Origin of the sequence: Actinomadura sp. NPDC047616 (genome assembly GCF_040642915.1) — a bacterium.
GTDB classification, from domain to species: Bacteria; Actinomycetota; Actinomycetes; order Streptosporangiales; family Streptosporangiaceae; genus Spirillospora; species Spirillospora miaoliensis.
Genome location: NZ_JBEYTB010000007.1, coordinates 115,343 through 172,086, shown reverse-complemented (window position 1 = coordinate 172,086; position 56,744 = coordinate 115,343). Strand labels below are relative to the sequence as shown.

Sequence of the window (56,744 nt, the reverse complement as noted above, 5' to 3'; positions counted from 1 at the left end):
CGACGCGCTGGCCGTGGAGTTCGACGACGCCGTGCGGCGGCTGCGCGGCTGCGGCGCCGACGTCGTGGTCTTCACCGGATTCGACCCGCGCGACCACCGCGTCGGCTCCCGGCGGCTGCGCGGCAAGGCCGCCACGTTCAACATGCACCTGCGCGCCATCGCCGACCGGCGCGGCTGCGCCGTGGTGGACCTGTGGTCGCTCATGCCGGTCTTCGGGGACGCCCGCGCCTGGTACGAGGACCGCCTGCACCTGTCCCCCGAGGGGCACCGGCGCATGGCGCTGCGCGTCGCCGAGGTGATCGGCGTCCCCGTGCACGAGGACTGGCGCGAGCCGTGGCCCGCCGACGTCCCGCCCGTGGGCCGCCTCGACATGTACCGCGAGGACCTGCGCTGGGCCCGCACCTATCTGCTGCCGTGGATCGGCCGCCGCGCGACCGGCCGTTCCAGTGGCGACGGCCGCGCGCCCAAACGGCCCACGCCGCTGCCGCTGTGAGCCTTCCCCGCCGCGTGCGGCGGGAGCCCGGTCAGGTGCAGACCGGTCAGGTAAAGGCCGGTCAGATGGAGACCGGTCAGGTGGAGCCCGCCGCGGCGACGGGGGCGGCGGCCTGATCGGCGGCAGGGCCGGCGTCCTCGCCGCCCTCCGGGGCCTCGCTCTCCGGGGCCTCGCCCGCGCCGCCGGCCGGCTCCGGCGCGGCGGCGACCGCCTCGTCGACGGTGTCCACGATGGTCAGCCGTTGGTGCAGCCCGGTGATCTCCAGGGCCCGCCACACGATGGGCCGGGGGGCGACCAGCGCGAGGCTGCCCCCCGCCTCGGTGACCGATCGGTAGCAGTTGATGATCACCGAGAGGCCGTGCGAGTCCATGAACTCCAGCTCGGCCAGGTCCAGCACGACCCGGTCGCCGTGCTCGCGCCGCGCCAGGCGCAGCCGCAGGCGCAACTCCTCGGCGGTGGCGATGTCCAGCTCACCGCGCAGCCGTACGACGGTGAACCCGTCGTACGGACGGGAGGTCACTTCGAGTGGCTGCACGGGGGTCCCCCATTTCGGTAGACACGCCTCCGCCGGACCCGGCGGCGAAATTCGTTCATCCGTCAACTATTCCGGAGCGCACGGCGCCTGCCAACAAGGCGACGCGTCCATGGGGCGCCCCGACACCGTCCGTAACGGTGAGGCCCACGGATATGAGGGCCGATCCCCACACTATGTGCCATTGTCAAGGGCGCAAACGGCAGCCGCGCCGCCTTTCCTTCGGGCGTAGGGTGCTTGCCAGACGTGACGGACCAGTGTTCTCGCGGGGGACGTCCCCCGTGCCCCCGGTGGGATCTAAGGAGGAGCGTCCCAGGTGAGCGCGCCCCGGTTGCCCGACCATCTCGAGCTGCTGCTGACCGACGAACCCGTCCTGGACGTGTACGCCCACGGTCCCTGGCGGGTGCCGGACGGCCTGTACGAGGAGATGCGGGAACGCGCCGTCGCCTTCAACGCCGACGAACGCGCCGCGCTGCTCTCCCGGCAGCTCAGCGACTTCTACGGGCCGGGCACGTCGGCGGCCGGGGCCGAGCAGTGGTCGCTGCTGACGTTCCTGCTGGGGGCCTCGGCGGTACGGGGCGGCTCGCGCGGCGACGTCGAGTACGAGCTGCTGTCGGACTTCCTGGCCGCCCCCGAGCCCGCGGTGCGCGACCCGCTGGCGTGGTTCACCCAGGGCGGCCGGTGGCGTCCGCCCGGCCTGTGGCTGCCCGAGCCCGCGGGCGACGACCGCGAGCGTCGCGCCGTCATGTACGAGCTGGCGCGTGACTGCCTGGAGGTGTTCGCCGGGCTGGAACCCCTGGAGCCGCGCCGCCGCGCCCTGGCGGAGCTGTTCGAGCGGCACGCGGCCGACCCGGCGCTGCGCGAGCAGGACCTGACCGTCCCCCAGGACCGCCTGGAGGCCGCGTGGGCGGACGGCCTGCCCGACGACACCCTGGCCGTGCTGCCGGAGCTGTCCGGGCCCGTCGGCTACCTGGGCTGGGTGTGCGCGGGCCTGGACGCCGCGCACGCCCGGCTGGCCGCCCAGGCCGGCGACACCGAGCCCGCCGACGTCGCCGTCGCGCGGCTGCTGCTGGCGGCGGAGATGACGGCCGTGCCCGCCGAGATGGCCGTGGCACTGGGCACGGCGCGCTACGAGCATCTGCAGGACCGGCTGCGCGCCTCCCGCGGCGACTTCAACGTCGAGGCGTGGCAGCTGAACCTGCGCGCCTGGCTGGCCCGCGGGCTCGTCGCGGGCGAGGCCGACGCGTGCCGCGCCTGGCTCGACATGGCGGTCCGCCTCACCGGTGCCGTGCAGGGCCTGCCCGAGTCGGCCACCATGCCGCGCTGCCGCGTCCCGGTGCGCGCGTTCCAGCTGGACGTGCGGCGCCTGTTCGCGTCCCGCCGGGTCACCAACCACCTGGTGGGACGCCTGGCCCCGTCCGGCACCGTCGCGGCCGGACGGCAGGCCCCTGGCGAATCCGGCGCCGCCGAACCGGAGGTCGCCGAGCTCAAGGAGGCGCTGGTCGGGCAGCCCGAGCTGACCCGCGCGCTGCGCGAGGCCCTGGCCGCTCGGGCGGCGGGGGAGCGCCCGATCCGCCTGCTGGTGGCCGGCCCCGAGGGCACCGGCAAGGGCACCGCCGCGGAACTGCTGGAGAGCGTCCTGGCCGAGCGCGGCGCCATCCGTGAGGCGGCCTGGATCTCCGACCAGGTGTTCGCCGCGCTCACCGTCAGCGACGCGGTGCTGTGGCTGCAGGCCCGCGTCCGCGAGTGCCTGGAGGCGCGGCTGCTGCTGGTCGTCGACGACCTGGAACGGCTGGCCTCCTACGAGCGGTGCGGCGCCGCCGCCGTGGAGGAGCTGCGGCGGCTCATGGCCCGGTGGCCGGCGCTGGACGTCGTCGCGCTCTGCCGTCCCGGCGGCGACCGCCGCCTGTTCGACGCCAACCCCGCCCTCGTCCGCGCCTTCGAGGTCACCCGCACCCGCGACTTCCGCCAGGACGACTACACCGAGCTGTTCCGCCGCGCCGTCGCCCGCCGCGGCGCCGCGGTCACCCGCGAGATCGCCGCCCAGGCCGGCGCCCTGCTGGCCGCCACGCCGCCCCTGCTCAACCTGCGCGGCGCCCGCCTGGTCGAACACCTGGCCACCCAGGCCACCGCCAACGCCCGGGCCCGCCTGGCGGCCGCCTTCCAGGCCGTGCCTCCCCAGCGCACCGAGCCCACCCCGCCGCCCGCCACGCCCGCATCGGCAGGCGAAGCCGCCCCGGCCGAGGCCGCGGCGGCCTCCCAGGAGGTCCCACCCGCCGCGGAGGACGCCGAGCCGACGGACGCGACGCCCGCCGAGGCCGGGGCCGCCGCCGGAAGGGACGGCACGGCCGAGAGCGGTGACGGCACGCAGGCCGTCCGAGGCGGGCCGGTGCCCGTTCTGGAAGTCGTCGCGGCGGATCTGCCGCAGCGGCTCATCCCCGGCCGGGCCGCCGAGCGCGACCCCCACGCCGAACTGGCCGCGCTGGCGGGGATCGAGCCGGTCAAGCGGGAGGTCGCCGCGCTGGTCGCGGAGGCCAAGGCGGCGCGGCTGCGGCGCGAGGCGGGCATGGCGGTGGCGTCGCGGCCCCGGCATCTGGTGTTCGCGGGCAGTCCCGGCACCGGCAAGGGCAAGGTCGCCGGGATCCTGGGCCGGATCTTCGCCGAGGTGGGCGTGTTGTCGACCGGGCATCTGGTGGAGGTGGACCGGGCCGACCTGCTGGGCGAGTACACCAGCGAGAGCGCGCTGAAGATGCGGCGCGCCGTGGAACGCGCGCTGGGCGGTGTGCTGCTGGTGCGCGGCGCGCACGCGCTCGGGCAGGTCGAACCGCTGCGCGGCCGGGAACTGGTCGGCGCGCTGCTCACCGCCGTCCAGACGCACTCCGACGACCTGGTGGTGGTGCTCACCGGGCCGGAGGCCGAGCTGAACGGGCTGCTGCGCTCGCACGAGGATCTGGCGGCCTACTTCCCGAAGACCGTCCGCTTCCCGGACCTGACCGACGACGAGCTGGTGGAGGTGTTCGCCCGCAAGGCGGCCGAGTCGGGGTTCGCGCTGGCCGGCGGGGTGCTGGAGAAGGTGCGGGCGCTGGTGCAGGCGGCGCCGCGCGACCGCGGGCTGGTCAACGCCCGGCTGATGAACCACCTGCTCGACCGGGCCGTGGCCATGCAGGGCCGGCGCGTGCTGGAGGACGGCGTCGTCGACGAACACGAGTCGCTGGACGAGATCCTGCTCGCCGACGTCCCCGAGTCCCTGATGCCCGGCCGCGAGGCAGTGCTGGACGACCCGCTGGCCGAGATCGACCGGCTGGTGGGGCTGGCGGCCGTCAAGCAGGAGGTGGCGGCGCTGGTGGCCGAGGCGCGCGCCGAGCAGGTCCGCCGCGACGCGGGGGTGCCGATCGCCTTCCCGACCCGGCACATGGCGTTCACCGGCAATCCCGGCACCGCCAAGACCACCATCGCCCGGCTCATCGCGGCGGTGTACGCGCGGCTGGGCCTGCTGTCGTCGGGTCATCTGGTGGAGGCCACCCGCGCCGACCTGGTCGCCGAGTACATCGGGCAGACCGCGCACCGCGTGCGCACCGTGGTCGAACGCGCCCTGGGCGGCGTGCTGTTCATCGACGAGGCCTACACCCTGGCCGGAACCGGCGGCGACCAGCGCGACTTCGGGCACGAGGCCGTCGCCGAACTGCTGCGGCTGATGGAGGAGCACCGCTCGGACCTGGTCGTCATCGTCGCCGGATACGGCACCGAGATGGAACGGTTCCTGGCCTCCAACCCCGGCCTGGCCTCCCGGTTCCCCAAACGGCTGCACTTCCCCGACTACAGCGTCGACGAGCTGCTGGCCATCTTCGAGCTGATGGCGGACCAGGCGGGGTTCACCCTGGCCGACGGGGTGCTGGGGCAGGTGCGGGCCCGGCTGGCGGCCGAGCCGCGCGGTGCCTCGTTCGGCAACGCCCGCATGGTGCGCAACCTTCTCGACGCGGCCATCGCGCGGCAGGCCCAGCGCATCACCGCCGCCGCCGACGCCCGGCCCGGCATCAAGATGGACGACGCCGAGGTGCGCATGCTGCGTACCGAAGACCTGCCTCCCGGCCCGCAGGCGCCCGACCGCGGCGGCCACGGCCCCTACATCTAGCCCCGCGCGAAGCCCCCCGCCCCGCGCGGGGGGCATACCGGGGTTTCGTGGGCCAAAGGGCTGAGTCCGCTGATCCGCATGTCGGAGGGCGAGGTGACAACTGCGGGCCCACAATCATGCGGTGGATTGACGCGCGGAACATGCCGGGTTGTCTAAGGTCTACGGGTACGACGCAAAGGCCGACGGGGGCCGGACACGATTAGGAAGGGGACGCGCGTGGCACGCAGGCCCGCATCCTCCCAGGCGGGGCGCCCGTACGACCACGAGCAGGACCCGTACGGGGACGCCTACGGGGACCCCTACGGCAGAGACCCCTATGGCGGGGATGCTTACGGCGGGGACCCGTACGCGGGACGCCGTCGCCGCAGGCGGCGCTGGCCCCGCGTGCTGGCGGTGCTGCTGGCTCTACTGCTGGTGAGCGTCGTCGGCGGCTACTTCTACCTCGACTCGCGGCTCAAGCGGGAGACCGTGCTGGAGGACTACGCCGGACGTGTCGCCGACACCCCCGGCACCAACTGGCTCATCGTCGGCTCCGACAGCCGGGAAGGGCTGACGGGGGAGCAGAAGCGCCGGTTCGCCACCGGTGACGCGCAGGGCCGACGCACCGACTCGATGATGCTGCTGCACTACGGCGACGGCGGCACCACCCTCGTCAGCCTGCCGCGCGACTCCTACGTCGAGATCCCCGGCCACGGCCGCAACAAGCTCAACGCCGCGTTCGCGTTCGGCGGGCCCAAGCTGCTGGTGCGCACCGTCGAGCAGGCCACCGGCGTGCGCATCGACCACTACGCCGAGATCGGCTTCGGCGGTTTCGTGGGCGTGGTCGACGCGATCGGCGGCGTCGACATGTGCATCAAGGAGCCGATGCGCGACCGCAAGGCGGGCCTGAACCTGCAGCCGGGCTGCCAGACGCTCGACGGCGGCCAGGCGCTCGGCTACGTGCGCACCCGCGCCTCGGCCCGCGCCGACCTCGACCGCGTCGACCGCCAGCGGCAGTTCTTCGGCGCCCTGATGAAGAAGAGCGCCAGCCCGGGCGTGCTGCTCAACCCCTTCCGCAGCGTCCCGCTGGCCCTCAACGCCACCAGCAACTTCCTGGTGGACGACGACGACCACCTGCTCGACCTCGCCCGCATGATGTGGGCGATGCGCGGCGTCACCGGCGGCGACGGCGTCACCACCACCGTGCCGATCGGCGGCGCCGGTTCGGCCGCCGGAGTCGGCGCCTACATCACCTGGCACCGCACCAAGGCCGCGCAACTGTTCGACGCCCTGAAGCAGGACCGGCCCGTCCCCTCGGACGTCATCACCAAGTGAGATTCGTCACCGCGCCCGGACGGCGCGGACGGCACGGCGGCGCGGCCCGGGACGTTCCCGGGCCGCGCCGCCGCATTAGAGTCGTCCCATGTCCGATGCCACGCCCGGCGCCGCCGACCTGGAGCGGCTGCCGGCCAAGGAACTGCACGACAGGGCGATCGCACGCGCCAGGGAGCGGCGCGACGTCGGCTTCCTGTGGGAGCTGCTGCGCGCGATCCCGGCGGCCGCGGCGGCTCTCGGCGAGCAGGACCGCGCCACGTTCGACCTGCTCCACGGGTTGTCGCTGCTGGAGGAGTTCACCCACGCGGGCGAGGGCGAGATGGCCGAGGCGCTGCGTCCCCTCTACACCGAGTACCTGACGCGCCACGGCATGCCCGCCGACCGCGCTTGACGTTGTCTTTTCGCCCCCTTGGCACGCTCGGTGCCGCCACCGGGAATCACTGAGCGTGGAGCTTCTGCTACAGAAGGTGGGGGACGTGAACAAGAAGTGGTTCAAGATGGCGGGGCTCGCCTTCGTCATCTGGTACATCGTCAGCCGGCCGGAGGCGGCGGCCGGCCTGGTCAACCAGAGCCTGGGCGGCCTCGGCAGCGCCGCCGAGTCGTTCTCGACGTTCGTCAGCGCCATCCCCTGACCTGGGGCGGGGGCGGGACGCAACCCCGGGACGCCGGAAGGACACGTGATTCTTCCGTCGCGGGGGATCATCCGCTTCCCGTGCCGTCACAGTAAACTCGCGCTTTGCGGGCAGACGCAGACGGGCACAATTGGATCGGGTCATTGTGTCGCTGCGCTACTAGAGGGACGGCATCGGGATGTTGAAGAAGTATCTCCGCTACGGGGCCATCGCCTTCGTCATCTTCTACTTGCTCAGCTCGCCGCAGGACGCGGCAGGTGTCGTCAACAACGCGATCGCGCAGTTGGGGAACGCCGGTACCCAGCTCGGGTCGTTCGTGACCTCGATCAACCTGGGGCAGGGTTAGCGGACACGGGGCGGGCTCCACGCGGCGGTAGCCCGACGCGCCGCCAGGGGCCCCGCCCCGCGAGTGTTCCGTCCCACCCGTGACCGCCGGCAGGTCGCGGACGGGACGGAGGGGCATCTCCTAAGATCGGCCGCATGTCTGTCTACGAGGTGGAGATCGGCGGTCTGCGGGGAGGCTCCGCGGACCTCCGGCAGTACCGGGGCAAGGCCGTGCTCGTCGTCAACGTCGCCTCCAAGTGCGGCCTGACTCCCCAGTACGCCGGGCTGGAACGACTCCAGGAGCGGTACGCCGAACGCGGGTTCACCGTGCTCGGCGTGCCCTGCAACCAGTTCATGGGCCAGGAGCCGGGCACGCCGGAGGAGATCGCCGAGTTCTGCTCGACGACCTACGGCGTCACCTTCCCGCTCACCGAGAAGGTCGAGGTCAACGGCGAGGGACGGCACCCCCTCTACCGCGACCTCGTCGGCTTCGCCGACGCCGAGGGCTACACCGGCGACATCCGCTGGAACTTCGAGAAGTTCCTGCTCGCCCCGGACGGCACCGTCGTCGCGCGCTTCGCCCCCCAGACCGAGCCCGAGTCCGAGGAGATCACCGCCGCGATCGAGGCGAACCTCCCCGGCTGACCGGCAAGGCGCGGCCCGCCGGCCCCGGCGGCGCCGCCCACGGCGGCTCTCAGGTGACGGGAGCGTTCCCGGCGCCGGCGGTGTCCACCGTCGCCAGGCCGTGGACGGCCTGGGCGACGGCGGTGCGGACGATGGTCTCCGGGTCGGCGGCCTGCCGCTGCGCGGCTCTGGCGGCGGCGTCGACGATGCCCTGCACCAGTGCGGCGCGCAGCTGCGGGTCGGGGACGCCGCCGTCGGCGAGCGCGGTGACCAGCGGGCGCAGCAGCTGGGCGTGGCCGTCGCGGATGCGCTCGCGCGCGGGTTCGGCGAGCGCGTGCTCGGCCAGGGCGACGGCGGCGGCGTGGCGGCCGTCGGTCATCATCTCCAGCTGCGCCCGCACGTACGCCTCGACCTTGGCGACCAGGTCCGCCGGACCGGCCAGGGCCTGCTCGACCGCCGCGGCCCAGCGCGGCAGCTCGTCCTCGACGATCGCGGCGACCAGGTCGTCCCTGGACCGGAAGTACTCGTACAGGCTGGGCCGCGACAGCCCCACCCGCCGGGCCAGGGCGGCCAGCGACAGCCGTTCGGGCCCCTCCTCGGCCACCAGCGCGCGCCCGGCGTCCAGGAGCGTGCGCAGCTGACGCGCGCGGTGCTGGGCGACCGTGGGCTCGCTGATTCTCGGCACGCCTCATTCTACTTTCGCCGCCGTCACCGCCCGGCGGGAACGCAGCGGAGAACCCGGAGACAACCCGGAGAGAACCCGGAGAGAACGCGGAAAGAACCCGAGAAGAACCCGTGAAGAACGCTGCCGGGGAACGCCCGGGCGTGTCGGGTTTAACGGTCTTTGTGCAGGTAAGGGGACCGCCACTGGTCGACTGAGGAGGCCGAGCAATGATGTGGTACTGCCGATTCCGCTACCAGCCCGGCGTACGGGCTGAGGACGTCCGCCACCGCGTCCTGGAGCAGCACGACAAGGGCCTGACCCATCCGGAGAAGATTCGCGGCTGGTACAACCTGGCCGGCGGCGGCGCGGGCTTCATGCTCCTCGAGACGGAGAACCCGCAGGAGCTGACCGAGATGCTCGAACCGTACATGGACGTGGTCAACTGGGACGTGCACGCGGTGTACGAGCTGCCGTACGAGCAGATGATCGACCACTTCCGCCGGCAGCGCTGACCGCGCGGCGGATCGTCAGGGCCCCCGGTCCAGATCCCAGTCCAGCGTGGCCGGCAGGGCGCCCTCAAGGGTGAGCAGCCAGCGCTTGACCTCGATGCCGGAGCCGCCGCTGTAGCCGCCCAGGCCGTTGGCCGCGACTACGCGGTGACACGGCACGACGATCGGGATCGGGTTGCTGCCCATGACCTGCCCGATGGCCTGCGGGGGCACCCCGGTGCCGCTGCGCTCGCCGAGTTCGCCGTAGGTCACCAGCGAGCCGTACGGCACCGACTCGTACAGCGTGGCCAGCACCTGCCGCTGCAGCCGCGACGTCAGCCGCCAGTCGACCGGCAGGTCGAACGGTTCCGTCTTACCGGCGAAGTACGCGGCGAGCCGTTCCAGCGCCGGGGCGGTGCGGGCGGGGTCGTCCACCACGGGCAGGCCGACCGCGGCCGCGACACGGGCGCGCTCGGCGGGGGAGTCGTGCCAGCCCAGGCGCACGACTCCCTCCTCGGTCGCGCCGACGAGCAGCGTGCCGAGCACGGTCTCGACCGCGCCGAACGCCAGTGTCCGTGTCATCGGCCCTCCATCTCTCCGCTCACCGTGGCCCTACCGCCATGGACGAAAACCCGCACATCCCCATCGTCTCGCCTCTGCGCACCCCCTCGGGACGCGGGTCATGAGGTGGTCAGGAGGCGGTGGAGGCGGGCCGCTTCGCGGACCAGGCGGCTGCTGCCGCCGCGCGCGGCCACCTCCGCCAGGCCAGGGATGTCGGCCCTCGCGCCGATCGTCTCGGCCGTCTGCGTGGCGAGGGCGATCAGGTCGGGGAGGGCGACGGGCGCGCGCCGGCCCGGTGGCGGGAGAAGGCCGGGCAGGGCGGCGGTCAGGACGGCGAAGACGTCCTGGTGGGCGCCCGCCTGTGCGGCTTCGGCCAGCGACTCGGTGACGCGCTTGAGCTTGATGTGGCCGAGCCCTGCCAGGGTGCCGATCGCCTCGCCCATGGCGGCCGCGGGGAGCCGGCGCCGGCCGCACAGGGCGAGCAGGGCGTCCACCGCGCCGACACGTTCCTTGGGGAGCATGGACAGGCCCAGGGCCAGCGCGGACGCGGTGGCCGCTCCGGCCGGGCCGTCCGCCTCGGCCAGCGCCAGCAGCACCTCGCCCTGCCCCTCCCGTGACTCGGTCATGAGGACCAGGTAGGTGAGCAGATGCGCGGCGACCACTTCCCGGTGCGAGGGCAGCAGGGACGGCCACCAGGACAGCAACGCCACGTCGTAGACCGAGTCGACAGCCTCCTGGGGGGAGTGGCGCAGCAGGAGCCGGGCCACCGGGCCCTCGGCGTCCGGGGCCGACACGGTCGACAGCAGGAAGTCGGTCGTGGAACTCTGCGCACTCTCGAAGTACACCGCGCGGCCGGGGGCGTGGTGGACGGTGCAGGTCACGGACGGGTCGGGAAGGCCGCCGGCGATGCGGGACGCGGCGGCGCGTCCGGCCGGGGAGGTCAGGCGGCGGGCCCGGGAGACGACGTCCGCGTCGATCCGGCGGGGGAGCCTCAACAGGGCCTGGTCGAGGTCGATCGGTCCTGGCTCCAGGTCCTCCTTCTCAAGGCGTTCGAGACGCTCGACCAGCACCTCCGGGTCGATGCGGCCGGACGTCTCGGTGGGGGTCGCCAGCAGCAGCGGCACCCGCCCGATCGCCTCGGCCGTCTCCAGCGCGCGTCGCAGCAGGACGCGGTTCGCGGCGGGCCACCGGTCGATCGAGGCGCCGGACGCCCGATGGCCGCGGACCTTGTGGCGGGGCGGCACCAGCGGCCGGATGGCGGAGGAGATCCAGGTCACCGGGTGGCCGGTCCGAATGTTGTAGTGGAACTCCAGCCACGGCGCCACGCCGTAGGCCACCCGGCGCAGCGTGGTGCGGGCCCCCTCAGGATCGCGGTAGGCCAGGGCGACCACGCCCGCCAGGAACCGTTCGCCGTCGGCCATGTTCGCGTCGCCGCGCAGCCCCGTCCGCGCCGCCTCCTCCAGGTCGGCGAGGGACCCGATCGGCGGGGGCAGGGGACGCGCGGCGGGCGCCGGGGGAGCGAGCGGGATCGGGACGGACGGCTGCGGGTCGGGCGGCTCCACCGGCCCGACGGCCGCCGCGAGCAGGTCGCGGGCCTGGCCGTGCAGCGCGCCGGCCGCCTGCCGGACGGCCTCGCGCGCCTCGTCCCCGGCCCTGCCCGCATGCCTGGCCGCGATCTTGGCGGCGCGTTCCTGGAGGTCGAGGGCCTCCTGCCCGAACGCGACCGTGAGCGCGGTCAGCGCGGCGTCGACCCGGTCGCGGGGACGCGCGGTGCGGTCCAGCCAGGTCAGCGCGGCCCGGACCAGCTTCTTCTCCGGACGGAACAGCAGCGCCTCGGCGGCCTCGGTGAACGCGGCCTCCTCCAGCGCACCCGCCTCGTCGACGCGGCGCACCTGCTCCAGCGCCAGTTCGGCGACACGTGCGGGGGCGGCGGGCAGCAGCCGCAGGTAGTCGCGCAGCCGCGCCGTGCTCTCGGCGACGGTCGGCTCCAGCGCGTCGTGCAGCACGCCGTACCAGCGCAGATCCTGGACGGCGCCGCCGCGCAGGAGACGGCGCACGCATCCGTCGAGCAGGAGCGAACGGTCGACCTGCCCGGCGGCGGCCATGCGGACGAGGCTGTGGACCCAGCCGTCGACGCTCCAGCCGCCGGGGTCGAGCAGGCGGCCCGCCGCGTCCATCTCGAACAGCCCGGGCAGCAGAGCGCGGAAGAACGGGTCGCCGGGGTCGATCTCCCCCGGGAACGTCCACCTGATCCAGCCCGCCACGAAACCGTCGTCCAGCGGAGGCGGCTCGCCGGAGTCACGCGCGAGCCGCTCGGTGATCCGCCAGGCGACGCCCCTGTCGTTGTCGTTGAGGGGCAGCCGCGCGGCCATCCTGCGCGCCACCTCGGCGCGCCAGGCGGCGGGACGGTCGGCGACGACCTCGGCGACCAGGTCGACGACGGGCGCCGCGGAGGCGTAGAAGGAGAACGTCCGCAGGTCCGAGCGGCACAGCCAGGTCGCCACCGCCGCCGCGCCGCCGAGGCAGCCGGCGCCCGCGACCTTGAGGGCGTTCGCCCGGGCGGCGTCCGCGCCCCAGATGTTCCACCGCTCGCCCCGCATCTCCTTGAACAGGTCGGGCAGCCGCCTGCCGACCAGCCGCCGTTCGTCCTCGCGGAGCAGCGCGAGCTTGGCGGCCACGTTCGCCGGATTGCCCTCGCGGATCTGCGTGCTGACGATCCGCCACGTCCGGTCGGCCCTGGTCTCCCCGCTCATCGTCTCCCCGCTCATCGCGCGGCCTCCGCCCGACGGTCGCGGACCATCCGCGCGGCCAGCACGTGCTTGCAGGGACCGCGGCCGCCGCGATACTCCACCCACCACGGGCAGGTGCAGGAGGCCTCCTGGGTGTCGCCGGCGAACCGGACCCGGCGCTCCCCGCCGCCGGTGGTGACGACGGCGACGCCCGGTTCGGTGAAGCGCACGTGCCCGCCGTCCGCCAGAGCGCGCGCGTCGCGCAGCCGGGGGTTGAGGGCGGTGACGCGGTCGGGGGCGTACGGCAGTTCACGGTGGAAGAACGCCGCCTCGGCCGTGTCGTACCCGACGCGTCCGGCGGTGCCGAGCTGGGTCAGCGCCGCCCGCGCCCGTGCGAGGTCCAGGCCCGCGCGGTGGGCCAGCAGGTCCGGTTCGACGCGCGGCTCGAAGTCCAGCAGCGCGCCCACGATCTCGGCGTCGTCGGCCGCCTGGTCGGTGGCCAGCGCGTCCAGCACCGCGCCCTCGCCGGAGAAACCGCGGGACGGCTCGGGCGACAGCGTCAGCACGTACCGCATGCCGGGCAGCTCCAGCTCCCACGCGCTCGACAACGGGGACGCGTCGCCGGGCGAGGCGGCGGGCCCGTACACCCGCAGTGCCCGGGCGAAACGCAGCAGGGGCAGCATCGTCCGCAACCGGTCCGGCCCGGACAGGCACACCGCCCCCGGGGCGGGACGGGACGTCAGGCGCAGCCCCCGCCCCGCCGGAACCGCCCACATCGTGCCGCGCGCCGCCTGCGGCAGGCCGCGCAGGAACCGCACCGCCTCCGCCTTCGCGAGCTCGGCGCGCAGGTCGAATCCGGCGGTGATGACCTGCAGTTCGGCGAAACCCCGCAGCCAGCGGTCGGGCAGCGGCACCTTCTTCTCCACCACCGCGCCGTCGAACGTGGTGACGGCCAGTTCATCGGCGCCGACCGCCAGATGCAGCGGGTCGGCGCCGCCCACGCGCGCCAGGGCCTCCCGCAACGGCCCGTTGACGTCGACGTTGGTGGTGCCGCGTTCGTGGATCTCGCCGTCCAGCGCCTGCTGCAGCACGTCCAGCCGCGCGTACACGCCGCCGCACGCCGAGAACGACTCCAGCCGCAGCCGGTCGCCGTTGCACGTCACCACCGGGTCGCGGAACCCCGTCGGCATCGGACGGTGGTAGCGGGTCTGCGCCACGTCCGCCAGCCCCAGCAGGGCCGCCGCCGCGGGCGCCGCCTGCGTCAGCAGCCCGCTGAAGAAGTACGGGTGGGCCCGCGGCCCGGCCGCCGTGGTGCCGCCCGAGGTGGACAGCCCCAGCAGCCCGCGGGCCAGCCCCGAGGGCCGCCGGTAGCTGTATGTCTGCGCCGGTCCCGCCGTCGCCGTGATCGCCATGGCAGGAACCTAGACGGCGGATGCGACAAATTCCGCCGGATCAGTCCAGCCCGCCGGGGAACAGCAGCGCGAGCTCGTGCGGGTAGGTCGCGATCAGGCGCAGCTCGACGTCGGTCAGCGGACGGCCCGTCATCGCGTTGCACAACTGGACGAGCCTGAACGCCGTCTCCTCGTCCGCGGGCTCCACGCCCAGCCCGTCCAGCATGTGCCGGAACCCGGCGCGGCCGCCGTACTCGCCGGTCAGCACGACCCGCCCGCGCCGCGCGTGCCAGTCCTCGGGGAAGGGGCCGAGCGTCTCCTCGTCGTACAGCTCGTAGTTGCCGTGGTCCTTCAGGGCCCCGTCGGCGTGGATGCCCGACTCGTGCGCGAACGCGTTCGCCCCGACGCCGACCTGGTTGTACGGCAGCGGCTGGCCGAGCGCGTAGCTCGCCCACAGCGCGAACCGCCGCGCCCACGACAGGTCGAGCGGATCGCCGATCTCGGCGCGTCCGTCCAGCCCGAACCCGTGCCGGAAGGCCAGGATCGTCGACAGCAGGTCGGCGTTGCCGGCCCGCTCGCCGATCCCGTTGACACAGGTGCTGCCCCAGGCGTCCTGCCCCGCCTCCAGGTCGCCCAGCGCGCCCGACACCGAGTTCGCCACCGCCATGCCGAGGTCGTTGTGGCAGTGCGTCTCGACCGGCATCCCGGTCGCGGCGGCCAGCTTGGCGAACCGCTCCCGGATCCGCTCGGGCGACCGCCCGTACTACCGCGGCCGCGACGCCCTCGAACTGGCCGGTGAGCGGCCCTTCGAGGCGGTCGCCGCCTGGCTGTGGACGGGCGAGCCCGGGTCCGGCGAGGCGGGGCGGTGGCGGGCGTCCCGCGAGGGCCTGGCCGCCTCCACGCTCGCCGCACGGGTGGCGGCCTCCGTCCGCGCCGACCCGTACGCGGTGGTCGCCGCGGGGCTGGGCGTGCTGAGCGGGCCGTTGCACGGGGGGCGTCCTACGGCGCCGAGCTGATGCTCGCCGAGATCGGCGAGCCGGGCCGGGCGTCCCGGGTGATAGGCGAGAGGTTGCGCGGAGGCCAGCGCATCCCCGGGCTCGGGCACAGCGTCTACAAGGCGGGGGACGCCCGCTTCACCCGCCTCTACGGGCTCGTGTGCGACGCGACGCCGGGCGACCCCCGGCTCGACGTCGTCGCCGCCGTCCTCGCCGAGGCCGAACGGCGGCGCCTGCCCGCCCCCAACAGCGACATGGCGCTGGCCGCCCTCACCTCGGTCGCCGGGATGGTCCCGGGCGCGGGGGAGGTCGTCTTCGCGGTGGCGCGCACCGCCGGGTGGATCGCGCACGCGCTGGAGGAGTACGGGCGCAGCGGCCCGCTGCGGCCCCGCGCCGTCTACACCGGACCGCCCCCGACCTGATGAAACGTCGATGACCGGGGGCGGTCACGGCCTTGGCGGACCCCGGGGTAGGCTCGATGACGTGCGAAGGTTCTTCACCCCCGGATGGCTTGGGCTGCACGCCCTGGCGATCGTGCTGTTCGTGGCCTTCCTCGGCTTCGGGTGGTGGCAGTTCGACCGCGCCCAGGCGGGCAACGACCGCAGCTGGGCCTACACCTTCGAATGGCCGATCTTCGCCTGCTTCGTGATCGTCATGTGGATCAAGATGATCCGCGACGAGCTCAAGGGCGATCCCTCGACCCGCGCGCCGAAGGTCATCGAGGAGCCCGCCGAGGCCAAGGTGAAGCAGGAGATCATCCGCCGGCAGGAGGAAGAGGACCCGGAGCTGGCGGCCTACAACCGCTACCTGGCGCGGCTGAACGCGCAGGCGGGCCGCCCCGACTGACCGTCACCGGAAGCCGTCCGCCGCCTGCGCACTCCCAAGCCCGGCACCCTCACGCCGCCGCGGCACCCGCGGCGGCGTCGTCCTACCAGGACTCGCTGAGAAAGGTGTGATCTGTGGAAGCGGCCATCAACCGGTACCGCATCCTGGCGATCGTCGTCGGCGTGATGCTGCTGATGGTCGTCTTCGTCGGCATGCCGATCCGGTACATCGGCGGCAACGGCACCCCGTCGTCGATCATCTCCCCGATCCACGGCGCCCTGTACATCGTCTACCTGGCGATGGCCTACGACCTGTGGCGCCGGGCGCAGTGGCCGCTCAAGCAGATGGTGCTCATGGTGTCGGCGGGGCTGGTGCCCTTCCTGGCCTTCTTCATCGAGCGGCGGATCGTCCGGGAGGCGCGGGCGGTGGCGCGCGCCGCCGAGCAGCCGGTCGCCGAGGTCTGAGCCCGCGCCGCGGCCCGCGGCCGCCCTCCGGCTGGACCTCGCCCTCGCAGATATGTTTGACTGAGTCAAACGTTCTGGAGGTGGCGCATGACGATCTCGGCGGAGGACGTGTCGACGGTCCGCTCGTTCAACCGCTTCTACACCCGCGTCATCGGGGTGCTCGGCGACGGGCTGATGCACACCCCGTACTCGCTGACCGAGGCCAGGGTGATCTTCGAGCTGGCCCAGCGGGACGCCACCGAGGTGCTGGACCTGCGCCGCACCCTCGACCTGGACGCCGGGTACCTGAGCCGCATGCTGGCCCGCTTCGAAAGCGACGGCCTGGTGCTGCGCGAACGCTCCCCGGGTGACGCGCGACGCCAGATCGTCCGGCTCACCCGGCAGGGCCGCGAGGTGTTCGCCATGCTCGACGAGCGGTCCGTCGCCGAGATCCGCGACATGCTGGAGCGGCTCCCGGACGACGAGCGGGGGCGGCTCGTCACGGCCATGCGGACGATCCGCGGCATCCTCGACGGCGAGGCCCCCTCGCGCACCGTCGCGCTGCGCCCGCTGCGTCCCGGCGACCTGGGCTGGGTGGTGCAGCGCAACGGCGCCCTCTACGACGCCGAGTGCGGCTGGGACCGCACCTACGAGGCACTGGTCGCCAAGGTCGTGGCCGACTACGTCGACGGCCACGACCCCGAACGGGAGAACGCCTGGATCGCCGAGGCCGACGGCGAGCCGGTCGGCAGCGTGTTCTGCGTGCGCCGCGACGACCGCGTGGCCCAGCTGCGGCTGCTGCACGTCGAGCCGAGCGCACGCGGGATGGGCGTCGGCACGGCCCTGGTGGACGAGTGCCTGCGCTTCGCCGCCGCCGCGGGCTACCGGGAGATCATGCTGTGGACCACGGCCCTGCAGAAGGCCGCCCGCCGCATCTACGAGCGCGCCGGGTTCGAGCTGGAGCTGGAGGAGGAGCCCGTCGAGCGGTTCGGCGCGCGCATCCACGGCCAGTACTGGCGCCGCCGGCTCTGACACGGGACGGCCCGCGGAGACGGGCGGTCTCCGCGGGCCTGGTACCGCAGCGGTACTCGATTCATCTGTGCGGACGGCCCGGGAACGGGGTCGGGACAGGGGTGCCGGACCGCCCTGCTGATCGCTTGCCTGTGCCACTCACCTCCCTTCGGGGACGGCCGTACGGCCGTGCGGGGAACGGCCGCACGCATGATCGCGTGACGCGCCCGTGTGATGGTCGGTGCGGACGGGGGGCGCCGGTGCCGCGGGGGCGTACGGCACCGGCGCCCGGGGGAACGCCCGGCCGTGGGCCGGGCGCCCGTCGTCCGGGAGCCTGCCGCCGCACCGCGCTCCTGCGGCGACAGGCCCGCCTTCGGCCCGGAGCGGCCGAGGGCCCGAGGCGTGCCGCCGGGCGCAGGCACCGCGGGCACCCGAACGCGCAAGGGGGCGATGCCGGGTGCGGGCCGACGCGCCGGGACGGTCCTCGGCCGTCCGGACGAGGTCGTGCGACGGGGCGGACGGAAGGGGCGCGCTGACCCTCGCCGTGTGCGGCATGTGACCCCTCCTCGATCCACCGGGTCGGGCCTTTACCGGCCCGGAGGGTTGACCTTCACTCGCTGTCACGATCTCGTTGCGGTACGTACCCCCAGGTCATGGCCTCGTAAACGCCGCCCTGGGAAGATCTGTGATCGGACGCCGCCGTGCGCGCGGCGGCGATGACGTGCTCGTCCACGCCGCGCCGGGCGCACGCGGTCAGCACGACGACGCGGCACAGGCCGAAATAGAAGACGCGGCACATGCCGAATGAGAAGACGCGGCACAGGCCGGATCAGAACCCGAACGGGCCGGCAGCGAGCCCGTTACGCCCACGCGCCGCGCCCGGTTCGTCCTCGCAAGGCACCGCCCCCTGCCGGGAGCCGCGCCGGCGACTCACGGCAGCAGCCGCAGCCGGATTTCTTGGAGCAGCCTCTGCCGCTGGATCTCCTCCTGGCGGTCACGGGGCCGGAACCTGACGAGGCCCTCCTCCATCACCTGCCAGAACTGCTGGTGCGGCGTCATGAGGTTCTGCTGCAGCAGGCGCCGTATCTCCGGAAGCTCCAGGCTTCCCACCTCGGCGGACACCAGTTGCTGACCTCGGCGCTCGGCCTGCTCCTGCCGGATCGCCAGCAGGAACCCCACGATCCCGACGAGCGCGACCGCCACGACGATGACGACAGTGTGCGGCGCCAATCCAAGATCCATGCCTTCGAGCCTGCCCCCTCCGCCTCCATCCCGCAACCGTCAATGGCGGGGGAGGGGCCGGCGGCCGTCGAGGAATGCGGTCAGGGCGGCGGCGAGGTCGTGCGGGGCCTCTTCGGCGATGTGGTGGCCGCAGTCGACGACCGTTCCGCGCACGTCCGTCGCCCAGTCCCGCCAGATGGCGAGGGGGTCGCCGTACAGCTCCTCCATGTCGTCCTTGGCGGCCCACACCACCAGGGTCGGGGCGGTGACGCGGCGGCCCGCGGCGCGGTCGGCGTCGTCGTGGGCCCGGTCGATCCCCAGGCCCGCGCGGTAGTCCTCCATCATCGCGTGCACCGTCTCAGGGTCGTGGATCGCGGCCTGGTAGTCGGCCCAGGCCTCGGGTTCCATGTGCGTGTCCGTCGCGGTGTACCAGGCGTCGGGATCGGCGTTGATGACCCGCTCGGCGGGTTTGGCGGTCTGGCCGAAGAAGAACCAGTGCCACCAGGAGGCGGCGAACCTCGCGTCGCAGCGCGCCAGCGCCTCCCCGATCGGCACCGCGTCCATCACCACCAGCGCCGACACGGCGTCCGGATGGTCCAGCGCGGTACGGGTCGCCACGTAGGCGCCCCGGTCATGCCCGGCCACCGCGAAACGTTCGTGGCCGAGGGCGCGCATGAGGGCCACGCAGTCGGCGGCCATCGCGCGCTTGGAGTACGGCGCGTGGTCGGGCGTGGTCGGCGGTTTGGACGACCGGCCGTAGCCGCGCAGGTCCGGGCACACCACGGTGTACCGCTCGGCCAGCAGCGGCGCGACCTTGTGCCAGGTCGCATGCGTGCGCGGATGGCCGTGGAGCAGCAGGAGGGCGGGCCCGGAGCCGCCGTGCCGCACCCGCAGCTCGGCCTCGCCGACGTCCACCCGCTCCAGCGTGAAGCCCTCGAAGATCATGACATGCCGGATGCCCCCGGACGCTCCAGGCAAACGGCACCGCCGGCGTGGTCCGTTGGGCGAGGCCTCACGAGGGGAGCAGGGCCCGCAGAAGCGGTTCGCGCCAGGCGCCGCTGCGCGGGTCGAACGCCCCGAAGTCGGTGCCGAAGTCCCAGTAGCACCAGCCCGATCCGAGCCGTTCGGCCTCCGCGCGCACGAACGACGTCCACCGCACCCTGGACTCCTCGTCGGCCTCCATGTAGGCGCCGAACTCCCCGATGAACAGGGAGACGCCCTGCTCGGCCGCCCAGCGCGCCGCCTTCGCAAGGTCGTCCCGCACACGCTGACGGTCGGCGTCGTCGCCCCAGGTGGTGCCCAGCCAACGAGCGGCCCCGGGCACCCACGGCGCGCCCTGGTGGGTGAACTCGAACGGCGCGTAGTAGTGGACGGTGGCCATCAGGTGCTCTTCGGCGGGCAGGGCGAGTTCGGGGAGGGCGCCGACGTCGTTCATCCGGGCCGACCCCACGATCACCGTGCGTTCCCGGTCGTGGGCGCGTACGGCAGCGAGTCCATCCCGCAGCAGCTCGTTCCACAGCCGGGCTGTCAGCGCGTCGCGCGGCTCGTTGAGCAGTTCGAACAGCAGCCGCGCGTCGTGACCGGCGTAGTGTTCGGCGATCTGCCGCCACAGGGCCACGAAACGCGTCGCGTGCTCCTGCGGAGCCTCCTGCAGCTCGTGGTAGTGGTGCACGTTCAGCACGACGGTGAAGCCCCGCCGAAGAGCCGCGTCCACGGCTTGGTCGACGCGGCGGAAGAAACCCGGTTCGATCGTGTGGGGGGCGGCGTGTCCGGCGTGCGCGGACCACCGCGCCGGCAGGCGGACGGTGTCGAATCCGGCCGCGCGCACCGCGTCGAAGTGCTCGTCCCTCAGGAGCAGCCGCGGTGAGTCGTCGCCGAGGTGGTCCAGGACGTTGCCGAAGTTGATCCCGCGCACGGGCTGCCGCCTTTCCGTCGGGGGCGCGGACCAGGTCAGTCCGCGGCCGGTCGCGGTTCGTTTGCAGTGAGCCGCCCGCCCAGCTCACGAGGTCCCCGCGGACGGGCTGCACCCGTCCTGGTGGGAGCGGGTCAGCCGCCGTGTTCAGGTGACGAGGACTTGGAGCAGGTCGCGCAGGGATTCCTGTTGCGCGGGGCTGAGCGCGGCCAGCGGCGAGTGGGCGTTCAGCCGTTCCAGGACGTTGGCCCGGTGGCGTTCGCCCGCGGGTGTGAGCACGATCCGCTTGGCGCGTCGGTCGGTCGGGTGAGGCTGCCGCTCGATCAGACCCTGGTGCTCCAGCCGGTCGAGAACGAATGTGGCGTTGGAGGCCTCGCAGACCATCCGCCTGGCCAGCTCCCGCGCGGTGATCGGGTCCGACAGCTCTCGCAGCGCGATCACCTGGGTGGGGGTCAGGCCCAGCTCGTCGGCGACGGCGCGCACGTGAACGTCCAGCTTCTGGGTGAACCGGTGGACGAGCTTGCACACGTCCCGGTCGATCTGCCCCTCCGCCGCCGGGTCCGCCACCGCGTCACGTCGCTCCGCCATGCCGTCAGTCTAGTCGGACTGTTTCGAGTCATGATAGTTATGACTCGGAACATACGAGTTCGAATCATTTGGGGCGATGCCATGCCGCTTCTGGTCTTCTCTCTCATGCTGGTGGTCTTCGGCCTGACCACCGGGGAGTTCGTCATCGCCGGGATCCTGCCGGACGTGGCGCGCGAGCTTTCGGTGTCCGTTCCGGCGGCGGGACTGCTGGTCAGCGCCTACGCCCTCGGCATGATCGTCGGAGGGCCGGTGGTCACCACACTGACCGCGCGGCTGCCCCGCCGGCCGCTCATCGCGGGGCTCGTCGCCACCTCCCTCGTGGGGAACGCCGCCTCGGCCCTCGCGCCGACCTACCCGGTTCTGCTGGCCGCGCGCTTCCTCGCGGGTCTCGTGGTGGCCACCTTCTTCGCCGTCGCGATCTCCACCGCCGTCTCCACCGCTCCCGCGGGCAGGCAGGCCTCCACCGTGGCGCGGTTGACGCTGGGCATGAACCTGGGGATCGTCGCCGGAACTCCGCTGGGCACCTTCATCGGTCACAACCTGGGCTGGCGGGCGACCTTCGCGGCGGTCGCCGCGTTCAGCGCCGCCGCCCTGGCCCTGGTGCTGCGGTCGATGCCCGACCAGCCCGCCCCGGCCGTCGGCTCGCTGGTGGGCGAGCTGCGCGTGTTCACCGGACGGGACGTCATGCTGGCCATCGCCCTCACCGCGGCGGGGAACCTGGGGGTCGTCACCGTCTTCAGTTTCCTGGCACCACTGGCCACCGATGTCAGCGGGTTCTCCGGCGAGGCGGTGCCGCTGCTGCTGCTGGTGTACGGAACCGGCGCCGTCCTCGGCAACTTCCTGGGCGGATGGCTGGCCGACAAGGCGCTCATGCCCTCGCTGGCCGGTCTGCTGACCGTTCTGGCGGGCGTGCTCGCGGTGGGCTGGCCGGCCAGTGGCCACCGGGTCTCCGCCGCGGTGCTGTGGTTCCTGCTGGGCGTCCTGGCGTTCGCCATCATTCCGGGCATGCAGACCCGGGTGGTGGCCACCGCCCAGGCCGCCCCCACCCTGGCCGTCGCCGTCAACGCCTCCGGCTTCCAGCTCGCCGCCGCGTTCGCCGGATGGCTCGGCGGACGGCTCATCGACGGCCCCGGACCGCGCTCGATCTACCCCGTCGCCGCCGCCCTCACCGTCGCGGGCCTTCTCATCGCGCTCCACTCGCTGCGAAGCGACCGCCGTCCCGCCGCCGCACCCGCCCCCCAGGAACCGGCCGCCCACCCCTGACGCCCACCACTGGCGATCACACGAGGAATATGGATACGACGGAACGGCCGCTGAGCGGCAAGGTCGCCCTGGTCACCGGCGGATCGCGCGGCACCGGCACGGCAACCGCCCGCGCGCCGGCAGCAGACGGCGCCGCGGTGGCGATCAGCTACACCGCCTCCGCCGGCAAGGCCGGCAACGTGGTCACCGCCATCGAACGCGCGGGCGCGCCCGCCGCCGCCAGCCGTGCTGACCAGAGCGACCCGCTTGTCCTCGTCAGAGGCGTCGGCCGATCGTTAGGACGGCGGACCAGTGTCGGGTGAGTCGTCCGTCTGGGCGGGCGGCGAGGCGGCGGCGTATTTCGCGGTAGAGGTGTTCGCGTTTGGCGGGCTCCATCGCGATGTGGCCGGAGAAGGTGTCGAGCAGCGCGATGTACTCGTCCGCGGTGTAGCGCCGGGCCCAGACGTAGCGCCGCGTCGCGACGACCGCGAAGTGGCCGGACGTCTCGAACTCGGCTGCGGTGGCGTCCGGCTGGTCCTCGGGTGGCGGTGGTGGCCAGGAGCCGCCGTCGCCTTCGCCGATCTCGTCGTAGACGTGTTGGATCTCGGTGAAGAACGGGTCGAAGCCCTCGGGGAAGGCATGCCCGGCGCCCCAGACGGCCAAGTGGCCGTCTGGGGCGAGGAGGGCGGCGGCCTTGGCGTACTTGACTTCCGGGTCCACCCATTTCCAGGCGGTGGCCGCGTAGATGAGATCGAAGAGGACGCCGGCCGGTGGCTCCCAGCCCTCGAAGGACGACGTGATCACCGAGACGTCGGGGAAATCCGCGAGGTTGTGCCGTGCCTCCGAGGCCAGGGCGGTGCCGAGTTCCACCGCGGTGATCTGGAAGCCCATCCGCGCCAGCGGCAGCGTGGCCGTCCCCGGGCCGCAGCCGACTTCGAGCAGGTGCCCGGGTGGTTCGATCCCCGTGACCGCGACCAGGTCGGAGAACAGCTCGGCCGGGTAGCCGGGGCGCGCGCCTTGATAGAGGGCAGCCGCTCTGTCGAAGGTGGTTCGCAGCCGACGGTCGTGGGACATGCTCCCAATGTCGCATGTCCCGGCTGCTCAGGGCGGGCTTCGTCGAGGGAACGGGATGCGGCCAGGCGGCAGTGGCTTCGGTCGCGCGCTCGGGAGCACCCAGTTGCGATGGGGTGTCACCGAGGGGGGTGCACGTGGCGGCCGCCGACGTCGGAGAGTGTGAGGCCGCGTCGCCTGGTGAGAGCGACGCGGCCGGTGCGTGACGGTCAGCGGACCTTGGCGAAGAACGCGCGGATGTCGGCGGCCAGGTGATCCGGTTGGTCCATGGCGATGAAGTGGTGTCCGCCCGGGTTGTCCTCCGGCCAGTGCAGGATGGTGTTGTGGCGTTCGGCGAGCCGGCGGATTCCAGGTGGTCCGCTGTAAACGCCGGTCGGTACGGCCATCTGTCCTTCCGGCCAGCCGAAGCCGGTGCTGCCGTAGTACGGCCAGGCCGATGTTCCGAACGTTCCGGTGAACCAGTACAGACTCACGTTGGTGAGGAACAGGTCCCGGTCGATCACCTCGTGCAGTGGCTTACCGGACGCGTTGAACTCGTGGGACTTGAATTCGTTCTGCTGCAGACTCCCCGTGAGTGGCCTGGGAGCGAGCTGGCCGAGCGTCTGGGGGTCAGCCCCCGGACCGTCCGCCGCGATATCGATCGCCTGCGCGAGCTGGGATATCCGGTGGAGGCGACGATGGGTGCCGTGGGCGGCTACCGGCTCGCCGCGGGCACGGCCATGCCTCCTCTGTTGCTGGACGATGAGGAGGCGGTGGCCATCGCCGTCGGCCTGCGCACCGCGGCCTCGCATCCGGTGGACGGCATCGAGGAGGCGTCCGTACGGGCTCTGGCCAAGCTGGAGCAGGTACTGCCGTCCCGGCTGCGGCACCGGGTCGGCGCGCTCGCCGCCGCGACCGTCTCCATGCTCACCGGAAGCGAGCCGCCCGTCGACCCGCGGAACCTGGTGGTGATCGCCGGGGCCGCCGCCAACCGTGAACGGCTGCGTTTCGCCTACCGGTCCGGCGACGGCTCCGACACCAGGCGCCTGACCGAGCCGTACCGCCTGGTGGCGGCCGGGCGCCGGTGGTACCTGCTGGCCTATGACAACGACCGCGACGACTGGCGGATCTTTCGCGCCGACCGGATCAGCGATCCGCAGGCGACCGGAATACGGGTCCCCGCCCGCGTACAGCCCGAACAGGACGCGGCCGCGTTCGTCACCGGCAAGCTGTACTCGCTCGCGCCCACGTACGAGGTGGTGGCGGCTCTGCGGCTTCCGGCCGGGCAGGTGGAGCGCCGGCTCGGCGCCGCCGCCGGAGACATCGAACCGATCGACGACCGCAGTTGCCGCCTGCGTGGACCGGCCGACACCCTGGAGTGGACCGCGTCACGCCTGCTCATGCTCGGCTGCGAGTTCGAGGTGCACGAGCCGCCAGAGCTGGTGGCGTATCTGCGCGCCCTGGGCGCCCGTGCCACCCGCGCAGCCCAGGCCCCAGGGGGCGCCCGGACGGGGCGGCAGGACGGTGATCGCTGAGAGCGAACGTTGCAGAGGAAACAAAATCTTGCTCCGTTTTCTTGAGTGAGAGTGACTCAACCTTGTTGGGTCCCGCAGGGCGGTTCCCGGGGGACGGGGGCCGACGCTGATATGGACTTGGAGCGGAGCATGAGCGAGACCCTGACGCTGCCGGTGCTGCCCCTGGACGACGGGGCCGTTCTGCCCGGCATGGTCGTCCCCCTCGACCTGTCCGAGAACGAGGTGCGGGCGGCGGTCGAGGCGGCGCGGGCCGCGGCGCGGACGACGGGGCCGGGGATACGGTCGGCGCCCAAGCCGCGGGTGCTGCTGGTGCCCCGGCTGGAGGGGCGGTACGCGGCGGTCGGGACGCTGGGCGTGGTGGAGCAGGAGGGACGGCTGCCGGACGGCGGGCCGGGCGCGGTGGTGCGCGGTGTGGCGCGGGTGCGCATCGGCACCGGGACGACCGGTCCGGGCGCGGCGCTGTGGGTCGAGGGCACCCGGATCGAGGAGCCGCCCGCCAACGGGCGCGCGCAGGAGCTGGCCAAGGAGTACAAGGGCCTGGTGAGCGCGATCCTGCAGAAGCGGGGCGCCTGGCAGGTCGTGGACGTGGTGCAGCGGATCGACGACCCGTCGGCGCTGGCCGACAACGCCGGGTACGCGCCGTACCTGTCGCAGGAGCAGAAGATCGAGCTGCTGGAGACCACCGACGTGGTGGAGCGGCTCACCCTGGTCATCGGCTGGGCGCGCGACCACCTGGCCGAGCTGGACGTGGCGGAGACGATCCGCAAGGACGTCCAGGAGGGCATGGAGAAGACGCAGCGCGAGTTCCTGCTGCGGCAGCAGCTGGAGGCCATCCGCAAGGAGCTGGCCGAGCTGAACGGCGAGCCCGCGGGCGAGGAGGACGACTACCGCGCCCGCATCGAGGCCGCCGACCTGCCGGAGAAGGTGCGGGAGGCCGCGCTGAAGGAGGTCGACAAGCTGGAGCGGGCGTCCGACGCCTCCCCGGAGGGCGGCTGGATCCGCACCTGGCTGGACACGGTGCTGGACATCCCGTGGAACACCCGCACCGAGGACGCCTACGACATCGCGGGCGCCCGCGCAGTCCTGGACGAGGACCACGCGGGCCTGGACGACGTCAAGGAGCGCATCGTCGAGTACCTGGCGGTGCGCAAGCGGCGCGCCGACCGCGGCCTCGGCGTCGTCGGCGGGCGGCGCAGCGGCGCGGTGCTGGCGCTGACCGGCCCGCCCGGGGTCGGCAAGACCTCGCTGGGCGAGTCGGTCGCGCGGGCCATGGGGCGCAAGTTCGTGCGGGTGGCGCTGGGCGGCGTGCGCGACGAGGCGGAGATCCGCGGGCACCGGCGCACCTACGTCGGCGCGCTGCCGGGCCGCATCGTGCGCGCCATCCGCGAGGCGGGTTCGATGAACCCGGTGGTGCTGCTGGACGAGGTCGACAAGGTCGGCGCCGACTACCGGGGCGACCCGACCGCGGCGCTGCTGGAGGTGCTGGATCCCGAGCAGAACCACACCTTCCGCGACCACTACCTGGAGGTCGAACTCGACCTGAGCGACGTGCTGTTCCTGGCCACCGCCAACGTCGTGGAGGCCATCCCCGGGCCGCTGCTGGACCGCATGGAGCTGGTGCGGCTCGACGGCTACACCGAGCACGAGAAGGTGACCATCGCCCGCGACCACCTGCTGCCCAGGCAGCTGGACAAGGCCGGGCTGGAGGCGTCCGAGGTGGCCTTCGACGACGCGGCGCTGCGGCGGCTGGCGACCGAGTACACCCGGGAGGCGGGCGTGCGGTCGCTGGACCGCTCGATCGCCCGGGTGCTCCGCAAGGTCGCCGCGAACGTGGCGCTGGGCCGCGAGACGCTGCCGGTCACGGTGGGCGCGGACGACCTGAAGCAGTACCTGGGACGGCCCCGGCACACCCCCGAGGTGGAGCTGAGCCGCTCCGAGCGGCGCACCGCGGTGCCCGGCGTGGCCACCGGGCTGGCGGTCACCGGCACCGGCGGCGACGTGCTCTACATCGAGGCGTCGCTGGCCGACCCGGAGACCGGCGACACCGGCGTGACACTGACCGGCCAGCTGGGCGAGGTGATGAAGGAGTCGGCGCGGATCGCCCTCAGCTACCTGCGCTCGCGCGGCGCCGAGCTGGAGCTGCCGGTCGGCGACCTGAAGGACCGCGGCGTGCACATTCACGTGCCCGCCGGCGCGATCCCGAAGGACGGGCCGAGCGCGGGCATCACGATGACCACCGCCCTGGCGTCGCTGCTGTCGGGCCGTCCGGTGCGGGCTGACGTGGCGATGACCGGTGAGGTGTCGCTGACCGGACGGGTGCTGCCCATCGGCGGCCTGAAGCAGAAGCTGCTGGCGGCCCACCGGCAGGGCATCACCACGGCCATCGTCCCGAAGCGCAACGAGCCGGACCTGGAGGACGTCCCGGCCGAGGTGCTGGAGAAGCTGACGGTGTTCGCCGTCAGCGACGTCCGCGAGGTCCTGGAACTGGCCCTGGAACCCGCCACCAACGGCACCGCCGTCGCCGCGTGACGACGGCTCCGCCGACGCCCGCGCCGGAAAGCGTCCGGCGCGGGCGTCGCGCTACGCGCGGGGGGTGAGCCGGAAGACGCGCAGCTGCCGGGTGACGCGGTCGGCGTAGCGGGCGTAGACGGGCCAGGTCTTCAGCAGGCGGGGCCAGATCTCGGCGCGTTCGGCGTCGTCGAGCAGGTGCGCGGTGACGGGGACGGTGCGGCCGCGGTAGCTGACCTCGGCGTCGGGGTTCTTCAGGAGGTTGCCGCTCCAGGAGGGGTGCTTCTCGCGGCCGAAGTTGGAGCCGACGACGATCCAGGAGCCGTCCGGTTCGGGCATGCAGGCCAGCGGCGCCCGGCGGGGGAGGCCGGACACCGCGCCGGTGGTGGTCAGCACCAGGCTGGGCACGATGGCCTGGCCGAGCAGGAACCGGCCGCCGGTCAGCCGGTGCAGCGCTTTGTCCAGCGGCGGGACGATCTTGGGGCCGACCTTGGCGAACCAGGGGGAGCCCGAGACGCGCTGGACGGTGCGGCGGGTCAGACCCGGCATCGGCTGATCCTTTCTGGGGGCGAGCCGCCCGGCCCGGCGGGCGGGCAGGTGGCCGGAGCCGGCCAGCCAGGCCAGCGCGTCGGCGACCGTCTCGCGGGGCGGGCGGAGGGTGAGGCCGAGGGCGTCGAGGGCGGGACGGTCGTCGGTCGGCACGAGCGTGACCATGAACTCGGCGGCGTCCCTGGTCAGCGGGTAGTCGAAGGGGCGTACGCGCTTGGCCGCGTCCAGCGCGCCCCCGAGGCCGAGCATGACGCCGGCCGGCACGGGCAGGCGGCGGCAGCGCACGCCGGTGAGGTCGTCGCACAGGTCGGCCAGCTGCGGCCAGGTGAGGTAGTGGCCGCCGAGCATCCAGCGGCGCGGGCCCTGGCCGGGCACGACGGCGCGGGTCAGGACCCTGGCCAGGTCGCGCACGTCGAGCACGGACACGCCGCCGGGCGGTATCGGCCACAGCTTGCCGAGCGCGCCGGCCAGGCCCTCCATGAGCGAGTCCAGCCTGGGCTGGTGCGGGCCGCACACTCCGCCCGGGTAGACGATGGTGACGGGCGCGCCCGCGTCCTGCAGCTCGCGGACGTAGCGTTCGGCGGCGACCTTCGAGCGGCCGTAGTCGGTGCGGGGAGCGGCCAGCGGGCCGTCGGCCGTGATGACGGGGCCGGAGGGCGGGACGAACACCGCGACGGTCGACACGTACACCACCGGGTCCAGGCCGCGCGCGACGGCACCGCCGACGATGTTGCGGGTGCCGGTCACGTTGACGTCGACCAGGCCGGCCGGCGGGCCGGTGACGCCGACCGCGGCGGCCGCGTGGACGGCGGCGTCGCAGCCGTCCAGCGCCTCGGCGACCGAGGTGTCGTCGAGCATGTCGCCGGGGACCAGTTCGACGCGTTCGGCCGGCACGTCCAACGCCGCCAGGACCTTGGCGGCGCGTCCCGGGTCGCGCACGAGCGCGCGCGGGCGGTGGCCCGCGGCCAGCAGCGCGCGCACGGTGTGGGAGCCGACGAACCCGGACGCGCCGGTGACGAGGACCCGCATGCTGACAACCTAGCGCTTGCTAGCCCGACGGTGGTCTCGTTTCGGACACCTTTATACGCCGCGGCGAGAAGTCCGGGGCGTTGACGCTCGTGGAACGCTCCAGCACACTCGGGGCCCACCCAACCGCCGACCGGGAGAACGCATGAGGATCGGACTTGCCGGCGCGGGGCGCATCGGGGCGCGCCACGCCGCCGCGCTGCGGGAGATGCCCGAGGTCGACTCGCTGGTGGTGGCCGACGCCGACGCGGGACGCGCGCGGGACCTGGCCGCCGGCCTGGGAGTGCGGGCCGCCGACTCGGTGCGGGAGCTGTTCGAGGCCGGCCTGGACGGCCTGGTGGTCGCCGCGGCCACCGAGGCCCACGCGGCCCTGGTCGCCCGCGGCGTGGCGGCCGGGGTACCGGTGTTCTGCGAGAAGCCCCTCGCCCCGGATCTTGATGGAACGTTCCAGGCAGTGCGCTCCGCGGCCGCCGCGGGCGTTCCCGTGCAGGTCGGCTTCCAGCGCCGCTTCGACGCCGGGTACGTCGCCGCGCGCGAGGCCGTCGCCAGCGGGCGGCTCGGCTGGCTGCACACCGTCCGCTCCTGCAGCTTCGACCCCGCCCCGCCGCCGCCGTCCTACGTGCCGGGCTCCGGCGGCCTGTTCCGCGACTGCGCCATCCACGACCTGGACTCGATCCGGTACGTCACCGGCCGGGAGGTCGTCCGGGTGGCCGCCGTCGGCGCGAACAGGGGCGAGGAGGTCTTCCGCCGCCACGGCGACGTCGACACCGGCGCCGCGCTGCTGACCCTCGACGACGGGACGCTGTGCCTGCTGGCCGCCACCCGTTACAACGCCGCGGGCTACGACGTGCGGCTGGAGCTGTTCGGCTCCAAGGACAGCGTCGTGGCCGGCCTGGACGAGCGCACCCCCGTCACCGGGCTGCCCGACGGCGCGTCCCCCCGGCGCCCCTACACCGGCTTCCTGGACCGCTTCGCCGACGCCTACGACGCCGAACTGCGCGCCTTCGTCGGCCTCGTCGCGGGCCGGCACGGCAACCCCTGCCCGCCCGAGGAGGCGCTGGAGGCGCTCTACCTGGCCGAGGCGTGCGACCTGGCCCGGCGGGAGAACCGGATCGTGGACGTGGCGGAGGTGCGGCGATGAGGTAGCGGACCGGGGCGGGGACGGGGCCGCCGCCGCGCCTGCGGCACGGGAGTGTACCGGCCGCCGCGACGCGGGAACGTTGACATCTGCGCGATCATCCGGAGTCTGGAGGACGCCGGCACGGGCAACCCACCCACCCTCTCGGGGAGAACGGAGACCGCCGATGAAGCGCACACGGAGCATGGCCCTGGTGGCCCTGGGCGCCGCGGCATCACTGGCGCTGGGGGCGTGCAGTGAGTCGGGCGGCAAGAAGGCCGAGGAGAAGGCCACCGCGGGCGGGCCGCCGCTCACCATCGCGATGATCACCCACTCCGGCCCGGGCGACGCCTTCTGGGACATCGTGCAGAAGGGCGCGCAGGCGGCCGCCGCCAAGCACAACGCCAAGTTCCTCTACTCGGCCGACCCGGACGGCGGCAAGCAGGCCCAGCTCGTCCAGTCGGCGATCGACAAGAAGGTGGACGGGATCATCGTCACCTTCGCCAAGCCGGACGCGCTCCGGGACGTGGTGGCGCGGGCCGTCGCCGCCAGGATCCCGGTGGTGTCCATCAACTCCGGGGCGGACGTGTCCGCCCGGTACGGCGCGATCGCCCACTTCGGGCAGGACGAGACGATCGCGGGCGAGGCCGCCGGGCGCGAGCTGGCCAGGATCGGCGCGAAGAAGGCCCTGTGCGTGATCCACGAGCAGGGCAACGTCGGGCTGGAGGACCGCTGCGCCGGGGCCAAGAAGACCTTCGGCGGGCAGATGCAGGACCTGTTCGTCCAGGGCACCAACATGCCGCAGGTCAAGTCGTCCATCACCGCCAAGCTGCAGGCCGACGACGGCATCGACGGCGTGCTGACGCTCAACGCCGCGGTCGCCGCGACCGCCGTCGACTCGGTCAAGGAGAGCGGCTCGCCGGCCAAGGTCGCCACGTTCGACCTCAACAAGGACCTGGTCGGGCTGATGAAGGCGGGGTCGGTGCAGTTCGCCGTCGACCAGCAGCCCTACCTGCAGGGTTACGAGGCCGTCGACCAGGTGTGGCTGTACCGCACCAACGGCAACGTGCTCGGCGGCGGACGCCCCGTGCTGACCGGGCCCGCCATCGTCACCAGGGACGCCGCGGCGCGGATCGAGGCGTACGCCGACCGGGGGACGCGTTGACGGGGCACGCGGTGGCGGGGCCGCCCGCGCCGGCGGCCGACGAACGGCTGGCGCGGCGGTCGTGGGCGCGCCGCCTGCTGGCGCGTCCCGAGCTGGGGGCGCTGCTCGGCGCCGTGGCGGTGTTCGTGTTCTTCTCCCTGGTGGCCGACGCGTTCCTGCGGGCCGACTCCTTCTCCACCGTCCTGTACGCGGGGTCGACGTTCGGGATCATGGCGGTCGGGGTGTCGCTGCTGATGATCGGCGGCGAGTTCGACCTGTCCGCCGGGGTGATGGTGACGACCTCCGCGCTGGTGGCCGCGCTGGTCAGCTACCAGCTCACGCTCAACCTGTGGGTGGGCGTGGCGCTGTCCCTCGTCGTCACCCTCGCGCTCGGGTTCCTCAACGGCCTGCTGTACGTCAGGACCGGGCTGCCCAGCTTCATCATCACGCTGGCGACGTTCTTCATGCTGGCCGGGGGCAACCTGGGCGTCACCAAGGCGGTCACCGGCAACGTGGCCAGCGACTCGGTGCGCGACATGGACGGCTTCTCCTCGGCGCGCGCGGTGTTCGCCTCGGACGTCGACATCGCCGGGATCAACGTCAACATCACCGTGTTCTGGTGGCTGCTGCTGGTCGCCGTCGCCACCTGGATCCTGCTGCGCACCCGGATCGGCAACTGGATCTTCGCGGTGGGCGGTGCCCCGGCCAGCGCCCGAGCGGTCGGCGTCCCGGTCGACCGCACCAGGATCGGGCTGTTCATGGGCGTGGCGTTCTGCGCCTGGCTGTCGGGCATGCACCTGGTGTTCGCGTTCGCCACCGTGCAGTCGGGGGAGGGCGTGGGCAACGAGTTCTTCTACATCATCTGCGCGGTGATCGGCGGCTGCCTGCTGACCGGCGGGTACGGCTCGGCGGTCGGCGCCGCCATCGGCGCGTTCATCTTCGGCATGACCAACAAGGGCATCGTGTACGCCGAGTGGAACCCCGACTGGTTCAAGTTCTTCCTCGGCGCGATGCTGCTGGTGGCCACCGTGGTCAACCTGGTGGTCCGGCGCAGGGTGGAGCGGGCGCGATGAGCGAACGGGTGCCGCTGGTGCGGCTGGACGGCGTCGGCAAGAACTACGGCAACATCATCGCGCTGCGCGAGGTGTCCCTGGAGGTGCACGCCGGGGAGGTCGCCTGCGTGCTCGGCGACAACGGGGCGGGCAAGTCCACCCTCATCAAGATCATCGCGGGGCTGCACCGGCACGACACCGGGACCTACGAGGTCCAGGGCGAGCCGGTGGCGTTCGCCTCGCCCCGCGACGCGCTCGACCGCGGCATCGCCACCGTCTACCAGGACCTGGCGGTCGTGCCGCTGATGCCGGTCTGGCGCAACTTCTTCCTCGGCTCGGAGCGGCGCAGGGCGCTCGGCGTGCTCGACGTGGACTTCATGCGCCGCACCACCAAGGACGAGCTGATGCGCATGGGCATCGACCTGCGCGACGTCGACCAGCCGATCGGCACGCTGTCGGGCGGCGAACGGCAGTGCGTGGCGATCGCCCGCGCCGTGTACTTCGGCGCCAAGGTGCTGGTGCTGGACGAGCCGACCGCGGCGCTGGGCGTCAAGCAGGCCGGGGTCGTGCTGCGCTACATCGTCCAGGCCCGCGAACGCGGCCTCGGCGTGGTGTTCATCACCCACAACCCGCACCACGCCTACCCGGTCGGGGACCGCTTCCTGATCCTCAACCGGGGCCGCGGCATCGCCTACCACACCAAGGACGAGATCACCCGGGAGGATCTCACCGCCCTCATGGCGGGCGGCGCCGAACTCCGGCAACTCGCGCACGAGCTGGAGTCGACGTCCCGCTCCGTCGCCGAGGAGCTCACCGACCGACCCGGGGGGATGGACAAGGGCGCCCCCTAGAGCGGCACGGCTGACGGCCCGGCCCGCCCCGGAAAGGCTCGGTTGAACGGGGCGGGCCGCGGCGCCGTACAGGGAAGGTGTGAACAGCGCGCATTCCCACGGAGACGGGCGGGCCGTCCTGATGGCGTCGCCGGGGCCGGCGGCGGTCGGGCCCGCGCAGGCCGGGCTCGGCGCCGTCGCGGCGGCGCTGGTGGTGCTGGCGGTCGTCGTCCGGTTCGGCGGCTCGATGAGCGAGCAGGCCGCGCCCGGGCTGACCCAGGCGGGGGCGTTCACCAAGGGCGCCCTGGCCCTGTCGGAGCTGGCGATGAACGCCGCCGGGACGCTCACCGTGGGATGGCTGCTGCTCGCCGCCGTGCTGCTGCCCGCCGCGTCCGGTCACCTGGAGCGGTGCCTGCGGGCGGCGTCGCTGAGCGCGCTGGCCTGGACGCTGGCCACCCTCGCCGCGGTCGCGTTCTCGGTGGGCGACCTGTTCGGCGTCCCGGCCGGGCACGTCACGGGGAACCTGCTCACCACGTTCCTGCTGGACCTGCCGCAGGGACGGGCCCTGGCCGCCGTCGCGGTGGCCGCCGCCACCGTCGCGGTCACCGCGCCCCTGGCCCGCACGCCGCAGGCCGCCGGATACCCGCTGGTCCTGGCGCTGGCCGGGCTGCTGCCGCCGATCTTCACCGGGCACGCGGCGGACGCCTCGTTCCACGCCCTGGCCGTCTACAGCCTGGCCGCGCACATCCTCGGCGCGGCCGTGTGGGCGGGCGGGCTGGTCGCGCTCGCCGTGGCGGCGCGGTGGGACGGGGAGCACGCGGCCGAGGCCGTCGCCCGCTACAGCGCCGTCGCGCTGGTGTGCTTCGCGGCGGTCGCGGTGAGCGGCGCGGTCAACGCGTGGGTCCGGCTGGGCGGCTTCGACGTGGGCTCCCGGTACGGCACGCTGGTCGCCGCCAAGATCGCCGTGCTGGCGGCGTTGGCCGGGTTCGGCTGGTGGCATCGGCGGGCGAGCATCCCGCGGCTGCGGTCGCGGCGCGACACGGGGACGTTCCTGTGCGTCGGCGCCGTCGAGATCACCGTCATGGCCGCCGCCATGGCGCTGGCCACCGGGCTGTCGCGGACGCCGCCGCCGGAACCGGCCAGCGACACGCTCGATCCGGTGGAGCTGCGGCTCGGCTTCCCGCTGCCCGGGCCGCCGAGCGTGTCCGCCTACGCCCTGGACTGGTGGGCCGACCCGCTGTTCGGCGCGCTGGTCGTCCTCGGCGGCGTCCTGTACGGGGTCGCGGTCGTGCGGTTGCGCGGACGCGGCGGCGCCTGGCCGTTGACGCGCGTCGTCGCGTGGTACGCGGGGCTGACGATCGTGCTGGTCGCGACGTCCAGCGGGCTGGCCCGGTACAGCATGGTGCTGTTCAGCGCGCACCTGGTGCAGCACCTGGTGGTGACCCTGCTGGCGCCGGTCATGCTGTGGCTCGGCGCGCCCGTCGCCCTGGCGCTGCGCGCGCTTCCCGAGGGGCGGCCCCGGGACCTGCTCGCCGCGGCGGCGCACAGCCGGGGCGTGCGGCTGCTCGCGCATCCCGTCGTGGCGCCGGCGCTGTTCGTCGCGACCCTCTACGGCTTCTATTTCACGTCGCTGTTCGAGTCCTCACTGCGCAACCACGCGATCCACTCGCTGGCCATGGCGGTGTTCCTGGCGGCCGGGTACTGCTACCTGCGGGCCGTGGCGAGTCCTGGACGGGGCCTGCGCGGAATGGCGCTCCTGGCGGCGTCCCTTCCCTTCCACGCCGGCTTCGCGCTGCGCCTCACGGACTCCGACGACGCGTTCGCCGCGGGCTGGTTCACCCGCCTGGGACGGCCCTGGGGCGTCTCCCCGCTCGACGACCAGCGCTCGGGCGGCGAGATCGTCTGGACGCTCGGAGTGACCGCGACCCTGCTGTTCCTGGCCGTGCTCGCCTACCGGCATCTCAGAGCCAGGTCGCGTCCCGCAGCACCTGGTCCAGGCCGGGCATCCCCCACTCGTCGAGAATGAGGACCTTCGCCTGCGGGATGTACCACAACCGCTGCGTGAAGAAGACGCCGGTGTGGCCGTTGAGGTCGTTGCCCATGCATTCGAAGCGCCACTCCTCGTGCTGGGCGTCCCGCGTTCCGACCTTCGCCGCGACCCGCTGCTTCCGGCCCGCGGGCACGGCCATCGCGTACTTCTTCTGCGCGGGCGGGCACACGTGGCCGGGATCGTTGGACGGGATGTACGGCCGGCCGGGGACATAGGAGCTGGCGTCGCGTTCGCGCTTCCAGCCCATGCCGTACTCGTCGAGCACCTCGAACCCCGGGCACTCGTTCTCCCGCCCCACCATCACGGGATCCTTTGCGGTGCTCAGCGGCGTGCAGGACGAGTTCGGCAGTTCGACCTTGTAGCTGGCGCCCTCGGTGTTGTAACGGTGCGCCTTCCAGGCCACCGGCGCCTTGACGCGCAGCGCGCCGAGCGTCAGCGTCCGCGTCGGCGCGGCGCTTCGCACGGCGGCGGGACGCTTCTCGGGCTCCGAGCCGACCGCCTTGTAGACGCCGACCCCGCCCACCCCCGCGCCCACCACGGCCGTCCCGGCGATGGCGACGGCGGTCTTGGTGCCCACCGCGGCCAGCAGACCCGACGTGCCGGACGCCGACGCCGCCGAGGCCGCCGAAGCGCCGGCGGCACCGGCCGTGCCGACGGCCGCGCCGGCCGGGGCCAGCCCGGCGGCGACCAGCGGGAACAGCGCGGCGAGCGCCACGGCGGCCCCGGCCAGGACGCGCAAGCCGCGCGCCTCCCACTCTGGGCCGTACTCCGCGCGCGCCACCGCGTCCAGCTCGGCGACGAACGCGCGGGCGCCGGCGGGGCGGTCGGCCGGGTCCTTGGCCATGCCGCGCGCGACGAGCGGCCGCAGCGGCCCGGGGACCTCCTCGACCGGGACGGGCGCGGACAGGTGCCGTGCCCGCAGCGCGGCCCGGTCCTCGGCCGGGTACGGGCGGCGCCCGATCACCGCCTCGAAGAACACGCACGTCGCGGCGTACACGTCGGTGGCGGGGGAGGCGCCCTCACCGCGCCACTGCTCGGGCGCCATGTACAGCGGCGTGCCCGCGGCCGAGGACTCCCCGGCGAGCACCGCAACGCCGAAGTCGACGAGCCTGCTGCGCCCGTCCGCCGGGACGATCACGTTGGCCGGCTTGTAGTCGCGGTGCACCACCCCGGCGTCGTGCGCGGCGGCCAGCCCGAGCAGCGAGCCCTTCAGCGCGGTCAGCGCCGCCTCCGGCGCCAGCGCCCCGTGCCGCGCCAGGATCTCCTCGAACGAGACGCCGTCGACGGCCTCCATGATGATCGCGATGCCGTCGTCGGTCTCGACCAGCCGGTACAGCCGCGCCACGTGCGGGTCGTCGACCCGGCCGAGCATGCGCGCCTCCTCCCGGAACCGCTCGCGCACGCGGGCGTCGGCGTCGGCGGCCAGATACTTGATCGCCACGGGGGTGCCCGCGCGGGAGTGCCGCGCCAGGACCACCCGGCCCTGCGCGCCCCGTCCCAGCTCGCGCACCTCGTCGAAGCCCGATACCCGCCACTGCGTCACGGCCGCCCGCTCCTCCCGGTCCCGCTGTCCACGCCTCACCCGGTCCTGGATTTGGACGTGCCGGACGCGGCGGAAGTTTGGTCGATCTTCACTCGGACGCCGTGCCCGCGCCACGGGCGGCATCGGGCTCACCGGCGGGCGGACGGGACGCGGCGACGTGCTTGGCCAGCGCCCGCACCCGGGCCTCGTGCCGGTCGTACCCGACCACGACGGGCGGCTCGTTGTACGGCATGGTGTCGGACGAGCGGCGTAGCTTGACGTACTGCCCGCACGCGTCGATCGCGTACGGCTCCATGTCGTCCTGCAACGCGCCGATCACCGTGATGCCGTGCGACTCGCCGATCTCGCGGAACAGCGCCACGGCCTCCTTGCGGTGCTCCTTGCCCAGGTTGCGGCCCAGCTCGTCCAGCACCAGGCACAGGCGGCCGCCGCCGGACGACGCCAGCGCCGCCGCGCACACCAGCTTGACGGCCTTCTCGTCCATCAGCGCGGTGTTGGCGCGCCGGTTGTAAGGGACGTAACGCTGCCCGTCCGAACGCCGCCACTTGGGCGTGACGCGCCACCGCCACTCCTGCTCGGGGTCGGCGGGCGGCTCGGGCGTGGGGAACTCCAGCGTCGCCCCGTACCCGCCGTACTCGACGTCCAGCTTCTCGAACTCCTCGGCGACGCGCTGCAGCCGCGTGCGGATCGCGGCGGTCAGCGCGGTGCGGTGCGCCTCGGCCGCGCCCGCCGCCTCCACGGCGCCCTTCTGCGCCTTGTCCAGGTCGGCGCGGCGCGCGGCCATCTGCACCTCGATCTGCCGCCGCTGGTGCCGCTCGTAGTCCTCCTGCTGCCGCAGGTACGTCTCCAGAGCCCGGACGAGGCGGGGGAACGTCGAGCGTTCGCGCTCGGTGCGGCGGCCCTCGCCCTCGGCGCGTTCACGCAGCAGGAAACGGATCTCCTCGGGCATGTCCTCGTCGGACACGCCGTCGGGGAACACCAGGCGCAGCGCCTCCGACAGGTGCTTCTCGGCGGTGTGCCACCACTCGTCGGGCGTCCAGGTCCGCTCGTCGTCGGTGAGGGCGTCCAGCCACTCGGCCGCCGCCTCCCTCGACTGGCCCCACTCCTTCTCCAGCTCGGCCACGCCCAGGGCGGCGCGGCGCCCCTCCAGTTCGGTGATCTTGGCGCGGATCTGGTCGCGGGTGCGTTCGTGCGCCTCGCGGCGGCCGCGCAGCCGGTCCACCTCCAGGGCGCGCGTGTCGGCCTTGGCCTGCAGGCAGCGCAGCGCCTGCTCGGCCGCGCCCAGCCGCGGCCCCAGCCGCGCCTCACCGGCCGCCAGCTCCTCCAGGCGCTCGCGCAGCCCGGTCATCTTCTCGCGGACGAGCTCCAGCTCGGCGGCGGCCTGCGCGCCCGCCAGGCGCCGCTGCGCCTGCGCCACGTCCGCCGCGGCCTGCGCGGTGCGCTCGCGGGCCGCCTCCAGAGCCGCCCGCGCCGCCTCCAGCGCCGCCCGCGCCGCCTGCACGCGCGCCACCCGCCCCGTCACCGGCTCGGGGAACCCCCCGACGATCACCACGCCCGTGCCGTCGCCGTCGTCGAGCGCGGAGAAGAACCGTCCCAGCGGCAGGCCGCACCGCACCCCCGGCGGATGGCCCTCGCGCTGGGCGACGTCGGCGTCCGCCTCCAGTTCGCCGTCCGCCGGGACGATCATCGAGCCGGGCAGGTCGCGCAGGGCCTTCATGGCGGCGTCCAGGTCGCCGGCGCCGACCACGACGGCCTCCCGGTACGGCCACAGCGCCGCCTCCCAGCGCTCGCGCACGTCCTCGGCCAGCTCCACCGCGTCCAGCAGCCCGACCGCCGCGACGCCCGCCGCCGCCAGCGCGCGGATCTGCGCCGGGGCGCTGCTCTCCCCGGCCTCGGCCTCGGCCAGCTGCCGTTCGGCCCGCGACACCGCGCCCCGGGCCATGCCGAACTCCTGCTGCGCCTCGTCGCGCCGGGCCTCGGCCTCGGCCAGCTCGCGGCGCGCGGCCTCGGCGTCGCGGCCGTCGGCGTCGCGGCGCCGGTCCTCCAGCGCCGACACCTGGCGGCGCAGCTCCTCCAGCCCGTTGCGGGCCACCGCCTTGTCCGCGCCGAGCGTGTCGGCCTGCCCCTTCAGGTCGGCCAGCACCGCGCCCGCCTCGGCCAGCTGCGCGTCCAGCGCGCCGCCGGTGAGCTGCTCGACCTCCCGCTCCGCCGCCTTGATCGCCTCGGCGGCCTCGGCGGCGTCCCGGTGCAGCCGCTCGACCTCGGCGGCGTGCGCCGCGTCGGTCCGCACGGCGTCGGTCAGCAGCCGCGCCTGCCGCGTCCGCCAGTCCCGCACCGCCGCCGCGACCTGCTCGCGGGCCCTGTCACGGCGGTCGAAGGTCTTCAGCAGCGCAGCCGCCTCCCGCTCCCACCCGGCCAGCCGCTCGGCCGCCTCGGCGGCCTTGGCCCGCTCCCGGTGCTCCTCGGCCCGCGACACCCGCTCGGCCTCCAGCTCCCGGTCCAGCCCGGTCAGCGCGGCGATCGCGCTGAAGATCCGCTCCGGCGGGATCTCGTTGAGCGGCTGCGACAGCAGGTTCGTGGCGACCTTGGAGCGCACCGACGTGGACAGGAACGACACGCACCGCACCTGCCCGCCGTACAGCACGCGGGTCAGGTCCTTGGCGACGAAGTCGCGGCGCCCCGCGCTGCGCGGCAGGCCCGCCCACAGCCGGTCGGCCATGGACACCCGCTCGGCCTCCGACGGGGCCGACGCCAGGTGCACCCCGCGCCGCCACCGGATCTCCAGGTGCGGGGCGTCGGCGTTGACGCGCAGCCACACCGTGACCGCCGACGCGCCGTCCTCCTCGGGGGAGTCGGCGTGGTCGAACACGCCGATGATGTAGCCGTGGTCGGCGCTGGCCCACTGGCTCTCGCCCTGCGCCGCCAGCTCGGCGTTGAACAGCAGCTCGGCCACGGCGCGCGCGCCGGACGCGAACCGCCACTGCTCGTCGCCCAGCAGCGCGGTGATGGCCGCGATGAACGACGACTTGCCCGCGCCGTTGGAGTCCTTGGGGCCCTGCCCCGCCACCACGATCAGCGTGCCCGGCACGGTCGGCACCGGATGCGTGGACAGCCGTGAGATGTTCACCGCCTGCACGGCGATGAGCACACGGTCCCCGACGACGTTCTCGTTGTCCCCCGCCCCGGGCGCGGGGCCGGGCACCAACGGTTCGAGGACGGCCGTCATTCGTTCTCCCCCTGATGCGTTCGTTCTGCGGCGCCGGCCTGCCGGGCGGCGTCGGCCTGCTGTGAGGCGGCGCGGGCGCGGCTGTGGCGGCGGGCGCGGATGGTGGCGGCCAGCGGCGAGTCGGGGCCCGCGGCCAGGATCAGCTCCTCCTGCAGGCGGCGGCGGGCGGCCTCGGTGAGCCGGTGGAACTGCGGGCCCGGGACGAACCCGCCCTGCTCGTCCGATCCCGCCTTCACCTGCGACACCAGGCCCGCCAGGCGCAGGCGGCGCAGGGCGGCCTCCAGCTCGCCGATGGGGAGCTGCGAGCGGCGCCGCAGCTCCTCCAGCGGCGTCGGGTACGGCGACAGCCACGAGTCGTCCGGCAGCAGGCCGGTCGCGCGGGGGATCGCGACGGAGTGGATGAGGATCAGCGTCAGCACCGCGCGTTCGTCCGGCGGCGGCACGCACGCCGGGTCGGCGGCCAGCGCCTCGGCGACGTCGTCGCGGTAGGCGGACGTCCAGCGCGACGGGCCGCCCTTGACGGCCGTGCGCACCAGCGTGCGACCGGTCAGGGCGAGCATCTCCTCGACGGTGCGGCGCAGGGCGGGCTCGCGCAACGCCGGGAACCGCACCTCGGGCACCGGCTCGGCTGCGTGCTCCACCGCCATGTACGCGGCCACCAACTCCGCCCGCCGCTTCTCGTCGTACGAACGCAGCAGCGGCTCGAACAGCTCACTCACCCGCATCCTCCACGGGCTCGCCCGGCTCGCCCGCGGGGGCGGCCTGCTCGTCGACGTGGGGCAAGGGCTCGGGCGGCTGGGGGAGACGGCGGATCAGGTCGCGCAACGAGCCCAGGGAGCCCTCGGGCCACAGGGCGACGCGGGGGCCGGGCCGGACGGTCGCGGCCTCCTTCTCCAGCAGCAGCCACCCGGTGTCGTGCAGGCGGCGCAGCTCACCGGTCGCCCAGCGGCGCGCCAGTTCCGCGTCGCCCCGCGACATGCGCACGTACACCTCCAGCACGTCGCCGACGGGGGCGCGTTCACCGGGCCAAGGCGCGTCGTCCAGGCGGGGCCAGCAGCACCGCAACGCGGCGGCCAGCACACGGCGCGCCTGGCCGGGACGGTCCAGCGGCATGGGCGCGATGTCGTACTCCTCCAGCAGCGCCGGGGTGGCGCCGTCGGGCCACGGGGGCAGCAGCCACACGCGCGAACCGTCGCCCGCCGTCACCAGCCCCGGCGGAGTGGGGTCCGACACCGCGATCGAGGGCGCGCCCAGCAGACGCGCCCGCGCCCGGGCGAGCACCTCCGCGGGCACGGGCGCGTTCACGGGCCGGTCCTTTCGAACACGCCGGGGGACAGCCACGTCGGCGACCCGTCCGGACGCGTCGCCAACCCGTCCGACCACACCAGCCGGTAGGGCAGCTCCGGGTGCAGGTGCGCCGACGACAGGTCGGCCAGCAGACGCCGTGCGGCCGTCCAGTCCTGGTCGAGCACCTCCTCCACGGCGACCCGCTCGCGTCCCCGGAGAACCTGCTCGGCGACGACACGAAGACGTTCGGCGGCGGCGTCGTCGCTCGCCGCGTCCTCCGACAGCCCCGGGTCCGGCACGGACGGACGGGGCGGCGCCGGACGGGGCGGGGTCGTGCGGGGGCCGTCCTCCACGGCCGTCACCACCGCGGCGGGCTCGTGCCAGGGCGCCGGCGCGTCGAACACGAATCCGTCCAGCACCGCCGCCAGCTCCTCACGGGAGGCGGTGCGCGCGAACGTCCGCCACGTCTCGGGCGGAAGCAGCGTGAGGTTGCGCGTGGTGCCCGCGGAATCCGACAGCCGGGCCGCGGCGCGTCGCGAGGCGTCCCCGTAGGCGTAGATGGCGGCGCGCAGGTCGGTGCAGGTGCGGTCCAGCTGCGGCCAGCGCCGCAGGATCGCCCCGTGCAGCCGCTCGGCCCGCTGCAGGATCTCCTCGGTGCCCCACAGCTTCGGCGCCTGCTCGCGCAGTTCCTCGATGGTCCCGTTGGTCAGCGTGACCAGCTCGACGCTCCACAGGCGGAACGCGCGCGCCAGCCCCTCGGCCCCCGCGCGCGCCTGCTCGGCCGTCATCCGGGGGTCGGCCACGTTGAGCTGTTCCAGCGCCAGCAGCCGGTGCATCTCGCTCTGGCCGCCGTCCAGCATCATCCGCCGGACGAACATCAGCCCCACCACGCTGGTGAACGACGCGCGGTAGCGAAGCTGGTTGGGCTTGGGGAACACCTCCCGTATCGCGCCCAGGCCCTTGAGCACGCGCAGCCGGTTCTCGAACACCTCGGTGGGGTAGCGGCGGCACACGTACCGCATCTGCTCGCGGCTCAGCCCCTCCTCCCCGGCGTCGGCGAACGCGGCCAGGAGCGTCTCCGCCACGTCCACCATCTCGGGGTCGTCGACGACGGCGCCGCTGTCACGCGCCAGCGCGGCGAACATCTGCCGGTAGACGCCCAGCACCGCCTCGCCGACGAGCACGTCGTCCAGGCTCGGAGCATCGTTGGTGGGGGACACGGCGCACTACGGTACGGCCCCCGTCCCCCGAACGTGGAATCGACGGCCGGGCTCGCCGGAATCAGGACGGCCGGGGAATGGCCTTGTGCTCCAGATACGCCTCCAGCCCCTCGGGGCCGAGCTCGCGTCCCAGGCCGCTGTCCTTGAAGCCGCCGAACGGCGTGTTGGGGTCGAGCACGTAGAGGTTGACGCCGCAGCTTCCCGTGCGGATGCGGCGGGCGACCTCGACGCCGTGGTCGACGTCGGCCGTCCACACCGAGCCGCCCAGGCCGTAGGCGCTGTCGTTGGCGATGCGCACGGCGTCGTCCTCGTCCTCGTAGGGGATCAGCGCCAGCACCGGGCCGAAGATCTCCTCCTGGGCGATGCGCATGTCGTTGCGGACGCCGGCGAACACCGTGGGCGCCACGTACCAGCCGCGGTCGTGCGGCCGGTTCAGCCCGCCGGTGATGATCTTGGCGCCCTCGTCCTGGCCGATCCGGATGTAGTTCTCCACCCGGTCCTGCTGCCGCCGCGCCACCAGCGGGCCGATCTCGGTGCCGTAGTCGGCCGGGTCGCCCACGGTCAGCCCGCCGACCATGGCGGCCAGGGCGTCGGCGACCTCGTCGTAGCGGCTGCGCGGCGCCAGGATGCGGGTCTGCGCCGCGCACGCCTCGCCGTTGTTCATCAGCGACGCCATCTTCAGGCCCTCGACGGTGGCGGCCAGGTCGGCGTCCTCCAGGATGATCGCCGCGGACTTGCCGCCCAGCTCCAGCGTGACGCGCCGCAGCTTCTCCCCGCACACCGCGCCGATCCGCCGTCCGGCCGCGGTGGACCCGGTGAACGCCACCTTGTCGACGTCGGGGTGCGCGACCAGGTACGCGCCGACCTCCCGTCCCGCCGGGACGATGTTGACCACGCCCTCGGGGACGCCCGCCTCCTTGATCCACTCGGCCAGCACGTAGGCGTCCAGCGGCGCCTCCGGGGACGGCTTGGCCACCACGGTGCAGCCCGCGAGCAGCGCGGGCGCCAGCTTCAGCATCAGCGTGAACTGCGGGACGTTCCACGGGTAGATCGCCGCGACCACGCCGACCGGCTCGCGCGTCACGGTGACCGGGCCGAGCATGCCCGCGCGCTCGTCCTCCCAGGCGTACCCGTCGGCCAGGTTCACGTAGTACTGCAGCACCATCTGCGCCATGGCGGCCTGCCCGAACACCGAGAACAGGATGGGCGAGCCCATCTCCTCGGTGATCAGGTCGGCCATCTCCTGCTGCCGCTCGGCGTAGATCGCCGCCAGCCGGCCGAGGATCGCGGCGCGTTCGGCGGGCGTCATGCGCGGCCAGGGCCCGTGGTCGAACGCGCGGCGGGCGGCGGCCACGGCGGCGTCGATGTCGGCCTCGGTGCCCTCGGGCACGCGCCCGACCACCTCCTCGGTGTGCGGGGAGACGACCTCGATGGTGCCGGTGCCGGCCGGGGCGGCCCAGTCGCCGTCGATGAACAGCCGATCGTGCTCGCGCATGCCGCCGCACCTCCGCGGGGTGTTGACCGAATGCTTGCTTGGTCACAGCATGGCATGCCGCCCCCCGGGATTGGCAAGAGCCGGATGAGACTCGCGTCTCACCCCCGTGGTCTCACGCCCGTCGACTCACGCCCGCGTCATGGCGGGCGCTACGGCAGCAGGTGGGCGTTCGGCTCGCGGGCGCGGCCGGCCAGCTCGGGCAGCTCGACGACCCGCACGCCCTTCGCGCGCAGCAGCTCCCCGCCCTCGCCCTCGACGAACAGCGACGGCTCGCGCCAGGCGAACACCACCCGCGGGATCCCGGCCGCCAGGATCAGGTCCGCGCAGGTGCGGGGACGGGACCGGCGCCGCCCGCACGGCTCCAGCGAGCTGTAGAGGGTGGCGCCGGCGAGCCGCGCCCGCACCGGCGCGGGCGGCCCGGCCCACGGATCGGCGCCGAGCTTGGCCAGGGCGGTCTCCTCGGCGTGCGCGTGCGGGTCGGCCTCCCGGGAGAAGCCCCGGGCCAGCTCCCGGCCGTCCGCGTCGACGATCACCGCGCCGACCGAGAACGCCGTGGCCGACGGCGGGCACAACGCGGCCAGGTCGCAGGCCAGCGCCAGCCAGCGCAGGTCGTCCCCGCGCCGGGTGGCGGGCGGCTGCGCGGCCGGCGGGGCGGCGCCGTCCATCAGCGGCCGCCGCCCGCCAGATAGCGCAGCAGCACCAGGTCGCCGATGCGGGTGACCTCCTCCAGCCGCATCGGCGCCGCCGGGCTCTGCGGGTACACCCCGGCGCCGACGAACCGCGGCGCCGCCGGGTCGCCGATGAAGAACGGCGCCACCACCAGCTGCAGCTCGTCCACCAGCCCCGCGGTCAGGAAACGGGTGTGGACGCCGCCCCCGCCCTCGACCATCAGCCGCCGCACGCCGCGCCGCGCCAGGTCGCCCAGCAGCGCCGGGAGGCTCACCGGGTCGCCCGCGTCGACGACCTCGGCGCGTCCGGCCAGCCGTTCGGCCAGCCCGGGCGCGATGCCGGACGGCGCGTACACCAGCTTGGGCGACTCCCCGGTGGTGAAGAACCGGGCGTCCGGGTCGAGGTCGCCGCCGGCTGTCACCGTGACCTTGGTCAGGTCGGGCGGCAGGCCGCGCCGCACCCGCTGCTCGCGCCGGGCCTCGGAACGCACGAGCAGCCTGGGGTCGTCCTGCCGCACGGTGCCCGCCCCGACCATGATGGCGTCGCAGCCGGCGCGCACGGCGTCCACGCGGTCCCAGTCGGCGGCGGTGGACAGCCGCAGCCGGTCCGGGCTCGCGTCGTCGATGTAACCGTCCACCGACATCGCGCAGCTCAACAGCACGTAGGGACGCTCGCTCACGCCGGTAACCCTAAGGCAGGCGCCGCGGCCCCGAGCCCACCGGAGGCGCGCCCGGCGACGCCCGGCCGGTCAGGCCAGGCAGGTGGGGGCCTGACCGCCGTTGTACTCCACCATCTCCAGCATGGCGGTCATGGTGTCCAGGGGGGCGCCGGGCGGTTCGCCGCGCCGCTCGGCGTAGGCGCGGTGCAGGTTGCCGACGAGCCGTTCGGAGTCGGTCAGGCCGGCGAACTCGCCCAGGTCGGTCTCGCGGGCGGCCTCCAGCGGCGACAGCCCGGCCTCGGCGCCGTGCCGCGCCACGTCCTGGACCCAGCGCAGGTACGCCTCGGCGCGGTCGAACAGCTCCGGCCCGCCGACGGGGCCGTGCCCGGGCAGGACGGTCTCGGCGCCGAGCGCCCGCAGCCGGTCCAGCGCGGCCAGGCTGCCCGCGACCGACCCCCACAGCACGAACGGGGTGCCGCCGTTGAACACCACGTCACCGGCCAGCAGCAGCCGGTGCTCGGGCACCCACGCCACGATGTCGTTGTCGGTGTGCGCCGGCCCCACGAAGATCAGCTCGACCTCCAGCTCGCCCACCCGCAGGGTCAGCCGGTCGGGGAACGTCACCGTGGGCGGCGTGACCTCCACCTCGCCCCACTCGACGTGCGGCCACAACAGGGTCAGCAGCAGCCCCTGCTCGGCCATGGCGGCGGGGCACGCGTCGTGCCCGATGATCAACGCGTCCCGGGCGAACAGCCCGTTGCCGTAGGTGTGGTCGCCGTGGTGGTGGGTGTTGACGACGGTGCGCGGCGGCAGCGCGGTCACCGAGGCGATCGCCTCGCGCAGCCCGCGGGCGCGCCGCTCGGTGGCGGCCGTGTCGACCAGCGTCACCGCGTCCGGCCCGACGAGGAACGCGGCGTTGTTCAGGCACCAGGTGCCGTCCGGCTGCAGGTAGGCGTAGATCCGGTCGGCGATCTCCTCCAGGCGGGGCGGCGGGGCCGTGCGCATCATCGCTCCTTCGGGCCGAGGCCGGGCTCACGCGGGGACCACGCTACGCGCGTCCGGCGGTGACGGGGGTGATCCTTTGGGGTTTGTCGGCGTTTCTGTGCCAGATGTGTCGGAGGTGGCGCCTATGGTGGCCGGGACATGCGATTTCTCCACACCTCCGACTGGCATCTGGGCAGATCCTTCCACCGCGAGGACCTGCTGGCCGCCCAGGGCACGTTCGTCGACCACCTGGTCGAGACCGCGCGGTCGGAACGCGTGGACGCCGTGCTGGTCTCGGGCGACGTCTACGACCGCGCGCTGCCGTCCGTGGACGCGGTGCGGCTGGCCGACGAGGCCCTGGCGCGGCTGCGCGAGGTCGCCCGCGTGGTGCTGATCTCCGGCAACCACGACTCGGCGCGGCGGCTCGGCTTCGGCGCGGGGCTGATGGACGCCTCCGGCGTGCACCTGCGGACCGACCCGGCGGCGGTCGGCGAGCCGGTGCTGATCGGCGGCGTGGCGGTCTACGGCATCCCGTACCTGGAGCCCGACCTGGTGCGCGGCGACTGGAAGCTGGACGAGCGCGGGCACGCCGCCGCGCTCACCGCCGCGATGCGCCGCATCCGCGCCGACCTGGCCGGGCGCGCGCCGGGCACCCGCTCGGTGGTGCTGGCGCACGCGTTCGTCACCGGCGGCGAGGCCCCGGAACCGGAGACCAGCGACAGCGAGCGCGACATCTCGGTGGGCGGCGCGGCGAACGTGCCGGCCGGGGTGTTCGACGGCATCGACTACGTGGCGCTGGGCCACCTGCACGGGCGGCAGCGGGTGACCGAGCGGGTCCGCTACTCCGGCTCGCCGCTGGCCTACTCGTTCTCCGAGGAGCACCACGTCAAGGGCTCGTGGCTGGTCGACCTGGCCGACGACGGCACGGTGACGGCCGAGTTCGCCGAGGCGCCCGTGCCGCGCCGCCTCAGGCGGCTGCCCCCCGCCCGCATCGACGACCTGCTGACCGATCCGCGGTACGACGCCTACCGCGACCACTGGCTGCAGATCACTCTCACCGATCCGAACCGGCCCGCCGCCGCCATGGAGCGGCTGCGCCGCCGCTTCCCGCACGTCCTGGTGCTGGGCCACGCCCCTGAGGGCGGCGACGAGCGGCCCGAGCGCACCTGGTCCGAGCGGGTGCGGGAGAAGTCCGAGACCGACATCGCCGGCGACTTCGTGGCCGAGGTGACCGGCGCTCCGGCCGGCGACGCCGAACGCGCGCTGCTGTACGAGGCGTTCGAGGCCTGCCGCCAGAAGGAGGCCCAGGCGTGAGCGAAGAGGGCACGGCGTGAGCGAGGACGGCACGGCGTGAGCGAAGGGGGCGGGGCATGAGGCTGCACCGGCTGGAGATCACCGCGTTCGGGCCGTTCTCCGGCACCGAACGGATCGACTTCGACGCGCTGTCGGACGCGGGCCTGTTCCTCATCCAGGGGCAGACCGGCGCGGGCAAGACCAGCATCCTGGACGCGGTGTGCTTCGCGCTGTACGGGCAGGTGCCCGGCGCCCGCAGCCGCAACGATGCCACCGGCCTGCGCAGCGACCACGCCCCTCCCGGCACGGCCCCGCAGGTGGTGCTGGAGACCACGATCCGGGGGCGGCGGCTGCGCGTCACCCGGTCGCCCAGGTGGGAGCGGCCCAAGCTGCGCGGCCAGGGCACCCGGGTCGAGCAGGCCAAGGTCACGCTGGAGGAGTTCGAACGGGGCCGGTGGGTGGCGCTGTCCACCCGGCTGGACGAGGCGGGCGACCTGATCGGGCGGCTGCTGGGCATGACGCGCGACCAGTTCTGCCAGGTGGCGATGCTGCCGCAGGGGGAGTTCGCCGGGTTCCTGCGCGCCAAGGCCGACGAGCGCCGCGAGGTGCTGGAACGGCTGTTCGCCGCCGAGGTCTTCACCCAGGTGGAGAAGTGGCTGGCCGACCGCCGCCGCGACACCCACCGCGAGGCCGCCGACCTGCGCGCCGACGCCGAGTCGATCGCCGACCGCGTCGCCGAGATCAGCGGCTCGGCGTCGCCGCGCCAGGCCGCGCGCCCCCTCGTCCCCGCGCCCCGGCAGGGCGAACCCGCCCCCGAGCCCCTCGAAGACGTCGAGGTGCTGCCCGCGTGGGCCGCCGAGCTGGAGGCCCACGCGGCCGACGTTCTCGCGGTCACCGAGGGCCTGCTCGCTGAGACCCGCGAGAGGCTGGCGGCCGCGCGCGCCGCCGCCGACCGGGGCCATGCGCTGCACGAGCTGCGGCAGCGGCACGCCGAGGCGGTGCGCCGCCGCGCCGCCCTGGAGGAGCAGGCCGCCCAGCGCGCCGCGCTCGCCGAGCGGCTCGACACCGCCGCCCGGGCCGACCGCGTGCTGCCGCTGATCCGCGAGGCCGCGGGCCGGCATCGGCAGGCCGAGCGGGCCCGCGCCCGCGCCGCCGAGGCCCGCGCCCGGGTCGGCGCGCTGGTGCCGCCGGGCGCCGCCGAGGACGTGCTCGTCAAGGCCGAACGCGACCGCCGCGACGAGATCGCCGCCCTGGACGGCAGGCGCGCCGACGCTCAGCGGCTGCGGGGCATCGGCGACGAACGCGCCGAGCTGGCGCGCGAGCTGCAACGACTGGAGCAGGAGGAGGCGCGGCTCGCCGACGCCCTGGAGGCGCTGCCCGGCGTCGTCGACGAGCTGCGGGCGCGGCTGGACGACGCCCGCATCGCCGCCGCCGGGCGTCCCGGCGCCCAGGCCGCCGTGGACGAGGCCGCCCGCCGCGTGGAGGCCGCCGAACGCCGCGACCTGGTGACCGGGCAGCTCGCCGACGCCGAGAACGCGCACCGAGACGCCGTCGACGCCGCGCAGGAGGCCCGCGACCGGCTCCAGGAGCTGCGGCAGGCCCGGCTGGACGGCATGGCCGCCGCGCTCGCCCACGACCTGCGGCCGGGCGAGCCGTGCCGGGTGTGCGGGTCGCGCGAGCATCCCGAGCCCGCCGCGTCCCCCGGCCCGGTCCCCGGCGAGGACGACGAGGAACGCGCCCAGGCGGCCTACGAGCACGCCCAGCGGCGGCGTGAGACGGCCGCCGTGAAGGTCGAGTCGCTGCGCGCCGAGCTGGACGCCAAGCTGGAGGTCGCCGGTGAGACGCCCGTCGCCGCGCTGGCCGCCGAGCTGGACGCGGCCGAACGCGCCCTGGCCGGGCTGACCGCCCGCGCCGCCGAGGCCGACCGCCTGGAGGCCGAGCTGCGCCGCCGCGAGCAGGACCTCGACCAGGCGCGCACCGGCCTCGACCAGGCCAGGAACGCCCTCACCGAGGGCCGTGCCCGCGACCGCGAACGGGCCGCCGAGCAGGCCCGCCTGCGCGCCGGGCTCGACGCCGCACGCGGCGAGGACGCCACCCTGGAAGCCCGTGTGGACCGGCTGCGGGGCGAGGCCGACGCGCTCGCCGACGCCGTCCAGGCGGCGCAGGACGCCGAACGCGCCGCCGCCGAGCTGGCGTCCGCCCGCACCGCCGCCGCGCGGGCGGCGGCCGACGCGGGCTTCGCCACCCCCGACGACGCGCTCGCCGCCGAACTCGACGACGCCCGCCGCCGCGCCCTCACCCAGCAGGGCCACGAGTACGACGACCAGCTGGCCCGCGTCCGGGCGGTGCTCGACGACCCGGAGACGGCCGCCGCCGCGCAGGCCCCCGCCCCCGACCTGGCCGCGCTGCGGTCCGCGCTGGAGGCGGCCGAGGCGGCCTACACCGAGGTGGCGTCCGCCGCCGACAACGCCCGGCGCCGCCGCGACCGCCTCGCCGAGCTGCGCGCCGAGCTGGCGGCCGCCGTCGCCGCCTGGCGCCCGGCCGCGCACCGCCACGCCGTCGCCGCGCGGATGGCGGGCCTGGCCTCCGGCAAGTCGCCCGACAACCGGCGCGCCATGTCGCTGTCGGCGTACGTGCTGGCCGCGCGGCTGGAGCAGGTCGTCGCCGCCGCCAACCAGCGGCTGGCGCGCATGTCGGCGGGCCGGTACACGCTCGTCCACACCGTCGACAAGGCCGCGGGCGACCGCAGCAAGAGCGGCGGCGGGCTCGGCCTGCGCGTGGTGGACGCCTGGACCGGCCAGGCCCGCGACCCGGTCACCCTGTCGGGCGGCGAGTCGTTCATCAGCTCGCTCGCGCTGGCGCTCGGCCTGGCCGACGTGGTCACCGCCGAGGCCGGCGGCACCGAGATCAACACGCTGTTCGTCGACGAGGGCTTCGGCACCCTGGACGAGGAGACCCTCGACGAGGTGATGGACGTCCTGGACGGCCTGCGCGACGGCGGACGCGCGGTCGGCATCGTCAGCCACGTCGCCGAGCTGCGCACCCGCATCCCCGCGCAGCTGCGCCTGCGCAAGCGGCGCGAGGGGTCGACGGCGACCGTCGCGGTGTGACCGGCGGCCTCAGGGTTTGCGGGCGACGCCCGCCAGCAGCCAGCCGGACGGCCGGTCGTAGGGCCGGTCGGGGCGCCACTCGGGAGCGGGCACCAGCCCCGGCTCCACCAGCTCCAGGCCGTCGAAGTAGGCGGCCAGGCAGCCCCGGGGGCGGAAGGCCAGGGGGATGCCGCTGTCGCGCATCAGGTCGGCGGACACGGCGCGTTCGTGGTCGGTCATCGTCTCGTCGGTGAAGTCGCTCAGCGCCAGGTGGCTGCCGGGCGCCATAGCGGCGCGGAACGCGGCGACGGAGGAGTGCGCCCGCTCGGGGTCGGCGAAGTGCGACAGCACGCAGAACATCAGCACGCCGACCGGACGGGTGAAGTCGATCAGCGCGGTGACCTCGGGATGCGCCAGGATCGCGGCGGGGTCGCGGGCGTCGGCGCACACCGCCGTCGCCGTCGGCACCGCGTGCAGCAGCGCCTGGTAGTGCACCACCGCCACCGGATCATGGTCGACGTACACGACGGCGGCGCCGGGGTCCACGCCGTGGACGACCTCGTGCACGTTGCCCTTGCCGGGCAGGCCGCACCCGACGTCCAGGAACTGCCGGACGCCCGCGTCCAGCAGGAACCGCACGGCGCGCCGCATGAACTTGCGGTTCTCCCGGGGCAGCAGCCGCGCGGCGGGCAGCGCCTCGAACGCCTTGAGGGCGGTCTGCCGGTCGGGACTGTAGTTGTCCTTGCCGCCCAGCGAGAAGTCGTAGATTCGTGAGCTCGCGGGCGCGCCGAAGCGCGCGCCCGACTGTGTTCCGCGCTCTGTCATCCCGCCGCCGTTCCCTGCGCCGCCGACCCTCCAGAACCCTGGAGAAGACACATTCTGACATCTCTGAGCGACGCCGTCATGACAGTCCGAAAGGTGGCGAGACATGACGAACCGACGACGCGGCCGGCTCGGCGGGGCGGGTCCGTCAGAGGTAGAGGCCGGTGCCGTGCTCGGGACGCTCGCTGGCGATCGCGTGCAGGTCCCGCTCGCGCATGACCAGGTAGTTCTCGCCCTGGATCTCCACCTCGTACTGGTCGTCGGGGTGGAACAGCACCCGGTCGCCGACCTTGACCGTGCGCACGTGATGGCCGACGCCGCAGACCTGGCCCCACGCGAGCCGGTTGGACTGCTCCACGGTGGCCGGGATGACGATGCCGCCGGTGCTGCGCCGCTCCCCGGGCTCCTTCTCGACCTTGATCATGACACGGTCGTGAAGCATCTGGACTTCGAACTTCGGCTCGGACACGCTGGGAGTTTATCCCCCCGCGCGGGTACGGGCGGCCCACGCGTCGGCGATGATCCGCGGCAGCTCCGACCGCCGCGGCCGCCAGCCGAGGTCGTGGCGGACGGCGGTGGCGTCGGAGATCAGCATCGGCGGCTCGGGCCGCGGCGGGCGGCGCACCGTCGGCACGCGGCGGCCGGTGACCTTCTCCACGGCCGCCACCACGTCGCGGACCGACACCGCCGCGCCGCTGCCGACGTTGTAGACGCGGTCCTCGCCGGGCCGGGCGGCGGCCAGGGCGCGCACGTGCGCGTCGGCGAGATCGTCCACGTGCACGTACTCGCGGACGGCGGCGCCGTCACCGTTGATCTCCAGGTGGGGCGCCTCCCCGGCCGCCACGGCCAGCGCCCTGGGGATCAGCCGGGTCGGGTCGGGGTCGCCGCGCCCGTCCACCGACCCCGCGACGTTGAACGTGCGCAGCACCACCGCGCCGATCGCGCCGGTGCGGGCGTGGAAGCGCACCGCCTGCTCGGCCGCCAGCTTGGACGCGCCGTACGGGCTGGTGGGGGCGGGAGTCTGGTCCTCGTGGATCGGCTGCCACTCGGGCGTGCCGTAGACGGCGGCCGTCGACCCGTACACCACGCGGGTGCCGGGGGCCAGCAGGTCCAGCAGGTTCACGGTGCCCTGCACGTTGACCGCGAAGAACCGCAGCGGCTCCTCGAACGACTCGCGGACCCGCGTCAGCGCGGCCAGGTGGCACACCGCGTCGTACGGCTCGCGCAGCACGGCCTGCAGCGCGGGCGGGTCGAGCAGGTCGCCGACCAGGGGCCGCACGCCCGGCGGCAGGTCCTGGCCGGCGTCGCGGACGAGCCCGTCCACCGCGTGCCCGGCCGCCACCAGGCGCCGTCCCACCGCGTATCCGACGTATCCGGCCGCCCCCGTCACCAAGACCCGCATGGTCCCCAGGATCCACGCCGCCGGGGAACCCCCGCAACGCCGATGGCGCCGGCGCGGTGTTGATCACTCGGCCCCGGGCCCTCGGGGCGGCTCAGTCGTAGCGGCGGCCCACGCGCGACGACACCCGGCCGACGAGCGACGACGGCACCAGGCGGCTGAGCCCGACGACGGCCTTGTACTGGACGCCGGGCACGCTGACGCGCACGCCGCGGCGCAGGTCGCGCAGCGCCGTGTCGACGACCATGTCCTTGTCCAGCCACAGCGCCTCGGGGATGCCGGAGACGTCCATCCCGGCCCGCTCGTGGAACTCGGTGCGCACGAACCCCGGGCACAGCGCCATGACGCGCACGTCGTGGTCGCCGCGCGCCGCGATGTCCTCGGCGACGCCCTTGCTGAAGCTCACCACCCATGCCTTGGACGCGCCGTAGGTGCCGCGCACCAGGAACGCCGCCGTGGACGAGACGTTGACGACCCCGCCGCGGCCGCGCTCCAGCATGCCGGGCAGGGCCGCGTGGGTCAGCCGCAGCACCGCCTCGCAGTGCACCCGCAGCATCCGCAGCTCGTTGTCCAGCGGGACGTCCAGGAACCGGCCGCCGTGGCCGAACCCGGCGTTGTTGACCAGCAGGTCCACGCCGTCGCGGACGCGCCGCTCGGCCGCGGCCAGCCCCTCGTCGGCGGCCAGGTCGGCGGCGAGCACCTCGGCCCGGACCGCGTAGACGTCGCCGAGCTCGCGCGCCGCGCGTTCGAGCCGTTCGGCGTCGCGGGCCAGCAGGACCAGGTCGAATCCGTCGGACGCCAGCCGGCGGGCGAAGGCGGAACCGATCCCCGCGGTGGCGCCGGTGATGAGAGCAGTCGGCATACCCCCGACCCTATGGCGTCACCTGGGGCCGGACCGGGCCGGGGCGACGGGCCGGGCGCGTCCCGCCCGGAAGTGCCGCGGGTCGGGGCGGCGCGTGGCGCGCCGGTAGGCGAAGGTGAACCCCGGCCAGTTGTTGACGACCCTGCCGTCGGCGGTCATGTACCAGCTGGCGCAGCCGGCCTCCCACACGGTGGAGCGCATCCGCTCGCGCATCCGGCGGTCGAAGGCGTCCTGCACGTCGGGGCGCACGTCGATCCAGGCCAGGCCGGTCTCGCGCAGCGCCCGCACGCAGCCCAGCACGTACCGGAACTGCGACTCCAGCATGTAGATGATCGAGTTGTGGCCGAGGTTGGTGTACGGGCCGTACAGCAGGAACAGGTTGGGGAAGCCGCTGACGGTGATGCCCAGGTGGGCGCGGGCGCCGTCGCGCCACGCCGCGTCCAGGGTCAGGCCGTCCCGCCCCACGATCGTCATCGGCGCCAGGAAGCCGCTGGTGTGGAACCCGGTGGCGTAGACGATCACGTCGACGTCGTAGGCGGCGCGGCCGGTCTCCACGCCCGACGGGGTGATCCGCGTGATCGGGTCGGTGACCAGCTCGACGTCGGGGCGGACGAGGGCGGGATAGTAGTCGCCGGACAGCAGGATGCGCTTGCAGCCCATCGGGTAGTCGGGGACCAGCCGGGCGCGCAGCCGCGGGTCGGGGATCTGCGTGCGCAGGGTGCGCCGGAACCGCCGCGACATCAGCTTCATCAGCCCGGGGTACTTCACGAAGCCCAGCGCCCGCGACTCGTACGACGCGTAGATCCGGGCGCGGCTGAGGTCGTGCAGCGCAGGGACGGCGGCCAGCAGCGCCTTCTCCCAGGCCCGGTACTCCCGGTCCGGCTTGTCGATCACGTAGGGGGCGGACCGCTGGAACACCGTCAGCCGGCCGGCCCGCGGGGCGATCTCCGGCACGATCTGGATCGCGCTGGCGCCGGTGCCGATCACCGCGACCCGCCGGCCGGTCAGGTCGGCGCCGTGGTCCCAGCGGGCGGAGTGGAAGCTCGTCCCGGCGAAGGAGTCGCGGCCCTCGATCGCCGGCAGCGCGGGCCGGTTGAGCTGGCCGCACGCGCTGACCAGCACCCGCGCCGCCAGCTCGCCGCCGCCGGCGGTCGACACCCGCCACACGGCGGCCTCCTCGTCGAACCGCGCCTCGGTCACCTCGGTGCCGAACCTGACGCGCGGCAGCACGCCGTGCTTGCGCGCCACGTCCCACAGGTAGGCGAGGATCTCCTCCTGCGGAGGGAAGCGGCGGCTCCAGTCGGTCTTGCGCGCGAACGAGAACGAGTACAGGTGCGAGGGGACGTCGCACGCCGCGCCCGGATAGATGTTGTCCCGCCAGGTGCCGCCCAGCCCGGCGGCCTTCTCCAGGACCACCACGTCGCGCACCCCGGCCGCCAGCAGCCGGGCCGCCATGCCGATCCCGCCGAACCCGCTTCCAATGATCACGACGTCGTGCGGTGCGTCCATCTCGCCGTCCGGGTGTCGCTGCGCTGTCCGTGCCCCGAGGGTAATGACCCATCGGTCATCTGAACAGGCCCACAAAGTGTCACCGCCGCCTGCCAAGATCGACCGCATGCCGAACGAGGACGCCTCCCCGGCGGGCGCGCTCGCGCCCGCCGACGCCGGGGCGGTCGACGCCCACATGGTCCTGATGCAGGCCGTCCGCCCCACCAAGACGTGGCGCCGCCGCACGCTGGAGCTGCTGGACGAACCGGGCGTCCGCGAGCACGTGCTGGCCACCGTCCGCGGATACGCCCGGGGCGACCGCGCGGTCGCACCCCAGTGGGGCCCGCCCGACCTCCTGGAACTGGTCGTCGACGACGCCGCACGCGGCTACGTCTGGGCCGCGGCCCTGACCGGCGACCCGTCGGCGTTCACCGAGCTGGTCACGATCTTCCGGCACACGTCCTGGCTCAGCCGCGAGTACTTCGGCAACGAGCCGCTCGCCAACGCCACCGTCAACGCGCTCGGCGTCTGCGACCACCCCGAGGTCATGGCCACCCTGCGCGCCCTCGGCCGGCAGGTCGGCTACCCGGGCGGCCGCAAGCAGGTCGAGAACGCCGTGCGGGCGGCCGCCGAACGGCAGGGCCTGTCGCCCCGGCAGCTCACCGAACGCGCCGTGCCCGGCCACGGGTTCGGCAGGGACGGCTCCACGGCCTGGGAACTCGGCGGCTACCAGGGCGTCGTCGCCATCGAGGATCCCCGCACCGTGCGCCTGACGTTCACCGACGACGGCGGGCGGCTGCTGCGCACCGTCCCGGCCGCGCTCAAGGAGCCGTTCGCCGACGAGATCAGGCAGATGAAGGACCTGGCCAAGCAGGTGCGCGGCACCCTGGCGGCCGAACGCGCCCGCATCGAGGCCCTCATGGCGGCCGAGGCGACCTGGACGTACGGGGAGTGGTGCCGGTACTACCGCGACCACCCGATCACCGGCGTGGTCACGTGCGGCCTGATCTGGGAGTTCGAACGCCCCGAGGGCACCTGGGCGGCCGCCACGCCCGCCGGTTCCACGCTGGTCACGGACGACGGGGACGTGCTGCCCGAACCGGGTGAAGCGGCCCGGGTGCGGCTGTGGCATCCGCTGCGCGCCCCCGTCGCGCAGGTGCGGGCCTGGCGGACGTTCGTCACCGACAACCAGATGGTCCAGCCGTTCAAGCAGGCGTTCCGCGAGATCTACCGGCTCACCCCGGCGGAGGAGGAGACGGGCGTCTACTCCAACCGCTTCGCCGCCCACATCGTGCGCTACCGCCAGCTCTACGCGCTGTTCAAGCAGCGCGGCTGGACGGCGAACTACCTCGGCCCCTACGACGACGGTTGCACCGGGCAGGCCAAGGGGGTCCTGGCCGAAGGGGAGTGGCGCGCCCGCTTCTTCCACGAGGCGGTCGAGATGGAGGGCTACGAGCCGCCCGACTTCGCGTCCACCGACCAGGTCCGCTTCGACCGGCGCGCCGGGCGCGGCTGGCGCGAGGTGCCGCTGGCCGAGGTGCCGCCGGTGGTGTTCAGCGAGGCCATGCGGGACGTGGACCTGTTCGTCGGGGTGACCTCGGTGGCCGCCGATCCCGACTGGATCGACCGCGGGGAGGACCGCTTCGTCGACTACTGGCGGCGGGCGGGCTTCGGTGAGCTGTCGGCGAGCGCCGAGACGCGGCGGGACGCGCTGGCCCGGATCCTGC

The 56,744-nt window shown here is 74.2% G+C and carries 51 protein-coding genes and 1 pseudogene (2 of these 52 running past the window's edge); 24 read left to right on the top strand and 28 right to left on the bottom strand.

Annotated features, from left to right (window positions below; genetic code table 11):
* Window positions 1–493 carry the 3' portion of an SGNH/GDSL hydrolase family protein gene (locus tag ABZ801_RS18620; protein WP_344956374.1) on the top strand. The gene continues 308 nt to the left of window position 1, outside the view, so only the last 493 of its 801 coding nucleotides appear in the window; its start codon lies off the left edge, out of view; the stop codon is at window positions 491–493.
* A 76-nt stretch (window positions 494–569) separates the two neighbouring features.
* On the opposite strand, the gene ABZ801_RS18615 is transcribed toward ABZ801_RS18620, so the two are convergent.
* On the bottom strand, window positions 570–1,028 hold the full coding sequence (locus ABZ801_RS18615; RefSeq protein WP_360699123.1) for an STAS domain-containing protein: 459 nt from the start codon (window positions 1,026–1,028) through the stop codon (window positions 570–572).
* Between the two features lie 313 nt (window positions 1,029–1,341).
* Here ABZ801_RS18615 and ABZ801_RS18610 point away from each other — a divergent pair, with 313 nt between their 5' ends.
* The 6 genes from ABZ801_RS18610 (at window position 1,342) to ABZ801_RS18585 (ending at window position 8,072) form a co-directional block, all read left to right on the top strand.
* The gene (locus tag ABZ801_RS18610; RefSeq protein ID WP_360699121.1) at window positions 1,342–5,157 is read left to right on the top strand and encodes an AAA family ATPase; all 3,816 of its coding nucleotides are present in this window, start codon (window positions 1,342–1,344) and stop codon (window positions 5,155–5,157) included.
* Window positions 5,158–5,373: 216 nt separating this feature from the next.
* On the top strand, window positions 5,374–6,471 hold the full coding sequence (locus tag ABZ801_RS18605) for an LCP family protein (RefSeq protein WP_360699119.1): 1,098 nt from the start codon (window positions 5,374–5,376) through the stop codon (window positions 6,469–6,471).
* Between the two features lie 88 nt (window positions 6,472–6,559).
* Window positions 6,560–6,862, top strand: coding sequence for a hypothetical protein (locus ABZ801_RS18600; RefSeq protein WP_360699117.1), 303 nt, complete (start codon window positions 6,560–6,562; stop codon window positions 6,860–6,862).
* An 85-nt stretch (window positions 6,863–6,947) separates the two neighbouring features.
* Window positions 6,948–7,103, top strand: coding sequence for a hypothetical protein (locus tag ABZ801_RS18595; protein WP_344956384.1), 156 nt, complete (start codon window positions 6,948–6,950; stop codon window positions 7,101–7,103).
* A gap of 178 nt (window positions 7,104–7,281) precedes the next feature.
* The gene (locus ABZ801_RS18590; protein ID WP_344956386.1) at window positions 7,282–7,449 is read left to right on the top strand and encodes a hypothetical protein; all 168 of its coding nucleotides are present in this window, start codon (window positions 7,282–7,284) and stop codon (window positions 7,447–7,449) included.
* Window positions 7,450–7,583: 134 nt separating this feature from the next.
* Complete coding sequence (locus ABZ801_RS18585) at window positions 7,584–8,072, top strand: glutathione peroxidase (protein WP_344956388.1); 489 nt, start codon at window positions 7,584–7,586, stop codon at window positions 8,070–8,072.
* 49 nt (window positions 8,073–8,121) lie between these two features.
* Here ABZ801_RS18585 and ABZ801_RS18580 read toward each other — a convergent pair whose 3' ends face one another.
* The gene (locus ABZ801_RS18580; RefSeq protein WP_360699114.1) at window positions 8,122–8,736 is read right to left on the bottom strand and encodes a helix-turn-helix domain-containing protein; all 615 of its coding nucleotides are present in this window, start codon (window positions 8,734–8,736) and stop codon (window positions 8,122–8,124) included.
* 206 nt (window positions 8,737–8,942) lie between these two features.
* Between ABZ801_RS18580 and ABZ801_RS18575 the strand changes: the two genes are divergently transcribed.
* Window positions 8,943–9,227, top strand: a complete 285-nt coding sequence (locus tag ABZ801_RS18575) for a DUF3303 family protein (RefSeq protein ID WP_344956392.1) — start codon at window positions 8,943–8,945, stop codon at window positions 9,225–9,227.
* Between the two features lie 15 nt (window positions 9,228–9,242).
* On the opposite strand, the gene ABZ801_RS18570 is transcribed toward ABZ801_RS18575, so the two are convergent.
* From ABZ801_RS18570 to ABZ801_RS18555, 4 genes are all read right to left on the bottom strand, one after another.
* Window positions 9,243–9,785, bottom strand: a complete 543-nt coding sequence (locus ABZ801_RS18570) for a methylated-DNA--[protein]-cysteine S-methyltransferase (protein WP_344956394.1) — start codon at window positions 9,783–9,785, stop codon at window positions 9,243–9,245.
* A 98-nt stretch (window positions 9,786–9,883) separates the two neighbouring features.
* Window positions 9,884–12,532 carry a DUF6493 family protein gene (locus ABZ801_RS18565; protein ID WP_360699112.1) on the bottom strand — a complete coding sequence of 883 codons (2,649 nt, stop codon included), beginning with the start codon at window positions 12,530–12,532 and terminating at the stop codon, window positions 9,884–9,886.
* Window positions 12,529–13,905, bottom strand: coding sequence for an SWIM zinc finger family protein (locus ABZ801_RS18560; protein WP_360699110.1), 1,377 nt, complete (start codon window positions 13,903–13,905; stop codon window positions 12,529–12,531). Before ABZ801_RS18560 ends, ABZ801_RS18565 begins: the two co-directional genes overlap by 4 nt.
* Window positions 13,906–13,945: 40 nt before the next feature.
* Window positions 13,946–14,587: a hypothetical protein gene (locus tag ABZ801_RS18555; RefSeq protein ID WP_360699108.1), complete on the bottom strand. Its 642-nt coding sequence runs from the start codon at window positions 14,585–14,587 to the stop codon at window positions 13,946–13,948.
* On the opposite strand from ABZ801_RS18555, the pseudogene ABZ801_RS18550 reads away from it, so the two are divergent.
* From ABZ801_RS18550 to ABZ801_RS18535, 4 genes and pseudogenes are all read left to right on the top strand, one after another.
* Window positions 14,550–15,301, top strand: a pseudogene (locus ABZ801_RS18550) (citrate/2-methylcitrate synthase). The gene ABZ801_RS18555 and the pseudogene ABZ801_RS18550 sit on opposite strands and share 38 nt — an antisense overlap.
* 61 nt (window positions 15,302–15,362) lie before the next feature.
* Window positions 15,363–15,725 (top strand): hypothetical protein, encoded by a 363-nt coding sequence (locus ABZ801_RS18545; RefSeq protein ID WP_344956403.1) that lies wholly within the window; start codon window positions 15,363–15,365, stop codon window positions 15,723–15,725.
* A gap of 113 nt (window positions 15,726–15,838) precedes the next feature.
* Complete coding sequence (locus ABZ801_RS18540; protein WP_344956405.1) at window positions 15,839–16,168, top strand: DUF3817 domain-containing protein; 330 nt, start codon at window positions 15,839–15,841, stop codon at window positions 16,166–16,168.
* A gap of 87 nt (window positions 16,169–16,255) precedes the next feature.
* Window positions 16,256–17,179 carry a helix-turn-helix domain-containing GNAT family N-acetyltransferase gene (locus ABZ801_RS18535; protein WP_360699105.1) on the top strand — a complete coding sequence of 308 codons (924 nt, stop codon included), beginning with the start codon at window positions 16,256–16,258 and terminating at the stop codon, window positions 17,177–17,179.
* Between the two features lie 589 nt (window positions 17,180–17,768).
* Here the strand turns inward: ABZ801_RS18535 and ABZ801_RS18530 are convergent.
* From ABZ801_RS18530 to ABZ801_RS18510, 5 genes are all read right to left on the bottom strand, one after another.
* Window positions 17,769–17,957: a hypothetical protein gene (locus ABZ801_RS18530; protein WP_360699103.1), complete on the bottom strand. Its 189-nt coding sequence runs from the start codon at window positions 17,955–17,957 to the stop codon at window positions 17,769–17,771.
* A gap of 131 nt (window positions 17,958–18,088) precedes the next feature.
* The gene (locus ABZ801_RS18525) at window positions 18,089–18,400 is read right to left on the bottom strand and encodes a hypothetical protein (protein ID WP_360699101.1); all 312 of its coding nucleotides are present in this window, start codon (window positions 18,398–18,400) and stop codon (window positions 18,089–18,091) included.
* Window positions 18,401–18,439: 39 nt separating this feature from the next.
* Window positions 18,440–19,321 carry an alpha/beta hydrolase gene (locus ABZ801_RS18520; protein ID WP_360699528.1) on the bottom strand — a complete coding sequence of 294 codons (882 nt, stop codon included), beginning with the start codon at window positions 19,319–19,321 and terminating at the stop codon, window positions 18,440–18,442.
* Between the two features lie 70 nt (window positions 19,322–19,391).
* On the bottom strand, window positions 19,392–20,294 hold the full coding sequence (locus ABZ801_RS18515) for a glycoside hydrolase family 5 protein (protein WP_360699099.1): 903 nt from the start codon (window positions 20,292–20,294) through the stop codon (window positions 19,392–19,394).
* A 144-nt stretch (window positions 20,295–20,438) separates the two neighbouring features.
* Window positions 20,439–20,879: a MarR family transcriptional regulator gene (locus ABZ801_RS18510; protein WP_360699096.1), complete on the bottom strand. Its 441-nt coding sequence runs from the start codon at window positions 20,877–20,879 to the stop codon at window positions 20,439–20,441.
* A gap of 81 nt (window positions 20,880–20,960) precedes the next feature.
* Between ABZ801_RS18510 and ABZ801_RS18505 the strand changes: the two genes are divergently transcribed.
* Window positions 20,961–22,142 carry an MFS transporter gene (locus tag ABZ801_RS18505; protein WP_360699094.1) on the top strand — a complete coding sequence of 394 codons (1,182 nt, stop codon included), beginning with the start codon at window positions 20,961–20,963 and terminating at the stop codon, window positions 22,140–22,142.
* A gap of 29 nt (window positions 22,143–22,171) precedes the next feature.
* On the top strand, window positions 22,172–22,444 hold the full coding sequence (locus tag ABZ801_RS18500) for an SDR family NAD(P)-dependent oxidoreductase (protein ID WP_360699092.1): 273 nt from the start codon (window positions 22,172–22,174) through the stop codon (window positions 22,442–22,444).
* On the opposite strand, the gene ABZ801_RS18495 is transcribed toward ABZ801_RS18500, so the two are convergent.
* Both ABZ801_RS18495 and ABZ801_RS18490 read right to left on the bottom strand, forming a co-directional pair.
* Window positions 22,398–23,195 (bottom strand): class I SAM-dependent methyltransferase, encoded by a 798-nt coding sequence (locus ABZ801_RS18495; protein ID WP_360699090.1) that lies wholly within the window; start codon window positions 23,193–23,195, stop codon window positions 22,398–22,400. The genes ABZ801_RS18500 and ABZ801_RS18495 overlap by 47 nt on opposite strands.
* Before the next feature lie 206 nt (window positions 23,196–23,401).
* Entirely contained in the window at window positions 23,402–23,695 is a 294-nt protein-coding gene (locus ABZ801_RS18490; protein ID WP_360699088.1) for a hypothetical protein, read from the bottom strand.
* 33 nt (window positions 23,696–23,728) lie between these two features.
* On the opposite strand from ABZ801_RS18490, the gene ABZ801_RS18485 reads away from it, so the two are divergent.
* Both ABZ801_RS18485 and lon read left to right on the top strand, forming a co-directional pair.
* The gene (locus tag ABZ801_RS18485) at window positions 23,729–24,706 is read left to right on the top strand and encodes a YafY family protein (RefSeq protein WP_360699086.1); all 978 of its coding nucleotides are present in this window, start codon (window positions 23,729–23,731) and stop codon (window positions 24,704–24,706) included.
* A 129-nt stretch (window positions 24,707–24,835) separates the two neighbouring features.
* Window positions 24,836–27,235 (top strand): endopeptidase La, encoded by a 2,400-nt coding sequence (gene lon / locus ABZ801_RS18480; RefSeq protein ID WP_344956420.1) that lies wholly within the window; start codon window positions 24,836–24,838, stop codon window positions 27,233–27,235.
* A gap of 51 nt (window positions 27,236–27,286) precedes the next feature.
* On the opposite strand, the gene ABZ801_RS18475 is transcribed toward lon, so the two are convergent.
* Window positions 27,287–28,792 (bottom strand): nitroreductase/quinone reductase family protein, encoded by a 1,506-nt coding sequence (locus ABZ801_RS18475; RefSeq protein ID WP_360699084.1) that lies wholly within the window; start codon window positions 28,790–28,792, stop codon window positions 27,287–27,289.
* A gap of 142 nt (window positions 28,793–28,934) precedes the next feature.
* Here ABZ801_RS18475 and ABZ801_RS18470 point away from each other — a divergent pair, with 142 nt between their 5' ends.
* From ABZ801_RS18470 to ABZ801_RS18450, 5 genes are all read left to right on the top strand, one after another.
* Window positions 28,935–29,930 (top strand): Gfo/Idh/MocA family oxidoreductase, encoded by a 996-nt coding sequence (locus tag ABZ801_RS18470; protein ID WP_360699082.1) that lies wholly within the window; start codon window positions 28,935–28,937, stop codon window positions 29,928–29,930.
* 163 nt (window positions 29,931–30,093) lie between these two features.
* Window positions 30,094–31,071, top strand: a complete 978-nt coding sequence (locus ABZ801_RS18465) for a substrate-binding domain-containing protein (RefSeq protein ID WP_360699080.1) — start codon at window positions 30,094–30,096, stop codon at window positions 31,069–31,071.
* The gene (locus ABZ801_RS18460; RefSeq protein WP_360699078.1) at window positions 31,068–32,123 is read left to right on the top strand and encodes an ABC transporter permease; all 1,056 of its coding nucleotides are present in this window, start codon (window positions 31,068–31,070) and stop codon (window positions 32,121–32,123) included. The genes ABZ801_RS18465 and ABZ801_RS18460 overlap by 4 nt, the downstream gene beginning before the upstream one ends.
* A complete protein-coding gene (locus ABZ801_RS18455) occupies window positions 32,120–32,953 on the top strand; it encodes an ATP-binding cassette domain-containing protein (RefSeq protein WP_360699076.1) in 834 nt (277 codons plus the stop codon). Before ABZ801_RS18460 ends, ABZ801_RS18455 begins: the two co-directional genes overlap by 4 nt.
* A gap of 79 nt (window positions 32,954–33,032) precedes the next feature.
* Window positions 33,033–34,958, top strand: a complete 1,926-nt coding sequence (locus ABZ801_RS18450; RefSeq protein ID WP_360699074.1) for a cytochrome c oxidase assembly protein — start codon at window positions 33,033–33,035, stop codon at window positions 34,956–34,958.
* Here ABZ801_RS18450 and ABZ801_RS18445 read toward each other — a convergent pair.
* The 9 genes from ABZ801_RS18445 to ABZ801_RS18405 all read right to left on the bottom strand — a co-directional run bounded on the left by ABZ801_RS18445 (window position 34,894) and on the right by ABZ801_RS18405 (window position 46,088).
* Window positions 34,894–36,564 (bottom strand): serine/threonine-protein kinase, encoded by a 1,671-nt coding sequence (locus tag ABZ801_RS18445; RefSeq protein WP_360699072.1) that lies wholly within the window; start codon window positions 36,562–36,564, stop codon window positions 34,894–34,896. The genes ABZ801_RS18450 and ABZ801_RS18445 overlap by 65 nt on opposite strands.
* A 49-nt stretch (window positions 36,565–36,613) precedes the next feature.
* Entirely contained in the window at window positions 36,614–39,751 is a 3,138-nt protein-coding gene (locus tag ABZ801_RS18440) for a chromosome partitioning protein ParA (RefSeq protein WP_360699070.1), read from the bottom strand.
* Entirely contained in the window at window positions 39,748–40,470 is a 723-nt protein-coding gene (locus tag ABZ801_RS18435; protein WP_344956439.1) for a hypothetical protein, read from the bottom strand. The genes ABZ801_RS18440 and ABZ801_RS18435 overlap by 4 nt, the downstream gene beginning before the upstream one ends.
* Entirely contained in the window at window positions 40,463–41,056 is a 594-nt protein-coding gene (locus tag ABZ801_RS18430; RefSeq protein WP_360699067.1) for a hypothetical protein, read from the bottom strand. Before ABZ801_RS18430 ends, ABZ801_RS18435 begins: the two co-directional genes overlap by 8 nt.
* Window positions 41,053–42,258 (bottom strand): hypothetical protein, encoded by a 1,206-nt coding sequence (locus tag ABZ801_RS18425; RefSeq protein ID WP_360699065.1) that lies wholly within the window; start codon window positions 42,256–42,258, stop codon window positions 41,053–41,055. Before ABZ801_RS18425 ends, ABZ801_RS18430 begins: the two co-directional genes overlap by 4 nt.
* Window positions 42,259–42,319: 61 nt before the next feature.
* Complete coding sequence (locus ABZ801_RS18420; RefSeq protein ID WP_360699063.1) at window positions 42,320–43,753, bottom strand: aldehyde dehydrogenase; 1,434 nt, start codon at window positions 43,751–43,753, stop codon at window positions 42,320–42,322.
* A 149-nt stretch (window positions 43,754–43,902) separates the two neighbouring features.
* Window positions 43,903–44,418, bottom strand: coding sequence for a dCMP deaminase (locus ABZ801_RS18415; protein ID WP_360699061.1), 516 nt, complete (start codon window positions 44,416–44,418; stop codon window positions 43,903–43,905).
* Window positions 44,418–45,101: a dihydrofolate reductase family protein gene (locus ABZ801_RS18410; protein ID WP_344956448.1), complete on the bottom strand. Its 684-nt coding sequence runs from the start codon at window positions 45,099–45,101 to the stop codon at window positions 44,418–44,420. Before ABZ801_RS18410 ends, ABZ801_RS18415 begins: the two co-directional genes overlap by 1 nt.
* 69 nt (window positions 45,102–45,170) lie before the next feature.
* Window positions 45,171–46,088, bottom strand: a complete 918-nt coding sequence (locus ABZ801_RS18405) for an MBL fold metallo-hydrolase (RefSeq protein WP_360699059.1) — start codon at window positions 46,086–46,088, stop codon at window positions 45,171–45,173.
* A 135-nt stretch (window positions 46,089–46,223) separates the two neighbouring features.
* Here ABZ801_RS18405 and ABZ801_RS18400 point away from each other — a divergent pair, with 135 nt between their 5' ends.
* Both ABZ801_RS18400 and ABZ801_RS18395 read left to right on the top strand, forming a co-directional pair.
* A complete protein-coding gene (locus ABZ801_RS18400) occupies window positions 46,224–47,378 on the top strand; it encodes an exonuclease SbcCD subunit D (RefSeq protein WP_360699057.1) in 1,155 nt (384 codons plus the stop codon).
* Between the two features lie 56 nt (window positions 47,379–47,434).
* Complete coding sequence (locus ABZ801_RS18395; RefSeq protein ID WP_360699055.1) at window positions 47,435–50,467, top strand: SMC family ATPase; 3,033 nt, start codon at window positions 47,435–47,437, stop codon at window positions 50,465–50,467.
* Between the two features lie 9 nt (window positions 50,468–50,476).
* Here ABZ801_RS18395 and ABZ801_RS18390 read toward each other — a convergent pair whose 3' ends face one another.
* From ABZ801_RS18390 to ABZ801_RS18370, 5 genes are all read right to left on the bottom strand, one after another.
* Entirely contained in the window at window positions 50,477–51,271 is a 795-nt protein-coding gene (locus tag ABZ801_RS18390; RefSeq protein WP_344959142.1) for an SAM-dependent methyltransferase, read from the bottom strand.
* A gap of 145 nt (window positions 51,272–51,416) precedes the next feature.
* Window positions 51,417–51,737 carry a co-chaperone GroES gene (locus tag ABZ801_RS18385; protein WP_344959140.1) on the bottom strand — a complete coding sequence of 107 codons (321 nt, stop codon included), beginning with the start codon at window positions 51,735–51,737 and terminating at the stop codon, window positions 51,417–51,419.
* A gap of 9 nt (window positions 51,738–51,746) precedes the next feature.
* Window positions 51,747–52,670: an NAD-dependent epimerase/dehydratase family protein gene (locus ABZ801_RS18380; protein ID WP_360699052.1), complete on the bottom strand. Its 924-nt coding sequence runs from the start codon at window positions 52,668–52,670 to the stop codon at window positions 51,747–51,749.
* A gap of 91 nt (window positions 52,671–52,761) precedes the next feature.
* Window positions 52,762–53,529: an SDR family oxidoreductase gene (locus tag ABZ801_RS18375; RefSeq protein ID WP_360699051.1), complete on the bottom strand. Its 768-nt coding sequence runs from the start codon at window positions 53,527–53,529 to the stop codon at window positions 52,762–52,764.
* A gap of 18 nt (window positions 53,530–53,547) precedes the next feature.
* Window positions 53,548–55,038, bottom strand: a complete 1,491-nt coding sequence (locus ABZ801_RS18370) for an NAD(P)/FAD-dependent oxidoreductase (protein ID WP_360699049.1) — start codon at window positions 55,036–55,038, stop codon at window positions 53,548–53,550.
* 106 nt (window positions 55,039–55,144) lie between these two features.
* Between ABZ801_RS18370 and ABZ801_RS18365 the strand changes: the two genes are divergently transcribed.
* On the top strand, window positions 55,145–56,744 hold the 5' portion of the coding sequence (locus tag ABZ801_RS18365; RefSeq protein ID WP_360699047.1) for a DUF4132 domain-containing protein. The gene runs 278 nt beyond the window's last position; 1,600 of the gene's 1,878 nt are visible here — the first part of the coding sequence; it begins with the start codon at window positions 55,145–55,147; the stop codon falls past the right edge of the window.

Coding starts and splice junctions, on each gene's coding strand:
- ABZ801_RS18600 (WP_360699117.1), top strand. CDS start 6,560: ATGTCCGATGCCACGCCCGGCGCCGCCGACCTGGAGCGGCTGCCGGCC.
- ABZ801_RS18590 (WP_344956386.1), top strand. CDS start 7,282: ATGTTGAAGAAGTATCTCCGCTACGGGGCCATCGCCTTCGTCATCTTC.
- ABZ801_RS18585 (WP_344956388.1), top strand. CDS start 7,584: ATGTCTGTCTACGAGGTGGAGATCGGCGGTCTGCGGGGAGGCTCCGCG.
- ABZ801_RS18575 (WP_344956392.1), top strand. CDS start 8,943: ATGATGTGGTACTGCCGATTCCGCTACCAGCCCGGCGTACGGGCTGAG.
- ABZ801_RS18570 (WP_344956394.1), bottom strand. CDS start 9,785: ATGACACGGACACTGGCGTTCGGCGCGGTCGAGACCGTGCTCGGCACG.
- ABZ801_RS18565 (WP_360699112.1), bottom strand. CDS start 12,532: ATGAGCGGGGAGACGATGAGCGGGGAGACCAGGGCCGACCGGACGTGG.
- ABZ801_RS18560 (WP_360699110.1), bottom strand. CDS start 13,905: ATGGCGATCACGGCGACGGCGGGACCGGCGCAGACATACAGCTACCGG.
- ABZ801_RS18555 (WP_360699108.1), bottom strand. CDS start 14,587: ATGCCGGTCGAGACGCACTGCCACAACGACCTCGGCATGGCGGTGGCG.
- ABZ801_RS18535 (WP_360699105.1), top strand. CDS start 16,256: ATGACGATCTCGGCGGAGGACGTGTCGACGGTCCGCTCGTTCAACCGC.
- ABZ801_RS18530 (WP_360699103.1), bottom strand. CDS start 17,957: ATGTGCCGCGTCTTCTATTTCGGCCTGTGCCGCGTCGTCGTGCTGACC.
- ABZ801_RS18525 (WP_360699101.1), bottom strand. CDS start 18,400: ATGGATCTTGGATTGGCGCCGCACACTGTCGTCATCGTCGTGGCGGTC.
- ABZ801_RS18510 (WP_360699096.1), bottom strand. CDS start 20,879: ATGGCGGAGCGACGTGACGCGGTGGCGGACCCGGCGGCGGAGGGGCAG.
- ABZ801_RS18505 (WP_360699094.1), top strand. CDS start 20,961: ATGCCGCTTCTGGTCTTCTCTCTCATGCTGGTGGTCTTCGGCCTGACC.
- ABZ801_RS18500 (WP_360699092.1), top strand. CDS start 22,172: ATGGATACGACGGAACGGCCGCTGAGCGGCAAGGTCGCCCTGGTCACC.
- ABZ801_RS18495 (WP_360699090.1), bottom strand. CDS start 23,195: ATGTCCCACGACCGTCGGCTGCGAACCACCTTCGACAGAGCGGCTGCC.
- lon (WP_344956420.1), top strand. CDS start 24,836: ATGAGCGAGACCCTGACGCTGCCGGTGCTGCCCCTGGACGACGGGGCC.
- ABZ801_RS18475 (WP_360699084.1), bottom strand. CDS start 28,792: ATGCGGGTCCTCGTCACCGGCGCGTCCGGGTTCGTCGGCTCCCACACC.
- ABZ801_RS18470 (WP_360699082.1), top strand. CDS start 28,935: ATGAGGATCGGACTTGCCGGCGCGGGGCGCATCGGGGCGCGCCACGCC.
- ABZ801_RS18465 (WP_360699080.1), top strand. CDS start 30,094: ATGAAGCGCACACGGAGCATGGCCCTGGTGGCCCTGGGCGCCGCGGCA.
- ABZ801_RS18455 (WP_360699076.1), top strand. CDS start 32,120: ATGAGCGAACGGGTGCCGCTGGTGCGGCTGGACGGCGTCGGCAAGAAC.
- ABZ801_RS18440 (WP_360699070.1), bottom strand. CDS start 39,751: ATGACGGCCGTCCTCGAACCGTTGGTGCCCGGCCCCGCGCCCGGGGCG.
- ABZ801_RS18420 (WP_360699063.1), bottom strand. CDS start 43,753: ATGCGCGAGCACGATCGGCTGTTCATCGACGGCGACTGGGCCGCCCCG.
- ABZ801_RS18415 (WP_360699061.1), bottom strand. CDS start 44,418: ATGGACGGCGCCGCCCCGCCGGCCGCGCAGCCGCCCGCCACCCGGCGC.
- ABZ801_RS18405 (WP_360699059.1), bottom strand. CDS start 46,088: ATGATGCGCACGGCCCCGCCGCCCCGCCTGGAGGAGATCGCCGACCGG.
- ABZ801_RS18400 (WP_360699057.1), top strand. CDS start 46,224: ATGCGATTTCTCCACACCTCCGACTGGCATCTGGGCAGATCCTTCCAC.
- ABZ801_RS18395 (WP_360699055.1), top strand. CDS start 47,435: ATGAGGCTGCACCGGCTGGAGATCACCGCGTTCGGGCCGTTCTCCGGC.
- ABZ801_RS18390 (WP_344959142.1), bottom strand. CDS start 51,271: ATGACAGAGCGCGGAACACAGTCGGGCGCGCGCTTCGGCGCGCCCGCG.
- ABZ801_RS18380 (WP_360699052.1), bottom strand. CDS start 52,670: ATGCGGGTCTTGGTGACGGGGGCGGCCGGATACGTCGGATACGCGGTG.
- ABZ801_RS18375 (WP_360699051.1), bottom strand. CDS start 53,529: ATGCCGACTGCTCTCATCACCGGCGCCACCGCGGGGATCGGTTCCGCC.
- ABZ801_RS18370 (WP_360699049.1), bottom strand. CDS start 55,038: ATGGACGCACCGCACGACGTCGTGATCATTGGAAGCGGGTTCGGCGGG.